Annotated in this window: 51 protein-coding genes, 1 tRNA gene and 1 pseudogene (1 of these 53 running past the window's edge); 27 read left to right on the forward strand and 26 right to left on the reverse strand. The window is 64.9% G+C overall.

The annotated features are described in order from the left end of the window. The 6 genes from ugpB to ACE10X_RS44110 form a co-directional block, all read left to right on the forward strand. Window positions 1-1,192, forward strand: partial view of a sn-glycerol-3-phosphate ABC transporter substrate-binding protein UgpB gene (ugpB, locus tag ACE10X_RS44085; RefSeq protein ID WP_304557384.1) — the 3' portion only. 125 nt of this gene lie to the left of the window's left edge; 1,192 of the gene's 1,317 nt are visible here — the last part of the coding sequence; the start codon falls outside the window, past its left edge; the stop codon is at window positions 1,190-1,192. Between the two features lie 163 nt (window positions 1,193-1,355). After that, window positions 1,356-2,237: a sn-glycerol-3-phosphate ABC transporter permease UgpA gene (ugpA, locus tag ACE10X_RS44090; RefSeq protein ID WP_304557385.1), complete on the forward strand. Its 882-nt coding sequence runs from the start codon at window positions 1,356-1,358 to the stop codon at window positions 2,235-2,237. Continuing rightward, window positions 2,237-3,085, forward strand: a complete 849-nt coding sequence (gene ugpE / locus ACE10X_RS44095) for a sn-glycerol-3-phosphate ABC transporter permease UgpE (RefSeq protein WP_028341715.1) — start codon at window positions 2,237-2,239, stop codon at window positions 3,083-3,085. The genes ugpA and ugpE overlap by 1 nt, the downstream gene beginning before the upstream one ends. Further along, entirely contained in the window at window positions 3,085-4,167 is a 1,083-nt protein-coding gene (locus ACE10X_RS44100) for a sn-glycerol-3-phosphate import ATP-binding protein UgpC (protein ID WP_038382649.1), read from the forward strand. The genes ugpE and ACE10X_RS44100 overlap by 1 nt, the downstream gene beginning before the upstream one ends. A gap of 170 nt (window positions 4,168-4,337) precedes the next feature. Continuing rightward, entirely contained in the window at window positions 4,338-4,763 is a 426-nt protein-coding gene (locus ACE10X_RS44105; RefSeq protein WP_028341717.1) for an Hsp20 family protein, read from the forward strand. 50 nt (window positions 4,764-4,813) lie between these two features. Next, window positions 4,814-5,083, forward strand: coding sequence for a DUF1150 domain-containing protein (locus ACE10X_RS44110; RefSeq protein ID WP_016843536.1), 270 nt, complete (start codon window positions 4,814-4,816; stop codon window positions 5,081-5,083). Window positions 5,084-5,162: 79 nt separating this feature from the next. On the opposite strand, the gene ACE10X_RS44115 is transcribed toward ACE10X_RS44110, so the two are convergent. Continuing rightward, entirely contained in the window at window positions 5,163-5,510 is a 348-nt protein-coding gene (locus ACE10X_RS44115) for a DUF6665 family protein (protein WP_038382650.1), read from the reverse strand. 273 nt (window positions 5,511-5,783) lie between these two features. Here ACE10X_RS44115 and ACE10X_RS44120 point away from each other — a divergent pair, with 273 nt between their 5' ends. Beyond that, entirely contained in the window at window positions 5,784-6,341 is a 558-nt protein-coding gene (locus ACE10X_RS44120) for a cytochrome P460 family protein (RefSeq protein ID WP_038382651.1), read from the forward strand. A gap of 17 nt (window positions 6,342-6,358) precedes the next feature. On the opposite strand, the gene ACE10X_RS44125 is transcribed toward ACE10X_RS44120, so the two are convergent. The 3 genes from ACE10X_RS44125 to ACE10X_RS44135 all read right to left on the reverse strand — a co-directional run bounded on the left by ACE10X_RS44125 (window position 6,359) and on the right by ACE10X_RS44135 (window position 9,982). Beyond that, window positions 6,359-7,888 carry an AMP-binding protein gene (locus ACE10X_RS44125; protein ID WP_038382652.1) on the reverse strand — a complete coding sequence of 510 codons (1,530 nt, stop codon included), beginning with the start codon at window positions 7,886-7,888 and terminating at the stop codon, window positions 6,359-6,361. Between the two features lie 123 nt (window positions 7,889-8,011). Then, window positions 8,012-9,142, reverse strand: coding sequence for a DUF5938 domain-containing protein (locus ACE10X_RS44130; RefSeq protein WP_038382653.1), 1,131 nt, complete (start codon window positions 9,140-9,142; stop codon window positions 8,012-8,014). A 36-nt stretch (window positions 9,143-9,178) separates the two neighbouring features. Then, on the reverse strand, window positions 9,179-9,982 hold the full coding sequence (locus tag ACE10X_RS44135; protein ID WP_016843541.1) for an SDR family NAD(P)-dependent oxidoreductase: 804 nt from the start codon (window positions 9,980-9,982) through the stop codon (window positions 9,179-9,181). A 332-nt stretch (window positions 9,983-10,314) separates the two neighbouring features. On the opposite strand from ACE10X_RS44135, the gene ACE10X_RS44140 reads away from it, so the two are divergent. After that, window positions 10,315-10,953 carry a TetR/AcrR family transcriptional regulator gene (locus tag ACE10X_RS44140; protein WP_051002754.1) on the forward strand — a complete coding sequence of 213 codons (639 nt, stop codon included), beginning with the start codon at window positions 10,315-10,317 and terminating at the stop codon, window positions 10,951-10,953. Between the two features lie 312 nt (window positions 10,954-11,265). On the opposite strand, the gene ptsN is transcribed toward ACE10X_RS44140, so the two are convergent. From ptsN to ACE10X_RS44180, 8 genes are all read right to left on the reverse strand, one after another. Further along, window positions 11,266-11,727 (reverse strand): PTS IIA-like nitrogen regulatory protein PtsN, encoded by a 462-nt coding sequence (gene ptsN, locus ACE10X_RS44145; RefSeq protein WP_016843543.1) that lies wholly within the window; start codon window positions 11,725-11,727, stop codon window positions 11,266-11,268. A 231-nt stretch (window positions 11,728-11,958) separates the two neighbouring features. After that, window positions 11,959-12,558, reverse strand: coding sequence for a ribosome hibernation-promoting factor, HPF/YfiA family (gene hpf, locus ACE10X_RS44150; RefSeq protein WP_038382654.1), 600 nt, complete (start codon window positions 12,556-12,558; stop codon window positions 11,959-11,961). 185 nt (window positions 12,559-12,743) lie between these two features. Further along, the gene (gene rpoN / locus ACE10X_RS44155; RefSeq protein WP_038382655.1) at window positions 12,744-14,399 is read right to left on the reverse strand and encodes an RNA polymerase factor sigma-54; all 1,656 of its coding nucleotides are present in this window, start codon (window positions 14,397-14,399) and stop codon (window positions 12,744-12,746) included. A 90-nt stretch (window positions 14,400-14,489) separates the two neighbouring features. Further along, the gene (gene lptB / locus ACE10X_RS44160; RefSeq protein ID WP_038382656.1) at window positions 14,490-15,476 is read right to left on the reverse strand and encodes an LPS export ABC transporter ATP-binding protein; all 987 of its coding nucleotides are present in this window, start codon (window positions 15,474-15,476) and stop codon (window positions 14,490-14,492) included. A gap of 343 nt (window positions 15,477-15,819) precedes the next feature. Continuing rightward, window positions 15,820-16,551 carry an LptA/OstA family protein gene (locus ACE10X_RS44165; RefSeq protein ID WP_038382657.1) on the reverse strand — a complete coding sequence of 244 codons (732 nt, stop codon included), beginning with the start codon at window positions 16,549-16,551 and terminating at the stop codon, window positions 15,820-15,822. Further along, entirely contained in the window at window positions 16,548-17,282 is a 735-nt protein-coding gene (lptC, locus tag ACE10X_RS44170; protein WP_038382658.1) for an LPS export ABC transporter periplasmic protein LptC, read from the reverse strand. Before lptC ends, ACE10X_RS44165 begins: the two co-directional genes overlap by 4 nt. A 154-nt stretch (window positions 17,283-17,436) precedes the next feature. Beyond that, window positions 17,437-18,051, reverse strand: coding sequence for a ribonuclease D (locus ACE10X_RS44175; RefSeq protein ID WP_038382659.1), 615 nt, complete (start codon window positions 18,049-18,051; stop codon window positions 17,437-17,439). A 217-nt stretch (window positions 18,052-18,268) separates the two neighbouring features. Next, the gene (locus ACE10X_RS44180) at window positions 18,269-21,052 is read right to left on the reverse strand and encodes an autotransporter outer membrane beta-barrel domain-containing protein (RefSeq protein ID WP_051002759.1); all 2,784 of its coding nucleotides are present in this window, start codon (window positions 21,050-21,052) and stop codon (window positions 18,269-18,271) included. A 451-nt stretch (window positions 21,053-21,503) separates the two neighbouring features. Here ACE10X_RS44180 and ACE10X_RS44185 point away from each other — a divergent pair, with 451 nt between their 5' ends. Further along, window positions 21,504-22,772, forward strand: coding sequence for an MFS transporter (locus tag ACE10X_RS44185; RefSeq protein ID WP_038382660.1), 1,269 nt, complete (start codon window positions 21,504-21,506; stop codon window positions 22,770-22,772). Between the two features lie 121 nt (window positions 22,773-22,893). Then, window positions 22,894-23,753: pseudogene (fusA, locus tag ACE10X_RS44190) on the forward strand (elongation factor G); the annotation flags it as partial. A gap of 104 nt (window positions 23,754-23,857) precedes the next feature. On the opposite strand, the gene ACE10X_RS44195 reads toward fusA, so the two are convergent. Beyond that, a tRNA-Leu gene (locus ACE10X_RS44195) sits at window positions 23,858-23,944 on the reverse strand. Between the two features lie 146 nt (window positions 23,945-24,090). Between ACE10X_RS44195 and ACE10X_RS44200 the strand changes: the two genes are divergently transcribed. Further along, window positions 24,091-25,059 carry a complex I NDUFA9 subunit family protein gene (locus tag ACE10X_RS44200; protein ID WP_304557386.1) on the forward strand — a complete coding sequence of 323 codons (969 nt, stop codon included), beginning with the start codon at window positions 24,091-24,093 and terminating at the stop codon, window positions 25,057-25,059. 151 nt (window positions 25,060-25,210) lie between these two features. Here ACE10X_RS44200 and ACE10X_RS44205 read toward each other — a convergent pair whose 3' ends face one another. Continuing rightward, entirely contained in the window at window positions 25,211-26,017 is an 807-nt protein-coding gene (locus tag ACE10X_RS44205) for an undecaprenyl-diphosphate phosphatase (protein WP_028341730.1), read from the reverse strand. Window positions 26,018-26,280: 263 nt separating this feature from the next. Here ACE10X_RS44205 and ACE10X_RS44210 point away from each other — a divergent pair, with 263 nt between their 5' ends. The 3 genes from ACE10X_RS44210 (at window position 26,281) to ACE10X_RS44220 (ending at window position 29,049) form a co-directional block, all read left to right on the forward strand. Continuing rightward, complete coding sequence (locus ACE10X_RS44210) at window positions 26,281-26,973, forward strand: glutathione S-transferase family protein (RefSeq protein WP_028341731.1); 693 nt, start codon at window positions 26,281-26,283, stop codon at window positions 26,971-26,973. After that, complete coding sequence (gene queG, locus ACE10X_RS44215) at window positions 26,922-28,118, forward strand: tRNA epoxyqueuosine(34) reductase QueG (protein ID WP_304557387.1); 1,197 nt, start codon at window positions 26,922-26,924, stop codon at window positions 28,116-28,118. The genes ACE10X_RS44210 and queG overlap by 52 nt, the downstream gene beginning before the upstream one ends. Window positions 28,119-28,251: 133 nt before the next feature. Continuing rightward, window positions 28,252-29,049: an acyl-CoA thioesterase domain-containing protein gene (locus ACE10X_RS44220; protein ID WP_038382666.1), complete on the forward strand. Its 798-nt coding sequence runs from the start codon at window positions 28,252-28,254 to the stop codon at window positions 29,047-29,049. A gap of 69 nt (window positions 29,050-29,118) precedes the next feature. On the opposite strand, the gene ACE10X_RS44225 is transcribed toward ACE10X_RS44220, so the two are convergent. Continuing rightward, a complete protein-coding gene (locus ACE10X_RS44225; protein WP_038382667.1) occupies window positions 29,119-29,586 on the reverse strand; it encodes a nuclear transport factor 2 family protein in 468 nt (155 codons plus the stop codon). 178 nt (window positions 29,587-29,764) lie between these two features. Beyond that, window positions 29,765-30,589: a carboxylesterase gene (locus ACE10X_RS44230; protein ID WP_038382668.1), complete on the reverse strand. Its 825-nt coding sequence runs from the start codon at window positions 30,587-30,589 to the stop codon at window positions 29,765-29,767. A gap of 229 nt (window positions 30,590-30,818) precedes the next feature. Here ACE10X_RS44230 and infC point away from each other — a divergent pair, with 229 nt between their 5' ends. From infC to rplT, 3 genes are all read left to right on the forward strand, one after another. Beyond that, window positions 30,819-31,358, forward strand: coding sequence for a translation initiation factor IF-3 (gene infC, locus ACE10X_RS44235; protein ID WP_026192043.1), 540 nt, complete (start codon window positions 30,819-30,821; stop codon window positions 31,356-31,358). A gap of 378 nt (window positions 31,359-31,736) precedes the next feature. Then, on the forward strand, window positions 31,737-31,937 hold the full coding sequence (gene rpmI / locus ACE10X_RS44240; RefSeq protein ID WP_008539890.1) for a 50S ribosomal protein L35: 201 nt from the start codon (window positions 31,737-31,739) through the stop codon (window positions 31,935-31,937). A gap of 75 nt (window positions 31,938-32,012) precedes the next feature. Beyond that, window positions 32,013-32,372: a 50S ribosomal protein L20 gene (rplT, locus tag ACE10X_RS44245; RefSeq protein WP_038382669.1), complete on the forward strand. Its 360-nt coding sequence runs from the start codon at window positions 32,013-32,015 to the stop codon at window positions 32,370-32,372. Between the two features lie 15 nt (window positions 32,373-32,387). Here the strand turns inward: rplT and ACE10X_RS44250 are convergent, their stop codons facing one another. Next, a complete protein-coding gene (locus tag ACE10X_RS44250) occupies window positions 32,388-32,798 on the reverse strand; it encodes a hypothetical protein (protein ID WP_038382670.1) in 411 nt (136 codons plus the stop codon). Window positions 32,799-33,007: 209 nt separating this feature from the next. Between ACE10X_RS44250 and pheS the strand changes: the two genes are divergently transcribed. The 5 genes from pheS to ACE10X_RS44275 all read left to right on the forward strand — a co-directional run bounded on the left by pheS (window position 33,008) and on the right by ACE10X_RS44275 (window position 39,072). Then, window positions 33,008-34,090: a phenylalanine--tRNA ligase subunit alpha gene (pheS, locus tag ACE10X_RS44255; protein ID WP_375763879.1), complete on the forward strand. Its 1,083-nt coding sequence runs from the start codon at window positions 33,008-33,010 to the stop codon at window positions 34,088-34,090. Between the two features lie 182 nt (window positions 34,091-34,272). Continuing rightward, entirely contained in the window at window positions 34,273-34,707 is a 435-nt protein-coding gene (locus ACE10X_RS44260) for an endonuclease domain-containing protein (RefSeq protein ID WP_038382674.1), read from the forward strand. Further along, window positions 34,704-37,112, forward strand: a complete 2,409-nt coding sequence (pheT, locus tag ACE10X_RS44265; protein ID WP_375763880.1) for a phenylalanine--tRNA ligase subunit beta — start codon at window positions 34,704-34,706, stop codon at window positions 37,110-37,112. The genes ACE10X_RS44260 and pheT overlap by 4 nt, the downstream gene beginning before the upstream one ends. Window positions 37,113-37,315: 203 nt before the next feature. Further along, window positions 37,316-38,092: a sulfite exporter TauE/SafE family protein gene (locus tag ACE10X_RS44270; RefSeq protein WP_304557388.1), complete on the forward strand. Its 777-nt coding sequence runs from the start codon at window positions 37,316-37,318 to the stop codon at window positions 38,090-38,092. Between the two features lie 35 nt (window positions 38,093-38,127). Then, on the forward strand, window positions 38,128-39,072 hold the full coding sequence (locus tag ACE10X_RS44275) for an MBL fold metallo-hydrolase (RefSeq protein ID WP_038382676.1): 945 nt from the start codon (window positions 38,128-38,130) through the stop codon (window positions 39,070-39,072). A gap of 350 nt (window positions 39,073-39,422) precedes the next feature. Here the strand turns inward: ACE10X_RS44275 and ACE10X_RS44280 are convergent, their stop codons facing one another. Then, window positions 39,423-40,835 carry an NAD(P)/FAD-dependent oxidoreductase gene (locus ACE10X_RS44280; protein WP_038382677.1) on the reverse strand — a complete coding sequence of 471 codons (1,413 nt, stop codon included), beginning with the start codon at window positions 40,833-40,835 and terminating at the stop codon, window positions 39,423-39,425. 198 nt (window positions 40,836-41,033) lie between these two features. Between ACE10X_RS44280 and ACE10X_RS44285 the strand changes: the two genes are divergently transcribed. After that, window positions 41,034-41,909: a YiiX/YebB-like N1pC/P60 family cysteine hydrolase gene (locus ACE10X_RS44285; RefSeq protein ID WP_375763881.1), complete on the forward strand. Its 876-nt coding sequence runs from the start codon at window positions 41,034-41,036 to the stop codon at window positions 41,907-41,909. Window positions 41,910-41,912: 3 nt separating this feature from the next. On the opposite strand, the gene ACE10X_RS44290 is transcribed toward ACE10X_RS44285, so the two are convergent. Then, window positions 41,913-44,114: a TonB-dependent receptor domain-containing protein gene (locus ACE10X_RS44290; protein WP_375763882.1), complete on the reverse strand. Its 2,202-nt coding sequence runs from the start codon at window positions 44,112-44,114 to the stop codon at window positions 41,913-41,915. Between the two features lie 147 nt (window positions 44,115-44,261). On the opposite strand from ACE10X_RS44290, the gene nikR reads away from it, so the two are divergent. Further along, a complete protein-coding gene (gene nikR / locus ACE10X_RS44295) occupies window positions 44,262-44,705 on the forward strand; it encodes a nickel-responsive transcriptional regulator NikR (RefSeq protein WP_038382678.1) in 444 nt (147 codons plus the stop codon). A 113-nt stretch (window positions 44,706-44,818) separates the two neighbouring features. Here nikR and ACE10X_RS44300 read toward each other — a convergent pair whose 3' ends face one another. After that, window positions 44,819-45,766, reverse strand: coding sequence for a hydroxymethylglutaryl-CoA lyase (locus ACE10X_RS44300; RefSeq protein WP_038382679.1), 948 nt, complete (start codon window positions 45,764-45,766; stop codon window positions 44,819-44,821). A 7-nt stretch (window positions 45,767-45,773) separates the two neighbouring features. After that, a complete protein-coding gene (locus ACE10X_RS44305) occupies window positions 45,774-46,943 on the reverse strand; it encodes a CaiB/BaiF CoA-transferase family protein (protein WP_038382689.1) in 1,170 nt (389 codons plus the stop codon). 171 nt (window positions 46,944-47,114) lie between these two features. Here ACE10X_RS44305 and ACE10X_RS44310 point away from each other — a divergent pair, with 171 nt between their 5' ends. The 3 genes from ACE10X_RS44310 to ACE10X_RS44320 all read left to right on the forward strand — a co-directional run bounded on the left by ACE10X_RS44310 (window position 47,115) and on the right by ACE10X_RS44320 (window position 50,643). After that, window positions 47,115-48,038, forward strand: a complete 924-nt coding sequence (locus ACE10X_RS44310) for a LysR family transcriptional regulator (protein WP_038382680.1) — start codon at window positions 47,115-47,117, stop codon at window positions 48,036-48,038. 335 nt (window positions 48,039-48,373) lie between these two features. Next, window positions 48,374-49,786, forward strand: coding sequence for an MFS transporter (locus tag ACE10X_RS44315; protein WP_375763883.1), 1,413 nt, complete (start codon window positions 48,374-48,376; stop codon window positions 49,784-49,786). 104 nt (window positions 49,787-49,890) lie between these two features. Continuing rightward, window positions 49,891-50,643 carry a sulfate transporter family protein gene (locus tag ACE10X_RS44320; protein ID WP_038382682.1) on the forward strand — a complete coding sequence of 251 codons (753 nt, stop codon included), beginning with the start codon at window positions 49,891-49,893 and terminating at the stop codon, window positions 50,641-50,643. Here the strand turns inward: ACE10X_RS44320 and ACE10X_RS44325 are convergent. From ACE10X_RS44325 to ACE10X_RS44345, 5 genes are all read right to left on the reverse strand, one after another. Then, window positions 50,640-52,142, reverse strand: a complete 1,503-nt coding sequence (locus ACE10X_RS44325) for a DHA2 family efflux MFS transporter permease subunit (RefSeq protein ID WP_375764664.1) — start codon at window positions 52,140-52,142, stop codon at window positions 50,640-50,642. The genes ACE10X_RS44320 and ACE10X_RS44325 overlap by 4 nt on opposite strands. A 62-nt stretch (window positions 52,143-52,204) precedes the next feature. Then, a complete protein-coding gene (locus tag ACE10X_RS44330; RefSeq protein WP_038382683.1) occupies window positions 52,205-52,717 on the reverse strand; it encodes an isoprenylcysteine carboxyl methyltransferase family protein in 513 nt (170 codons plus the stop codon). Beyond that, the gene (locus ACE10X_RS44335; protein ID WP_038382691.1) at window positions 52,714-53,766 is read right to left on the reverse strand and encodes a type III polyketide synthase; all 1,053 of its coding nucleotides are present in this window, start codon (window positions 53,764-53,766) and stop codon (window positions 52,714-52,716) included. The genes ACE10X_RS44330 and ACE10X_RS44335 overlap by 4 nt, the downstream gene beginning before the upstream one ends. Window positions 53,767-53,904: 138 nt before the next feature. After that, window positions 53,905-55,524, reverse strand: a complete 1,620-nt coding sequence (locus ACE10X_RS44340) for an MFS transporter (protein ID WP_375763884.1) — start codon at window positions 55,522-55,524, stop codon at window positions 53,905-53,907. Continuing rightward, window positions 55,511-56,656 carry an HlyD family secretion protein gene (locus tag ACE10X_RS44345; RefSeq protein ID WP_038382692.1) on the reverse strand — a complete coding sequence of 382 codons (1,146 nt, stop codon included), beginning with the start codon at window positions 56,654-56,656 and terminating at the stop codon, window positions 55,511-55,513. Before ACE10X_RS44345 ends, ACE10X_RS44340 begins: the two co-directional genes overlap by 14 nt. Window positions 56,657-56,673 lie beyond the last annotated feature (17 nt).

The raw sequence follows: 56,673 nt of genomic DNA on the forward strand, positions 1-56,673 counted from the left end.
CGTCAAGCTGGCCAACGACTTCAACGCCTCGCAATCCGACTACAAGGTGATCCCGACCTACAAGGGCGGCTACGCCGACACCATGAACGCCGGCATTGCCGCGTTCCGCGCCGGCAACGCGCCGCACATCATGCAGGTGTTCGAGGTCGGCACCGCGACGATGATGGCCGCCACCGGCGCCGTCAAACCGGTCTACAAGCTGATGGCCGACGCCGGCGAGAAGTTCGATCCGAGCGTCTATCTGCCCGCGATCACCGGCTACTACTCGACCTCCAAGGGCGAGATGCTGTCGTTCCCCTTCAACTCGTCGTCGACGGTGATGTGGGTCAATCTCGATGCGCTGAAGAAGGCCAACATCGCGGAGATTCCGAAGACCTGGCCGCAAGTGTTCGACGACGCCAAGAAGCTGAAGGCAGCCGGCTACGCCACCTGCGGCTTCTCCGGCTCGTGGGTCACCTGGGTCAATCTCGAACAGCTCTCGGCCTGGCACAATGTGCCGCTCGCCAGCAAGGCCAACGGCCTCGACGGCTTCGACACCGTGCTCGAATTCAACGGCCCGCTGCAGGTCAAGCATCTCGAGAACCTCGTCGAGCTGCAGAAGGACAAGATCTACGACTATGCCGGCCGCACCAACACTGGCGAAGGCCGCTTCACCTCGGGCGAATGCCCGATCTACCTGACCTCGTCGGCCTTCTTCGGCAACGTCAAGGCGCAGGCCAAGTTCAACTTCACCGCTGCGCCGATGCCGTATTATCCCGACGCCAAGGGCGCGCCGCAGAACTCGATCATCGGCGGCGCCTCGCTCTGGGTGATGGGCGGCAAGTCGGCCGAGGAATACAAGGGCGTGGCCAAGTTCCTGACCTTCCTCTCGGACACCGACCGCCAGGTCTGGATCCACAAGGCCTCGGGCTATCTGCCGATCACCAAGGCAGCCTACGCCAAGGCCAAGGAAGAGGGCTTCTACAAGGACCAGCCCTATCTCGAGACCCCGCTGCTCGAGCTCACCAACAAGGAGCCGACCGCGAATTCCCGCGGCCTGCGCCTCGGCAACATGGTGCAGCTGCGCGACATGTGGTCGGAGGAAATCGAGCAGGCGCTGGCCGGCAAGAAGACCGCCAAGCAGGCGCTGGACGCCGCCGTCGAGCGCGGCAACCAGATGCTGCGGCAGTTTGAAAAGACCGCCGTCCGCTGACATGATGCCTTCGGGCATGATCCGGAAAGGCGCGCAGCGGTTTTCCGAAAAGATCATGCCCAGACGACAAGCTAAAGCGCGATGACGATCCAACCTCATCTCATCGCGCTTTAGGGCCATCAACCGGCAGGCCGCATCCGCGGCCTGCCCTTCCTCCGAGCCCATGCAAAAGCAAGCGATTTTCCAGTCAAAGCTGTTGCCTTACGCGCTGGTTGCCCCGCAACTCGCGATCGTCCTGATCTTTTTCTACTGGCCGGCCGTGCAGGCGGCGATCCAATCCTTCCTGCTGCAGGACGCTTTCGGTCTCTCCACCAGCTTCGTCTGGTTCGAGAACTATCTCGATCTGTTCAAGGAGCCGGCCTATTTCGCGGCGATCGTCCGAACCTTCGTGTTCTCGTTCGCGATCGCGGTCTCCTCGCTGTCCTTCGCGCTCCTGCTCGCGGTCATGGCCGACAGGCCGCTACGCGGCTCGACGCTGTATCGCACGCTGCTGATCTGGCCCTATGCGGTGGCCCCGCCGGTGGTCGGCGTGCTCTGGGTGTTCATGCTGCACCCCTCGCTCGGCGTGCTGTCGCGCTATCTGCGCGCCATGGGCATCGACTGGAATCCGCTGCTCGACGGCGACCAGGCGGCGGCCCTGATCATCCTCGCCGCGGCCTGGAAGCAGATCTCCTACAATTTCCTGTTCTTCCTCGCCGGGCTGCAGAGCATCCCGAAGAGCGTGATCGAGGCCGCCGCGATCGACGGCGCCCGTCCGATGCGGCGGTTCTGGACCGTGATCTTCCCGCTGCTGTCGCCGACCATCTTCTTCCTCTTGGTCATCAACATCGTCTACGCCTTCTTCGACACCTTCGGCATCATCGACACCATGACCCGCGGCGGTCCCGGCAAGGCGACCGAGACGCTGGTCTACAAGGTCTATACGGACGGCCTGCTCGGCGGCAATCTCGGCTCGTCGGCGGCGCAGTCGGTCATTCTGATGGTCATCGTCGTCATGCTGACGGCGATCCAGTTCCGCTTCGTCGAACGCAAGGTGACCTACTGATGGTCGAGGAGGAGGGCTTCCAGCGCTATCTGGCTCACGCCATCCTGTGGATCGGGATCGCAATCGTCGCCTTCCCGGTCTATCTCGCGCTGGTCGCCTCGACCCAGGACAACGCCGTCATCGCCAACGGCCAGATGTCGCTGCTGCCCGGCGGCCATTTCCTCGAGACCTACTACCAGACCCTGTTTGTCGGCACGAGCGGCTCGACCCGCGAGCCGGTGCTCAACATGATGCTGAACTCGCTGATCATGGCGCTCTTGATCGCGGTCGGCAAAATCGCGATCTCGATCATCTCGGCCTACGCGATCGTCTATTTCCGATTTCCGTTCCGGATGGCGATCTTCTGGATCATCTTCATCACCTTGATGCTGCCGGTCGAGGTGCGCATCTATCCGACCTACAAGATCGTCGCCGATCTGCACCTGCTCGACAGCTATGCCGGCCTCTCGCTGCCGCTGATTGCGTCAGCGACCGCGACGCTGCTGTTCCGCCAGTTCTTCATGACCGTGCCGGATGAATTGCTGGAGGCCTCGCGGATCGACGGCGCGGGCCCGTTCCGGTTCTTCTGGGATACGCTGCTGCCGCTGTCGCGCACCAACATGGCGGCGCTGTTCGTGATCCTCTTCATCCTCGGCTGGAATCAGTATCTCTGGCCGCTGTTGATCACCACGCGCGACGACATGCAGACCATTCAGGTCGGCATCCGCAAGATGATCACGACGACCGATGCGCTGACCGAATGGCCGATCGTGATGGCGACCGCGTTGCTCGCGATGCTGCCGCCGGTGTTCGTCGTCGTCGTGATGCAGAAACTGTTCGTGCGCGGATTGGTGGAGACGGAAAAGTAATGGCTAACGTCACGCTGCGCAGCGTCCGCAAGACCTATCCCGGCGGCTTCGAGGCCATCAAGGGCGTCGATGTCGACGTCGGCGACGGCCAGTTCTGTGTGCTGGTCGGCCCATCCGGCTGCGGCAAGTCCACGCTGCTGCGCATGGTCGCGGGGCTCGAGACCATCACCGGCGGCGAGATCGACATCGGCGGCCGCGTCGTCAACCAGGTCGAGCCCGCCGATCGCGACATCGCGATGGTGTTCCAGAACTACGCGCTCTATCCGCATATGAGCGTCTACAACAACATGGCCTACGGCCTGCGCAACCGCGGCATGGCCGAGGCCGAGATCAAGACCCGCGTCGAGGAAGCCGCGCGCGTCCTCGAGCTCTCACCGATGCTGGAGCGCAAGCCGCGGCAGCTTTCCGGCGGCCAGCGCCAACGCGTCGCGATGGGCCGCGCCATCGTGCGCCAGCCGAAAGTGTTCCTGTTCGACGAACCGCTGTCGAACCTCGACGCCAAGTTGCGCATCGCGATGCGGGTCGAGATCCGCAAACTGCAGCGCAGGCTGAACACCACGTCGATCTACGTCACCCACGACCAGCTCGAGGCGATGACGCTCGCCGACATCCTCGTCGTCATGAACGGCGGCCAGGTCGAGCAGGTCGGTAATCCGCTGGCGATCTACCAGAAGCCGGCGACCACCTTCGTCGCCTCCTTCATCGGCGCCCCGCCGATGAACCTGATGCCGCTGCGCGCGGACGAGCTGAAGTCCCAGATCACGGGCGCCGACGGCGCCGGCATTGTCGGGATCCGGCCGGAGGATTTCGTGATCTCGAGCGAGACCGCATCCGGCGGCGTCGCGCTCGGCCTCACCGTCGAGGCGATCGAGCATGTCGGCGCCGAGACCTTCGTCTATGGCAGCCGCCAGCGCGAGGAGCAGGGCGTTGCCGCCAATCCGGGCGAGCTGCCGCCCGGCGAGGTGATCGTCCGGGTTCCCGGCGTCTCGGGTCCCGCCATCGGCGAGCGGATCCGGGCCGTCGCCCCCCGCGACAAGCTGCATCTTTTTACCGCCGACGGCCGCAAGCGCGTCGGGGAGTAACCGATCGGGAAGAATTTACCCCCATGTTGCGGGCGTTTAGGCTGGTTTCGGGGCTGCTTGAACGCTATCCAGATCGCCCCCATATCCCTCACTGACCGGAGGCCAGACGGCCCGCCGGTTGCATGGGGCGCCGCAAGGGCCCCTCAAAGTCGCTTCGAGAGGACTTTGTAATGTCTCGTGTTCCATCGTTGTCCAGTCCGTTCCTTCTGGGATTCGACGAGATCGAGCGTGCGCTCGATCGCGTCGTGAAGGGCGCCGACGGCTATCCTCCGTACAACATTGAGCGGTGCGACCGTACCAACGGGCAGCCTGAACGGCTGCGCATCACGCTGGCGGTGGCGGGCTTCACCCGCGACCAACTCGATGTAACTATTGAGGAAAATCAGCTCGTCATCCGCGGCCGCCAGCAGGACGACAAGGCTCGGCAATACATCCATCGCGGCATCGCCGCGCGCCACTTCCAGCGCACCTTCGTGCTGGCGGAGGGGATGCAGGTGCTGGGCGCGGATCTGAAGAACGGGTTGTTGTCGATTGACCTGGCCAGGCCGGAACCTGAACGGGTCATTAAGACAATCGCTATCAGTGAGCACGAATAATAGAAACAACGAGCGGACTCGACCGCTTATCTGACTGAGGAGTCGAGACCATGAGTGAACTGAGTACCACCACCATCGAATCCGAGAGCGTCACGCCGGAAGCGCTGGCCCATCTGGGCGAAGGTCATATCGCCTATGTGAAGCAGGTCCGCTCCGAGGACGTGCCAGATCTCTTTCCGCAGGCGCCGAAGATCGCGCCGGGCCTCAAACTGTTCGCACTGCACGCTGCCGACGGCACGCCGATCATGCTGACCGACAGCCGCGAAGCCGCGGTCGCGAACGCATGGAGCAACGAGTTGCAGGCCGTCAGCGTCCACTGACGCAAATCTACGGCTGAATTCAGCATCCGCGAATTCAATGCGCGGGCCTGCCTCGTCACCGAGGCGGCCCGCGCGTTTTTCATGGCGATGAGGTCGAGGTGGCGAGCATCGGGCCCATGCTGAGCTGCACCTCGCCGGGCACGTTGTAATCGCGCATCAGCATGCGGTTGTTGCGCAGCCCGCAGGCCTCCCGCTGCACCACGAACATCCAGAGCGCATGGCCGGCCTCCCGCACCAGGAGGCGCCGTGCCTGTTGTGTTGACGTCGACGCTTCATCGCGCGGATGGGCGGCATCGAACTCGCGCAGCCTGGCGAGCGCCTGTTCCAGCACGCGGCCCAAGCGGCCGAGCGCACTCACCCTCTCTTCGGCGAGCTCGTAAGCGAGAACGTCGACGGGAACGCGATCAAGGCGAAAATCGCGGGACATCAGTCATCCCTGGTTCGCACACGCAATGTTGCGCGCGTCCGTCTTCCGGCGTCATCGGCTGGTTGTCAATAGGTGCTCGTGTCTTCGATCGCCAAGCGAAAGCTCGCTCAACGTGAGCAATTCATTGCGCAGCCTTGGGCAGCGGACCATGATCGCGGCTCCATTTCGCTCTGTGCATTTCCGTGCTGTAATAAGTTCCCGCGAGAAACACTGCGACAAGGGAATTTCCAGCAAGAATTATTCGCCGCCAAATCGATTGAAGGAGATGCGACCATGCAGAAGAGCTCGCTGATCAATCTCGTTGCTTCGGTGTCGATTTCCGTCCTCGCGACCGGTGTCGCGATTTCCGCGCAGGACAAGTACAGCCTGCAAGTGCCCAATGGTCTCGCGTTCTCCGAGTTCAGGGGATACGAGGACTGGCCCGTGATCGCGATCAGCGAGAACGAAGGCGTCATCGCCGCGATCCTCGGGAATCCCGCGATGATCGGCGCCTTCCGGGAAGGCATACCCGGCAATGGCAAGCCGTTCCCGGATGGCGCCAAGATGGCGAAGATCCATTGGATCCCGAAGAAGCAGGAGGCGTATCCCGGTCAGCCGACGGTGCCGGGCGCGCAGCACGACGTCGACTTCATGGTCAAGGACAGCAAGAGGTTCGCGGACAGCGGCGGATGGGGATACGGCGCGTTCGAGTATGATCCCGCCTCGGATGCGTTCAGGCCCGCCACCACGGCCGACAATCCGCCCCAGGAAAACGACGCGAAGTGCGGCTATGCGTGCCACACGGTGGTACAGAATCGCGACTACGTCTTCACCGAGTACGGCAAGAGGTAGACACCGGATCGCACGGGCTAGCGTTGCACCAGCCGCGCGCGGATGTCCGGCTTCAGCACCTTGCCGACCTTGGAACGCGGAAGATCGTCCCAGACCTCGATCTGCTTCGGCGTCTTGATGCTGCCGATCTGCTGCTTGACGAAGGCGGCGAGCGTTGACGCATCGACGGTGTGGCCGGCGCGCGGCTGCACCACGGCGACGATCCGCTCGCCCCATTTGTCGTCAGGCAATCCGATGACGGCGCAATCCTGCACCGCCTCGTGGGCACGCAACGCGTTCTCGACCTCGATCGAGTACACGTTGAAACCGCCGGTGATGATCATGTCCTTGGCGCGATCGACGATGTACAGGTAGCCGTCGCCGTCGACGTAGCCGATATCGCCGGTGTGGTGCCAGCCATGCGCCGAAGCCTCGCGCGTGGCCTCCGGGTTCTTGTAATAGCCTTCCATGACCAGCGAGCCGCGCACCACGATCTCGCCGCGCGATCCCGCCGGCAACAGCTTGCCGTCGCCATCCATGATGCCGGCCTGCACCAGCGGGCCGATCCGCCCGGCCGACGAGAGTCGCTCCATCGCGATCGTGCCGTCCGGATTGTAGTGATCGGCGGGCGGCATCATCGAGATCATCATCGGCGCCTCGGTCTGGCCGAACAGCTGCGCCATCGGCCCGATCCGCTTCAGGGCTTCGGCGAGCCGCGTCGCCGAGATCGGTGCCGCGCCGTACCAGAAACATTGCAGCGAGCCGCGATCGGCCGCATCGAGTCCGGGATGATCGAGCAGCATGTAGATCACAGTCGGCGGCAGGAAGGTGTGGGTGACGCGATAGCGCTCGATCAGCGCCAGGAACTCGCCGATGTCAGGGTGGTGCATGATCACGACGCGGCCGCCCAGCGTCATGATCGGAAAACAGAGCACGCCGGCGGCATGCGTCAGCGGCGCCAGCGCGAGATAAATCGGGCGACCCTTGAACGGGTAGCCCATCAGGGTCAGCGCGGTCATCGCCTCGATGTTGCGTCCCGACAGCATCACGCCCTTCGGCTTGCCGGTGGTGCCGCCGGTGCCCGGGATCATCGCGAGATCGTCGATCGTCTCACGCTGATAGACATCATCGGCGAGTCCGCCGAGCCAGCGGTCGAATGACGGCGCGAACGGCAACTCGGCGTCGAGACAGACCAGCGCGCGCAGCTTGGGCAGGTTCTGGCGGACTGCTTCGACCATCGGCGCAAAGCTCGAATGAAACAGCAGCAGGCTGCAATCGAACTGATCGAGAATGAACTTGTTCTCGGCCGCCTCGTTGCGCGGATTGATCGGGCACCACACAGCAGCCGCACGCGAAATGCCGAACACGCAGGCGAAAGCGAGCGGATCGTTGCCGGACAGGATCGCGACCTTCTCGCCGGGAGCGATGCCTGATCGCTCGAGGCCGCGTGCGATGCGACAGCTCAACCGCTGCACCTCGCCGTAGCTGAGATCGCGGCCGTCCATAGTGAGGCACGGCGCGTCGGCGCCGAGCGAGGCACCCTTATCGAGATAATCGATGAAGCGCATGGCAGGTCTCGCGCAAGAGGCGGGTGACGCGCTACGCGTCACCCGCGGGAGGAGCGTTTTCGAGCAAAACGAAAACGCTTCAGGGAACGGAGTGTTGCGCCCCGATCCGATCGGGGCTCAAGCTCAGTCATGCACGGTCAGGACCGGCTTGCCGACCAGGCCGAAACTGCGCAATTGCCCGAGCAGCTCGCGATGGCCGAACGCCTGACAGGCGGAGGCGAAGCCTACGCGCTTGGGCGGCTGCTGCAGCAGGTGCGCGGCAGCATAGGCCTGCAGCATGCCGGTCTGCTTGTAGTTGCTGTTGCCGTAGATGACGCAGTGCGCGCGCCCCAGCGGGCCGGAGGCATACACCGAATCCAGCGACTTGTTGACGCGCGGGTTCTCGCGCGGCGGCATGGTGTTCATCACGCCGGCAGCGGTCTGCGCCAGCGCGGCGTAGCGCTCGTCGGGCTTCATGTCCTTGATCGCCTCCAGCGCTGCGGCGACGATCTGCGGCACGCCCAGCATGAGCGCACGATTGAACACGCCGCCCAGCACCTTCACGTTGGCGACGCGCGGATCCTGCTTGAACCACACCGGGTGCGAGGTGCCGCCCCAAGGCAGCGCCAGCGCCAGCTCGTGCTGGCCGGGGATGGCGAGGTTGTAGAGGCCGGCATCGGGCTGATGCTCGACGTATTTGTTCTGCTCCAGGTAGTACGCCTTGGCCATCGCGGCGTTGACCAGAATGGTCTGCGTCGAGGCGATGGTCGGGCTCCCGCCCCAGAACACGGCGATATCGAGCGTGTCGAGGCCGGGCGTCTCAAGGCATAGCTGCGCGGCGATCTCGCCGGTGGTGTACATCTGCGCGATGCCCGGCGCCAGCAGCAGGCCGGCATTGGCGAACTTCGTACCAAACTCCTGCTCGAGCGTGATCAGCCAGTCCTGCTCGCCGGTCGTGTCGGTGTAGTGGCACCTGGAAGCCAGGCAGGCCTGCACCACCTCGCCGCCGAACTTGGCGAAGGGGCCCACGGTGTTGAGCACCACCGAGGCGCCCTTGAACAATTCAGTCAGCGCGGCCACGGTGTGCGGCACCGACACCACCTCGTAGTCGGCGGTCTCGATGCCGGCCACGTTCGATTTCATCGCGGCGTCGAGCTTCTCGGCGCTGCGGCCGGCGGCGATGAAGGGGATGTTGTACTCGCGCAGATATTCGCAGACCAGCCGGCCGGTATAGCCGGAAGCGCCATAGACGATGACGGGCTTCTTCTCGCTCATTGCGATCCTCCGAAATGCTTGTTGTCGGCCTTGTTGCTACATGCCCATGCCGCCATCGACCGGCAGGCCGATGCCGGTGATGAAGCGCGCATCGTTCGAGCACAGGAACACGGCGGCGTCGGCGATGTCGGAGACCTCCGCGAGCTTGCCGAGCGGCGTCTGCTCCACCACCGAACCGACCGCGGCGTTGACGTCGGGCGCGAGACCGATCTTCACGATGTCATTGGCGAGCTGCAGGCCCATGTCGGTCGGGATCAGGCCGGGATAGATACAGTTGACGCGCACGCCATAGCCGAGCTTGCCGGCTTCCATCGCGCCAACGCGCGTCATGCGGTCGACCGCGGATTTGGTGCCGGAATAGACCGCGATGCTCGGAAACGCGATCGTCGCCGCCACCGAAGCGATGTTGACGACCGCGCCGCCCTTGCCCGCGGCGCCGCCCGGCCGCATCGCGCGGAAGGCGTGCTTCATGCCGAGCACGGTGCCGACGATGTTGACGTCGCACATGCGGCGCGCGTCCTCGGCCTTGATGTCGGCAACCAGCGAGGTGATCTCGATCCCGGCATTGTTGATCAGGATGTCGAAGCCGCCGAGAGTTTCGACCGTCGCTGCGGCGGCCCGCTCCCATTGCGCATCGTCAGTGACGTCGAGCTTGACGAAGCCGGTCTTCACCCCGGCCTTGGCGATCTCGGCGGCGCTGGCCTTGCCGGCGTCGTCGAGAATATCGCCGATCATGACCGCGGCGCCGGACCGCGCCAATGCCTGCGCGATCGCCGCGCCAATCCCCCGGGCGCCGCCGGTGACCAGGGCTTTCCTGCCTTCAAGGCTCTTCCCACTCATGACGTAGTCCTCCCTTTGCTTGCCGATTGATGGTGGTGCTGACAGAGGCAGCGCGGGCCGGGGCCTGCGCATTTGGAGCGCATTGATGGTCGCGGCCGGCCTCGGCAGGGCGCAGCGTTGGCGCGCCCCGGCGGTGCGTTTCCTCCTGGTTTGTCGATTGGTCAGCCGTCTTGACGGTTGTCCAAATTATTTCGCCAACCCTCGTCCAGGAACTTGACACTTGTCAAGTCTGAATTTGACAAGTGTCAAAGAGGATGGTTGTGAAGAGATGGAGCGCGCCGCGGTCGTCGCGGTATAGTTGCTCGAGGGAAGAAGCAGAGGAAAGGCACGGAATGGCGCGGCAAGCGACAGGGGCGGCCCAACGCGTGGCTGTGGCGGCCGAGGCGCTGCGCGACGAGAAGTTCAACGCGCGGCGCGTCGAGCTCGCAGAGGCCGCGCTGGAAACGCTTGGCGAGCTCGGCTTTGCGCGCACCAGCCTGCGCGAGATCGCGCAGAACTCCGCATTCACGCACGGCGTGTTTCACTACTACTTCAGCGACAAGCTCGACCTGATCTGCTGCTGCGTCCGTCACTACAAGGCGAAATGCGTGACGCGCTATGACGAGGTGGTGACGACAGCACGCAGCCGCGACGAATTGACCGAAGGCTTCCTCGCCAAGCTCGCGGCCACGCTCGAGAACGAAGCGCGCATGCATCGGCTCTGGTACGATCTGCGCTCGCAGGCGATGTTCGAACCGGCGTTCCGGAAGGACGTGCTCGAGATCGACAAGAGCCTGGAAGCGATGATCTGGCGGATCGCCACGCGCTACGCCGAGCTCGGCAACAAGCGGCCGGCATCGTCGCCGGCGGCGCTTTATGCGCTGTTCGACGGCCTGTTCCAGAGCGCGCTGCTCCGGCATCTCGCCAATGACGAGAAGGCCGTGCCCGATCTGCTCGACGAAGTCCGCCGTCTGCTGCCGACGATCTGCTGAGAGAATCGCGAACGATTCGACTCCAACCTCCCCTTGAAAAGGGGAGGTCGCTTTGCTCGCCAGAGCAAAGCGGGTGGGGATTCGCAATCTCCACATACAGCGTCGCCTGCGGCTGACCCCCATCCCGACCTTCCCCCTTTCAGGGGGAAGGAGAAGACGGACCTGTACGGATGGAGCTTCGTAGCCCGGATTGCGCTTCGCTCCATCCGGGCTACGGAGATTGAAACGATCGCGCATTGATGTGCGCCACCGCGTGGCGCGCAGTCTATGTCCTGGTGACAATTGCGCGAACGAATTCGCGAATGCAGATGACTACGCCGCGCTCGCCGGCGGCAGCGCGAGCACCGAGTAGATCGCTTGGGCGTCGCGCGAGGCACGCAGCTTCTTGGCGACGTCCTGGTCGCGCAGCAGGCGGGCGATTCGCGCCAGCGCCTTGAGATGGTCGGCGCCGGCGCCTTCCGGTGCCAGCAGCAGGAAGATCAGGTCGACCGGCTGGCCGTCCATCGCCTCGAAATCGATCGGGCGTTCGAGGCGGGCGAAGAAGCCGAACAGCTTCTCCAGCTTGGGCAGCTTGCCGTGCGGAATGGCGACGCCATAGCCGACCGCCGTGGTGCCGAGCTTCTCGCGCTGCAGCAGCACCTCAAAGATGGCGCGTTCGTTCTGCCCGGTCAGAGCGGAGGCACGCGCGGCGAGTTCCTGCAGCGCCTGCTTCTTGCTGATGACTTTCAAAGCCGGGAGAATCGCCTCGGGTGCGACCAAATCGGTAATCGGCATTGGGACGTTCCGAGGTGAATGACCGTCAGGTTGCGAAATAGGCTTTACAGCGGCGGCGTCAAGAAGATGAGGTGGGATGCGGGCTTAGCCCGGGTCCGGTTGGCAGGGCTTCTACTCCAACGTATCGGCGGTGCCAACACCTGCGAACCCTGTTCCGCCCCCCTTGTTCCTGGAGGCGGCGGACCATAAGCAGGGCTGGCTTCGGACGTCAATGCCATCTGCCAACTATCCTCAAGGGCTCGCCGCCGGCGGATCGACCCAGCCGACATTGCCGTCCGTACGGCGGTAAATGATGTTCAACCGGCCGCTGCCGCCATGCTGGAACACCAGGCAGGAGGCGCCGGTCAGATCGAGCTCCATCACGGCTTCGCTGACCGACAGCCGCTTCAGCGCGGTGGTTGCCTCGGCAATGATCACCGGGCTGTATTCGGTGACCTCGTCCTCGTTCTCGGGCGCCTCGATGACGTAGCTCGGCGCGTCGAGCCCGACGCCGTTCAATTCGGCAAGCGCGGCAGTCGCGGCGTAGGTCTTGCGGGCGGAACGATCCTTGAGCCTGCTTTTGTAGCGGCGCAGACGCTTCTCGATCATCAGGAGCGCGGCGTCGGCGCTGGCATAGGCGTCGGTGGCATTGGATTCGGCTTCCAGCGTGATGCCGGAATCCAGATGCAGCGCGCAATCGGTTCGGAAGCCGAAGCCATCCTTGCTCAGCGTGATGTGACCCGAATAGTTGCCATCAAAATACTTTCGCAGGACCTCGTCGGTGCGCTCGCTGACGCGCGCGCGAAGCGCCTCGCCGATGCTGATGCTCTTTCCCGAGATTCGAAGGGTCATTTGATGCCTCAATTGCTGGATGCCTCGATCACTCTTGCAGGAGCATGATGCTTGCTGGGCTTCCGGTTACCTCCCCTTCTGGACGACGCTCGACCTGGAAAGATTGAGACTATCCCGATTTGGCGCGAACGCAACGAGCGCATGGCCCGCTCCGTACCCGGATGGGGTCACGCTCAAGAAGTAACCTAAACGGGGGCTGTATCGCGCGACCGGTCGGACGAGGAGGCAGGAGCCGAAAGGGCATTACCGAGCATGCTCTGTTTGTCACGGCGGCGCTGCACCGAGGATGGTATCCGCATCGCTTCGCGATATTTCGCGACGGTGCGGCGGGCGATATCAATGCCCGAGGCGCGCAAACGTTCCACGATCGTGTCGTCGGACAGGATCGCCGACGGCGCCTCGCCGTCGATCAATTGCTTGATGTGGTGACGCACCGCCTCGGCCGAATGCGCCTCGCCGCCGTCGGCCGACGCGATCGAGGCGGTGAAAAAATACTTCAATTCAAAACTGCCGCGATTGGTCGCCATGTATTTGTTGGCGGTGACGCGCGACACCGTCGATTCATGCATCTGGATCGCGTCCGCGACCGCCTTCAGATTGAGCGGCCGCAAATGCGCGACGCCATAGGTGAAGAAGCCGTCCTGCTGGCGGACGATTTCGGTCGCGACCTTCAGGATGGTGCGGGCGCGCTGATCGAGCGCGCGGACCAGCCAGGTCGCGTTCTGCAGGCAGTCGGTGAAGTACGACTTGTCACCGTCCTTGCGGATCGTCTTCGACAGCTCAGCGTAATAGGTCTGGTTGACCAGAACGCGCGGCAGAGTGTCGCTGTTGAGCTCGACATGCCAGCCGCCGTCGGGACCCGGACGCACATAGACGTCGGGCACCATGGTTTGCGTCCGCGCGGTGCCGAACTTCAGCCCGGGCTTCGGATCGAGCCGGCGGATCTCGGCGATCATGTCGGTGATGTCTTCGTCGTCGACACCGCAGAGCTTTCGCAAGGCCGCGATGTCGCGCTTGGCGAGCAGGTCGAGATGCTCGACCAGCGCCTGCATTGCCGGATCGTAGCGATCGAGCTCACGCAGCTGGATCGCGAGGCATTCGCTCAGGTTTCGCGCGCATACGCCCGGCGGATCGAATTTCTGCAGCACCGCGACGACCTCGTCGACCGCTTGCTGCGACGCACCGAGCCGCTCGGCGGCCTGGCCGAGATCGGCCGGCAGGTAGCCGGCGTCGTCGACCAGGTCGATCAGATACTGCCCGATCATGCGCTGCGCCGGCGCCGAGAACGCCACCGCGAGTTGTTCGGCGAGGTGGTCGGCAAGCGTCAGCTCGGCGGCCACGAAAGCTTCGAGATTGTACTCGTCGTCGCTGGAGGCGCCGCCGCCCCATTCGGTGTAGACCGATGGCGGTGCATCCTGCGCGGCGCGCGCTGCCGCTTCCGCCGGCTCCTCGGAAAACACGTTGTCGAGGCGGGTATCGAGCGTCTGCTCGATCTCGGCGCGGCTGCCGAGGTCGCGGTTCAGCCATTCCTCCTGGCCGGGCTCGAAGGCGGCCTCGCCGCCTGGGCCTGCGGCCATGTCGGAGACGTCGCCATCGTCCCCATAGCTGCTGGAACCATCGGAATCGCCATAGTCCGGCCGCTCCATGGCGGGCTCGCCCGCCACCGGCGGCTCCGGCCCGTCGGCGGCCCGCTCCAGCAGCGGATTGCGCTCCAGCTCTTCCTCGACAAAGGCCGACAGGTCCAGGTTCGACAGTTGCAGCAGCTTGATCGCCTGCATCAGCTGCGGCGTCATCACCAGCGACTGCGACTGGCGGAACTCTAGTCTTTGGGTCAGCGCCATGGAGGCAAGAACGATCCTAAAAGTTGGCTCGATTCTTGCTTATATTAGTCCGAAGCCCTTGTACACGGCTTGACGGATCGGAAAATAGCGCTAGAGGCGGAATTCCTCGCCAAGGTAAAGCCGACGTACATCGGGATCATTAACGATCTCCTCCGGGCTTCCCTCAGTCAAGATTTCACCGGCATAGACGATGTAGGCGCGATCGGTCAGGCCGAGCGTCTCGCGGACATTGTGGTCGGTGATGAGCACGCCGATGCCGCGGTTGGTGAGATGGCGGACAAGGTCCTGGATGTCGCCGACCGCGATCGGGTCGATGCCGGCGAACGGCTCGTCGAGCAGCATGTAATTGGGGCGCGTCGCCAGCGCGCGCGCAATCTCGACGCGGCGGCGCTCGCCGCCGGACAACGCGATCGACGGGCTCTTGCGCAGCCGCGTGATGTTGAACTCGTCGAGCAGCGAATCCAGCTCGTGCTCGCGCTTCTTCTTCGAGGGCTCGACCACCTCGAGCACGGCGCGGATGTTCTGCTCGACCGACAGGCCGCGGAAGATCGAGGCTTCCTGCGGCAGATAGCCGATGCCGAGGCGCGCGCGCTGATACATCGGCAGCTTGGTGACGTCGTGTCCGTCGAGTTCGATGGCGCCGCGATCGGCCTTGATCAGCCCGGTGATCATGTAGAACACGGTGGTCTTGCCGGCGCCGTTGGGCCCGAGCAGGCCGACCGCCTCGCCACGGCGCACATAGATGCTGACGCCGCGCACGACTTGGCGGCTGCCGAAACTCTTTTCCACGCTATGCACAGCCAGATAACCCGGCCGCTTGATGAGCTGCGGCGCGGCGGGCGCGCTGTTCCGGGCCGGCCTCGCACGCGCCGGCGCGGGCGCTGCTCCCGGTTGGGCTCGCGGCAGCTCGACGCCGGGAGCCGACGCGGCGCGCGCCATCGGCGGCGCATCACGCACCGGAGACGTCAGCATCTCGCCGAACTGGTCATCGAGCGCCGTGATGTCGTCATGCGAGCGCGCAAATCCGGTACTGCGTTTCGCAGAGCGCCGCCGGAACATGCCGAGAAAATCCACCATCCCCGCTTCGCTTCAGCCTTTCACGGTGATCCCGCGACCTTGCCTGCGCATCGATCGATTCGCATGCGACGCCGCAAGCATGAGCCGGAAATCTGAATACCGGCCTTCCCGCGCGACAAAAGCGGACGCGTTTGCGCGGAGATCATGCTCGAACAACACGGCAAAGCGCGATCACCCGCGCCTTGAATGAATGGATGCCCCTGTCCCGGCCAACATAATTCCCCCTCGAGGCGCATTGTTCAGCCGGGCCGCTGCAGTAGATACAGTCTCGCCCCGCCGGCTTCAACCTCGCGGCGGCAGAATATTATCTAACTAATTGATTCTGCTTGACCTTACGTGAGGCTTACTTGGACTTGCCGCCTGGAATCAGCTGCAGCGGCGACGGGGCCGGGGCTGAGCCGGGGGCGGCCGGCGCGCCGCACTTGCCGCTCTGTCCGCCCGGCGACTGGATGAACAGGCCCTGCACCTTGCCATTGTCGGCTTCGACGCGCGAGACGCCGGTGGTCATGTCGACCAAAAGGCGGTCGCCGCGCAGCACATTCTGGCACTGGGTCAGCACCACCTGGCTGCCGCCGCCGCCGAGCATCGTGATCAAATTGGTCTTGGTGTCGAAGATCGCGGTCTCGCCGGTGACGACCTGGTCCTTCTGGGTGACGACGACATTACCCTTTGCCTCCAGCCGCTTGATCGAGGAGGCGCCGCCGGGGCCGGGTGTTGCCGACTGCATCGGCGCGGCACCCTTGGCGGCTGCCCCCTTGGTGCCGGTCGGGGCGGGCGCCGGCGCCTGGGTCGATTTATCCTCGTAGAACACGACCAGCGTCTTCGACGTCATGGTGGTGTCGCCCTGCACGACCTTCACATTGCCGGCGAAGGTCGCCTCCTTTTTCTTGTCGCGCATTTCCAGCGAGGCGGCCTCGATCTGGATCGGCTGGTCGCGGTTCTGCGAGAAGCCCTGCATGGCGTTGGGCACGCCGCTCATCGAGCCCTGCGCGAACGCAGCACTCGCGGCGAAAAGCGCGAACAGGAACGCCGCAATTGCCATGCCGTGCGGAAAACGTCTCATCATCAAAATCATTTCGTGTTGGCGGACTTGCGTGGCTTCGGTGACGGCGGCGGCGGCGGCGGTGGAGCGGCCTCGGCCGGCGGGGCGGCATTGTTGTCGCCGAGCTTGTCGAGATTCATCACGACATTGCCTTCGAACCGCACCAGCTCGCCGCTGTTGTAGATCCGAAGCCTGTCGGCGGTGAGCGTGCCGTCGAGCAGCTTGACGTCGACATGCTCGTCCGACGACACGTTGCCTTTGTTGATGTCGACGAAGGCCTGCGTCAGCCGGGCCTCATAGCCGGTGGACGACTGCAGGAAGATGTCCTGGCGCAAGTCGAGCAGCTGCTTCTTGTTGTCGAAGAAGCCGGTGCGCGCATCCATCGTCACCGTCGACTGATCCTGTTGCGCCACCTTGGCGCGGATCGTCTTCAGCTCGACATGGTCAGGATCGGTGACGTCCTGGATCGCCGCCTTGGCCCACATTTCATAAGGCCGTCCGTCGTTGGAGAAGCCGGCGATATGCGGCGCTTCCATCGTGATCTTGGTGCCGGACACGACGAGGTTATCCATCTCGAGCGGCAGCTTGGGGATCAGGTCGTGGAACGGATTGAAGAGCGCGATGTAGATGACCACGGCCATCGCCAGGCCGACCATCGCGGGCACCGCGACGCGCAGGATCCGCACCATGCGGCTGTGCCGCGCGGCGGCGGCAAAGCGCGCCTCGAGGCCCGTGACATAGGCTGGATTCTGAACCGAGTTCACCTGAGCTCCAGAGGCGCGAAACTGCCCCTATTCTAGCCGGAGCCGCCCAAATATGCAGCCCGGACCTCGCCTCGCGCCCCCGCACCGGACCACGCGTGAACAGTTTGGCCGAAACGGGGCGGAACTGCCCCGGCCGCGACGAATTCGGCGCGCATCATGAATGGGCGAAAATGTCCTCGGCCTCCCAGCCGTCGAGATCGAGCCTGGCGCGGGCAGGGAGGAAGTCGAAGCAGGCCTGGGCGAGATCTGTCCGCCCCTCGCGCGCGAGCATGACATTCAATCTGTCGCGCAGCGCATGCAAATGCAGCACGTCGGAGGCGGCGTAGGCGAGCTGGGCCTCGCTGAGGCTTTGCGCGCCCCAGTCGCTGGACTGCTGCTGCTTCGACAATTCGACGTTCAGCACCTCGCGCACCAGATCCTTCAGGCCGTGGCGATCGGTGTAGGTGCGCGACAGCCGCGAGGCGATCTTGGTGCAATAGACCGGCGTCGGCATCACGCCGAACGTGTTGTAGAGCACCGCGACGTCGAACCGTGCGAAATGGAAGATCTTGGTGATGCCGGGATTGGCGAGCAGCGCCTTCAGGTTCGGCGAATCGATGTGGCCCTTCGGAATCTGGATCACGTCGGCGGTGCCGTCGCCGTTCGACATCTGCACCACGCAGAGCCGGTCACGGTGCGGATGCAGCCCCATGGTCTCGGTGTCGATCGCCACCGAGTCGGTGTAGCGGGACAGATCGGGCAGGTCGCCGCGATGCAGGCGGATGGTCATGCTGTCAAAAACCTCATCGAATCGCCGTCGGAATAATCCGCCGACAGGCGAGCATGCGCCAGTCTTCGGATCGCACGGGCATCGGGTCCGGTCAGGACCGGACACGAACAGCGGAAATCCTCAATTGTTCCGGCACAGATAGCTCAGGGTGTACCGCCATTGTGCAGCGGAGACAATGGGTTGCTATCCCGCCGCGCGCCCCCACGAGGGCGCGCCATCACTGCCAGCTGACGCGGAGGCCGAAGCGGCCGGTGATGTCCTCGCGATGGAGGCTGTCCACCGAGGTCGTGTAGCCCGCGCTCGCATAGGCGCTGATCGTGCGATTGAGCTGCGCGGAGACGCCGGCACCGATCTCGACGGCGGTGCCGCGGCTTTGCACGCCGATCAGGTCTGTCGTCGCGAACGCGATGCTGCGGTCATTCGCGGCCGTGTGCCAGAGATTGGCCTCGAGATAGGGACGCAATTCGGCCGTGCCGACGACGAAGGTTGAGGGAATGCGCACGCCAAGCCGCCCGGTCAGCGTATCGGCACTGCCGAGCGCGACGCTCGAAAACATGTCGTTGAAGCTGTCGAACGACTGCCGCTGCCAGATCAGTTGCGCCTGCGGCTCGATCGCAAGAAAACTGTTCAGCGGGATCGGCGCGCCGGCTTCCAGCGACGCAGCGACGCCTGTGCCCGATACCCGTGCGCCGACCTGACGATCCGACTGCGGGCTTGCGCCGTAGAAACTGCCCATCAACACGGCGTCGACATACCAGCCCGAGGGGCCGACATGGGTCCAGTAGCCGCCGACATTCTGGCTGTCGATCGAGAGCGTGCCGGTGCGGACATCGTTCAGCCCGAGCGCGAAGCCGTTGATGGTGCCGCTGGCCCAGCCATACGCATAGAAGAAGCCGGCGCGATCATGATGCTCGGGCGCGGACTGGAAGCGCAGGATGTCGACGCCGACCTGCACGCCGGCCATGGTGCCGTCGAAGGCGGGGCTGACCGTGCCGGCCCAGCTCTGCGAGCTGTGCGAACCATAGGCACGCGCCCACGCCGCCGGCTGTTCGCCGCCGCTGGTCAGCAAGGCCTGATCGCCCTGGCGCTGATGGAAGGTGCCGAGCGTCGCCAGCCCGAGCTTTTGCGCCACCTGCGGCAGCGCCGAATAGACCGACACCTCTTCACGGTAGAGCTGGACCGGCGCGGCGCCTGCCGGCGGCGGCGTCAGCGACGACAGATCCTCCGCAGGCAGCCCCGGAGGCGGCGGCACCACGTTGGGCGATGAAGGTGGCGCCGGTGCAGGCGCAGCCGGGGGCGCAGGCGAGGCCGTGCCGGGCAACAATGTCGAGCGCAGATACCAGTTGTTGGCGCTGCCGGCGGAGACGCCGCCGCGGAACAGCAGATATTCGTGCGCGCCGGCCATGACGGCGTTGGAGAGGCCGAATGCGCCCGCAGCCGTGGTGCCGCCGTTGACGGCCTGCACCACCATGATGCCGTCGGCGGTGGTCAGTGCGCCCGCGCCGCCGGCATTGGTGACGGTCACCGCGGTCGAGCCCGACGCATTGCCGCCGGAGATGACGAGCCGATCCGACGGCGAACCATCGCCACCGAGCACGGTGCGCAGATAGAGCCCGCCGCCATTGCCGACATAGTTGCCCGCGATCGTCAGGCTGTTCGCGGCGGTGGCGCCGCCGTTGGTCAAATTGATCACGCCGGCATTGGTGACGGTGATCGGCGGGCCGCCCGGAAACGGCGTGATCGACGGATTGGCGCCATTGCCCGCCAGCAGGCTGGTGCCGGCCGCGATCGACACATTGCCGGTCAGCGACGTCTGCAGCGTCAGCGAACCGCTGTTGATGAAGGTGTTGGCGAAGGTGCCGGTACCGGCCCAGGTCCAGTCATTGCCTTCCATCGTCAGCGTCTGGAATCGCGCGAACGCATTGTCGACCGTGCCGCTGCCTTGCAGCCGCACCTGGTTGTTGCCGCCGCCGCCATCGGCAAGGCCAACGATCTGCGAGCCGGTTTGCAGGATCATGGTCACGGCACCGCCGCCGCCCGCGAGCGCCGTGCCGCCGTTGCCGGCGATCAGGCCGGCATTGACGACGGTGGTGGCGCCGTTGAGCGTGCGGATCGCGGGTCCCGCCTGGCTGATGATCTTGCCGCCGGCGAGGTTCTCGATGCGGGCGGTGAACGACGATCCGGCGGTGTTGGAGAACACGCCGTCGGCATTGACGCCGCGTGCCTCGATCGTGCCGCTGTTGCGCAGGACGCCGGCATTGCCTTGCATGAACACGGTGTTGTTGGCGGTGCCGCCCGCGTCGCCACCGGTCGTCAGCAGCGTGCCGGTATTGGTGATGGTCGCAAACTGGCCGGCGGAGAAGATCGCACGGGCGCCTGCGCCGGCCGTGGTGATGGTGCCGCTATTGGTGAAGGTGTTGCTGTCGCCGGTCTGCACAAAAAGGCCGTGCGATTGCGGGCCCTGGGTGGTGATCGTCCCGGTATTGATCAGCGTGTTGTTGTTGTGCTGCGTGAGACCGGTGATGGCAAGGCCGCGCGAGGTGCCGTTCTGCGTCGTGATCGTGCCGTTGTTGATCAGCGTGTTGCCGTTACTGCTGGCGGCGATCGCATTGCTGCCGGCGCCCGAGGTCGTGATCACGCCCGACGCGCCGTTGGTGAAGACATTGCCGTCGCCGCTGCCGAAGATGCCGGTGCCACCGCCGCTGATGGTCAGCGCGCCGTTGTTGGTGGCGGCGCTGCTGGAGACAAGGCCGATCGCGGTCGCTCCGGCGCCCGGCGTGATGCCGGCGCCCTGCAGCACGTTCACGGTGACGTTCGAGCTGCCGGCAACGGCCTGCACGCCGGTCGGCGAGGGATTCGGCGCTGCGGTCGAGCAGGTTACTGTCTGCCCGCTCGCTGGCGCGAGACTGTCGCAGGCCGCAAACGCCGGGGACGCGGACAACAGACAACCGCCGCCCAAGGCCGTGCACGACAGGATCGCCGCGAGCCGCGAGGAAACCATGCCCCTACTCCACCGCCGGCGCGAAGCCGAGCCCCCGGCCTCGCCGCCATCTGCTACCCCGCCCCGCTCTCAGCTCCGCTGATCCGCTCCGTTCAAGCTTGAAACGATTTGCAGCGACCTGTTGCGCGGTCGCCACAGACGGAACCATGAGATGCATCGGCGCGATTCACATCCTTGACGTGCGTACTCTTCCAAGGTTGTGAAGTACAGCATTCACCCGTTGCAGTTATTGACCGACACAACCGGAAACAATCGCCATGGTGTCTCGGGTGCGCCGCTGCCCCCATCTTCTCGCCAAGTTCGACGTGGCCACGCGGCCAAGTCGGAGCCAAGTCATTGCCGCTACGCGTTCGATTTCGAGGGAACTGTTGCTCGCGCGCCCCATGAAATCCGGCCGCGCCTTCCCTATCTGTTGCCGGCCAGCACCGGCATCCCCAATGAAATGAGCCTTATGTCCGACCAGATCATCGCTGCGCCGATCGACGACGACCAGCAGGAGCGCGGCTTCTCGCGCTACCAATCGTTCCTGATCGCGCTGCTCGCCTTCACGCAATTCACGCTGATCCTCGATTTCATCATCATGTCGCCGCTCGGCGCCATCCTGATGCCGTCGCTGAACATCACGGCCGGGCAATTCGGCGTCGCGGTCTCGGCCTACGCGTTCGCGGCCGGCATTTCCGGCGTCCTCGCCGCCGGCTTTGCCGATCGCTTCGACCGCAAGCGGCTGCTGCTGTTCTTCTATGTCGGCTTCATGCTTGGCACCGTGCTCTGCGCGCTGGCGCAGAATTTTCACGTGCTGCTGCTCGGCCGCATCGTCACCGGCATTTTCGGCGGGGTGATCGGCTCCGTCGTGCTTGCCATCGTCACCGACCTGTTCCCGCTGCAACAGCGCGGCCGCGCCATGGGCGTGCTGCAGACGGCGTTCGCCGCGAGCCAGGTGCTCGGCGTTCCGGCCGGCCTGTTCCTGGCCAATCACTTTAACTGGCACATCTGCTTCGTGGCCATCGTCGGCCTGTCGATTGTCGCGATCGCGGCGATTGCAATCGCGATGCATCCGGTCGATGCCCATCTCAAATTGCAGCACGACAGCAATCCGTTCCGCCATCTGATCGCGACCGTGGGGCAGCCGCGCTACACGCTGGCCTTCCTGGTGACCACGCTGCTCGCGACCGGCGGCTTCATGCTGATGCCGTTCGGCAGCGCCTTCACCGTGCATAATCTCGGCATCGACATCGTCCACCTGCCGACGATCTATCTCGTCTCAGGCCTGTTCAGCATCATCATCGGGCCGCTGGTCGGCCGCGCCAGCGATGCGTTCGGCAAATATCCGACCTTCGCATTCGGCTGCGTGGTGACCGTGATCATGGTGCTGATCTACACCAACCTCGGCCACGTCTCGCTGCTGACCGCGATCGTGGTCAATGTCCTGATGTTCATCGGCATCTTCTCCCGCATGATCCCGTCGCAGGCGCTGATGTCGGCGATTCCCGACGCCAGCCAGCGCGGATCGTTCAGCGCGATCTCGGCATCCGTGCAGCAGCTGTCGGGCGGGCTCGGCTCGGTCTTTGCGGCGGCGATCATCGCGGAAAATCCCGACGGTTCGCTGCTGCATTTCGACCGGCTGGGCTACATCGTCGTCGCAACCACCATCATTTCGATGATCGCGATGTATTTTGTGCAGCGGCCGATCGCACGGCGTGCTGGGCGGCGGATCGTGTGACGGCAGGCGCGGCGGCCCGCTCCGACGACGCTGGTTGGCGGCGATATTTGGGCGCCGCCGCCACCTACGGTTCATCCCGTGATATCGTAAGGCGATGATGGATCAGGTCGTGCAGCCCGGCATTATCGAAATTGCGATCGAGCCCAGGTCGAAAGCTGACAACGAGAAGCTTATGGCGGCACTCGCCGAGCTGAGGATTCGTCGTTCCACGTCCGCCGATCATGAGTCCGGCCAAATCATCCTGAAGGGCGTCAGCGAGCTCCAGCTCGACAACAAGATTGATCTCTTGAAGCATGCCTACGGCATCGACGCACGTATCGGTGCACCGCAGGTCGCGTTCCTCGAGCGCGTCACCCGCCGGGTCGAGCACAGCTACACTCACAAGCGGCAGAGCGGAGGCGCCGGCCAGTTCGCGGCCGTCACCCTCGTGGTCGAGCCGAACGAGCCGGGCAAGGGCTACGCGTTCGAATCGAAGATCGTCGACGGCGCGGTGCCGAAACAGTACGTCCCCGGCATCGAGGGGGTTTCGTGAGCGTCTTGCCCTCGGGCGTGGTCGCCGGCTTCCCCGTGGTCAACGTCAGGGTGCAACTGACCGACGGCAAGTTCCACGACGTCGACTCGTCGGCACAGGCCTTCGAGATCGCCGCCCGCGCCTGCTTCCGCGAGGCGCTGCAAATGGGCAAGTCAGTGCTGCTCGAGCCGATCATGAAGGTCGAGGTGGTGACGCCAGAGGATCGCTTGGCTGCTGTCATGCACGACCTGCGCCTGCGCCGTGGCAATATCCAGAATCAAATCGCACACAACGACGGCATTGCCATCACGGCAATGGTGCCGCTGCTGAACATGTTCGGCTATACGAATGGCCTGCGTGCCGCAGGCCAGGACCGTGCGACCTTCACCATGCAGTTCGATCACTACGCCGAGGCGCGGCCGAACGATGACGACCCGCCGTTCGGTCCGGCGATGGGAATGCGTGCCTAGGTGCTGGGCGAACCCGAGACGCAGAAAGCCCGCACTGTGGCGGGTTACGGCTTCGCCGCACCCACCCTCCGGATACTGAACGATTTCAATCGCTTAAAAGGGGGTGGTGCCCAGGAAAGGACTCGAACCTTCACGGCCGTTAAGCCACTGGCACCTGAAGCCAGCGCGTCTACCAATTCCGCCACCTGGGCATGTGGAGCGGCTTAGTAAGGATCGGTTGCGCGCTTGTCAAATTCGCGATTGGAAATTCAAATACCCTGTACAGGATAAGGCCGATGGCGTATCGCCAGACGGTTAACCCACGTCAATCGCTCTCGAATCCCACAGGAATCACCCCATGGCATCGAACCTGGACACGCTCGTCACGGTCTTCGGCGGATCGGGTTTTCTGGGGCGGAACGTGGTCCGGGCGCTCTGCAAGCGCGATTACCGCGTCCGAGTCGCGGTGCGGCGGCCTGAACTGGCCGGCCACCTGCAGCCGCTCGGCCGTGTCGGGCAGATTCATGCCGTCCAGGCCAATGTGCGCTATCCGGCCTCGGTCGAGGCGGCGATGCGTGATTCGCATATCGCCATCAACCTGGTCGGCATCCTGGCCGAGGGCGGCGGGCAGAGCTTCGATGCCGTGCAGGTGAAGGGTGCCGAGAGCATCGCCAAGGCGGCGGCCGCTGCCGGCGGGCGGATGGTCCATGTCTCGGCGATCGGGGCCGACGCGGATTCGCCCTCGAGCTATTTCCGCGCCAAGGCGGAGGGCGAGGCGGCGGTGCTGGCGGCCTTGCCACAAGCCACCATCATGCGGCCGTCGCTGCTGTTCGGGCCCGAGGATCAGTTCACCAACCGCTTTGCGGCGCTGGCACGGATGTCGCCGGTGCTGCCGCTGGTCGGCGGCGGGGTCAACACGGTGCAGCCGGCCTATGTCGGCGACGTCGCGGTCGCCGTGGCCAATGCCGTGGACGGCAAGGCGAAGCAGGGCGCAGCTTACGAGCTCGGCGGGCCGGAAGTGCTAACCATGCGCGAGGTGATGCAGATCATCCTCAAGATCACCCAGCGCGATCGCATGCTGGCGCCGCTGCCGTTCGGCCTCGCCAAGTTCCAGTCGTACTTCCTGCAGTTCGCGCCGGGGCCGTTCACGCTGACCCCGGACCAGGTCGAGATGCTGCGTTCGGACAATGTGGTGTCCGACGCCGCCAAGGCCGCCGGCCTGACCTTCGCAGGCCTCGGCATCTCGCCGGATTCGATGGAAGCGATTGCCCCACAATATCTCTGGCGCTTCCGCGCCACCGGTCAGTTCCAGAAGAAAAGCGCGTAGCTCCCCCAACTTGTCGTCCCGGCCAAGCGAAGCGCGAGCCGGGACCCATAACCACGAATGTCCGATTTGTGCAGAGCTGTGGCCACAGATCTTCGTAACTGAAAGTGCTGTGGTTATGGGTCCCTGCTTTCGCAGGGACGACAGAGTGCCCTTACCGTCCCATCGCCAGCGCGATCAGGCCGAGCGTGCCGACGATCACGCGCCACCAGGCGAAGAAGGTGAAGCCGCGGCGGGTGACGAAGTTGAGGAAGGCCCGCACCACGATCATCGCCGTGATGAACGACACCACGAAGCCGACCGCGATGACGCTGAGATTGTCGGACGTGAAGTCGGCGCGGTTCTTGTAGAAATCATAGGCGAACGCGCCGACCATGGTCGGGATCGCGAGGAAGAACGAGAACTCGGCCGCCGAGCGCTTGTCGGCGCCGAGCAGCATCGCCGCCACGATGCTGGCGCCCGAGCGCGACACGCCGGGAATCATCGCCAGGCACTGCGCGACGCCGATCCAGAAATACATCAGCAGCGGGAAGCGGGTCGCATCGTCCTCGTACACTTTGAGATCGAGCTGATCGACCCACAGCAGCACGGCGCCGCCGACGATCAGCGTGAAGCAAACGACCCACGGATTGAACAGGAACTCCTTGATGTATTTGCCGGCGATCAGGCCGATCACGACGGCAGGCAGGAACGCCACCAGCACGCCAATCACGAAGCGGCGGTCGTCGGGATTGGTGAACATGCCGAGCGCGACGCGCCACAATTTGACGAAGTAGAGCGCGAGGATCGCGAGGATCGCGCCGAGCTGAATCAGGATCGCGAAGCTCTTCCAGAAATTGCCTTCGCCCAGATTGAAGAAGCGCTCCGCAAGCAGCAGGTGGCCTGTCGAGGAGACCGGCAGGAACTCCGTGACGCCCTCGATGATGCCGAGAATCACCGCCCGCAGCATATCCGTCATCATGTTGTGGCCTGCCCTGTGTGGAAAACGGGATTCTTCTCGCTTATTCGCACATTGGCCGCAATCGCAAAAAATCGTCAAACAATGGGTTACCCGGCCGATTTGCTGAGCTATAGCGTTTTTGTGACCCGCACCATCTGCGGGGATGGCTACCGGTTTGCGTGCTGACGCGACATAGAGACGACCGGAACTGGTCTGGCCAAAGCACAGGTCCAGGCCGCACAGGTTGATGATTTCTTAAGCGCCGCGAAACTACCAAGGGCTTCATGTATACGCTGTATCACCATCCGTTCTGTCCGCATTCGCGCTTCATTCGGCTCGTGCTCGGCGAGTATGGGCTCGATTTGCGCCTTGTGGAGGAACGGGTGTGGGAACGGCGCGAGGCGTTCCTGGCGCTCAATCCGGCGGCCACCACGCCGGTGCTGATCGCCGAGGGCTTTCCGCCGATTCCGGGTGCGCCTGTGATCGCCGAATATGTCGACGAGGCGCATGGCCTCGATGCCGGCGATCGGCGCCTGCTGCCGACCTCGACGGCCGAGCGCGTCGAGGTGCGCCGGCTGATGGCTTGGTTCAACGAGAAATTCTTCGAGGAAGCCTCCAACCCGCTGGTGACCGAGCGGATCTACAAGCGCTTCATGAGCGAGGACAATGGCGGCGGTCCGCCGGCCCCCGACGTCATGCGCGCCGCCAAGGTCAATGTGCGCTATCATCTGAGCTATATCGGCTGGCTGGCGAAGACGCGGAACTACCTCGCCGGCGACCGCCTCACCTACGCGGATCTCGCCGCCGCGGCGCATCTCTCGGCGATCGACTATCTGGGCGACGTGCCATGGAGCGAGGACGACGCGGCAAAGTCGTGGTACGCGCGGGTGAAATCCCGCCCGTCGTTCCGCCCGCTGCTGAGCGAATGGCTGGCGGGGGTGCCGGCGTCGCGCACCTACGTGGACCTCGACTTCTGAACCCGGCGGTCAGGCTCTCCCCTTCCGATCTCAAAGCGGCGCTTCAGCGCGAGGCACGCGCGCTCGGCTTCGATGCCATCGGCTTCACCGCGCCTGATGCGACCAGCGAAGCCGGAAAATATTTCCTCGAATTCCTCGGCTCCGGCGGCCATGGCGACATGGACTGGCTCGCGGCCAATCCGGAGCGGCGCGCCGATCCGCGCGTGCTGTGGGGCGGCGTGCGCTCGATCATCATGCTCGGCGTCAATTACGGGCCCGACGACGACCCGCTCGACATCCTCGCGCGCCGGTCGCATGGCGCGATCTCGGTCTATGCGCAGGGCGACGACTATCACGACGTGATCAAGAAGCGGCTGAAGATCCTGGCGCGCTGGCTCGCCACCATCACCGGCGACGAGGTGAAGGTGTTCGTCGACACCGCCGCGGTCATGGAGAAGCCGCTCGCCCAGGCGGCCGGCATCGGCTGGCAGGGCAAGCACACCAATCTGGTGTCGCGCGAATTCGGCTCGTGGCTGTTTCTCGGCGCGATCTATTCGGCGACCGAGCTGCCGCGCGATGATGCCGAGGCCGATCATTGCGGCAGCTGCCGCGCCTGCCAGGACATCTGCCCGACCGCAGCGTTCCCCGCGCCCTACAAGCTCGATGCGCGGCGCTGCATCTCGTATCTGACGATCGAGAACAAGGGCCCGATCCCGCACGAGTTCCGCAAGAGCATCGGCAACCGCATCTATGGCTGCGACGATTGCCTCGCGGTGTGTCCATGGAACAAGTTCGCGCAAGCGGGGCGCGAGCAGAAGCTCGCCGCGCGCGATGCGTTGCGGGCGCCCGCGCTTGCCGATCTGGCACGGCTCGACGATGCCGCCTTCCGCGCGCTGTTCACGAAGTCGCCGGTCAAGCGCATCGGCCGCGACCGCTTCATCCGCAATGTGCTGATCGCGATCGGCAACTCCGGCGATGCAAGCCTTGCCGGCGAAGCGCGGCGTTTGCTCGACGATGCGAGCCCGCTGGTGCGCGGCGCCGCGGTGTGGGCGCTGTCGCAGCTGATCACCCGCGATGCGTTCGCGGCGCTGGCGTCGCGGGCCGGCGGCGAGCCCGACGTCACCGTGCAGCAGGAGTTGGCGCGCGGCTCTGCCCCCTCATCCTGAGGAGCGCGCAGCGCATCTCGAAGGATGAGGCCACAGACCGGGCCTCATGGTTCGAGACGCCGCTTCGCGGCTCCTCACCATGAGGGTGAAGAGTCTTGATTTCATCGCGCCGTTCCCGTCATGGTCGCACGCCATGACAAACCAGCCTTTCTTCACCAGACACGGCGACGGCTTCATGCCGACGGCCGTTGCGAACGGACCGTGGAGTCCGGAATCCCTGCACGGCCGCGTCGTGATCGGCCTGCTCGCCTTCGTCATCGAGGAGCGCCACGGCTCCGACGATTTCGTCCCCGCGCGGCTCACGGTCGACATGTTCCGGCTGCCCAACATCACGACCCCGATCGAGGTGACGACCAAGGTCGTGCGCGACGGCATGCGCATCAAGATGATCGAGGCCGAGTTTATCTCCGGCGGCACCAGCATGGCGCGCGCCTCCTGCCAATTGTTGCGCAGGACGGAAAATGCGCCCGGCAATGTATGGTCACCACCGAACTGGCAGGTGCCGGCACCGGCGGAGATTCCAAAGCCGGCCGATCCGAGGCTCGGCATGAACGGCAAGTGGGAGACGCGGCCGATCGTCGGCCATATGGGCTCGCTCGGCGACCGACGGCTCTGGATGAGCGAGGTGCGCGAGCTCGTCGAAGGCGTGAAGATGACGCCGTTCGTCCATGTCGCGACCGGCGCGGATTTCGCGAGCCCCTTCGCCAATGCCGGCGACCAGGGGCTAGGCTACATCAACAGCGACGTCACGATCTATCTGCATCGTTTGCCGGTGACCAACTGGATCGGCTTCGAGGTCGTCAACCACCACGCCACGGACGGCATCGCGATCGGCGAATGCTGGCTCTATGACGAGAAGGGCCCGATCGGCACCTCCACCGTGGCGGCGCTCGCCCAGCGCAAGCCGATGACCAATCCGCCACCGCCGTAAGCACGCGTCATTCGCCGGTGCGCAATTGCGCATCTGGGGACGCGCGAAGCGCGAACCCGAATGACAGAACTAAACGAGATGCCGCTGCATCTCCGGCCGCGCTTTCAGCTCCGCGCCCTGCTTGCCGACGATCTTGGCGATGCGCTCCGGCGCGAAGTTCAAATCGACGAAAGCCGGCGCGGTGTTGGCGACCTCATGGTACTCCGTGATCTTGCCGTCACGCAGCCGCATGATCGCGACGCCCTCGAACAGCGCGCGCGCGCCGTTTGCCTCCGGCAAGGTCGAGCGATAGCTGAACGTGTAGCGCGCGTAGAGCGTCGCGCCGTCACTGACGGGATCATGCATGACCCAGCGGAAATCAGTCGCGGTCCGGTAGGACCAGTCGTCGATCATCTCGGCGATTTTGCCGTGGCCCTTGAAGGCACCGTAGAACACATCGTGATAGACGCCGTCCTCGGTGAAGAGATTTGCAAAGGCCTTGCCGTTGCGCTGTTCGACCGCGTCGCAGAACGCGCGCAGCATCGTTGTGGTTTCCATTGGTATTCTCTCCCGGCTCCTCGCTTCTTCTTCCCTCTCCCCTTGTGGGAGAGGGTGGATCGAATGAGCGAGAGCTCATTCGAGACGGGTGAGGGGTCTGTGTCCGCGGAGAGAACCCCTCATCCGGCGCGGACATCGTCCGCGCCACCTTCTCCCACAAGGGGAGAAGGAAAAAAGCTTAGCCGATCTCCGCCACCGCGGCGATGATCCGGGCGATGTCCTGCGGCCGCGACAGGCGGTGGTCGCCGTCCTGGATCATGGTGAGCACGACGTCCTCGGCCGGCAGGCGGTGCACCAGCGCGAAGGCGTGCTTCCACGGCACGTCTGGGTCCTGCGCGCCCTGTAGGATGCGCACCGGGCAGCCGACGTCGATCTTGCTGCCGAGCAGCAGGTGGTTGCGGCCCTCCTCGATCAGGATGCGGGTGATCGGATAGGGCGTGCCATCGCCATAGTGGGACGGACGCAGCCACATGCCCTTGGCCTCGATCTCGGCGCGGACCTCCGGCGAGAACGCCTTCCACATCAGTTCCTCGGTGAAGTCGGGCGCCGGCGCGATCAGCACGAGGCCGGCGAGCGAAGCACTGCCGCCGCCGGCATTGGCCCGTTTGGCGATCTCACGCGCAAGCAGCAGCGCCATCCAGCCGCCCATCGAGGACCCGATCACGACCTGCGGCCCGCTGCAGAACTGCGAGAACACGGCCACGCTCTCCTCGAGCCAGCGGCCGATGGTGCCGTCGGCGAACTCGCCGCCGGATTCGCCATGGCCGGAATAGTCGAACCTGACCGAGCTGCGGCCGTGCTCGGCCGCCCACGCATCGAGCGCCAGCGCCTTGGTTCCGGCCATGTCGGACTTGAAGCCGCCGAGCCAGAACAGGCCGGGCGCGCCACTTGCGCTGCCGGGATTGCTGCCGGCACGGGCGCGCACCGCGATCCGGCGCGCCTCACTGCCTTCGCCGACCTCGATGAAGGCAGGTTCCTGTTCCGATGCGGCGGTTTGGCTCATGGTTCGGTCACTCGCGTGTCAGAGATCTGCTTTTCAATTGTCGCGCGGCACCGGTCAACGGCTGCAGGCCCCGCCTTGCGGAGCAGACGCGCCCGCTATATGTGCCGGGCGTGGCCAAAATGCCTCGCAATTGGCGGTTTTGCCGCTTAAAGAAGCGAGTTCGCTTGCCCGTTGCAGCATCTTGCTTCAAAATATCCGCCTTCCCTTTCACAACTTTGGAGAGTTACCCATTCGCCGTCCCAATAGAGCCCCGCCCACAGTCGCCAAAGAAGGGCCGCGCACCAATGACGAGATTCGCAACGCACAGATCCAGCTGATCGATGCGGAGGGTGTCAATCAGGGCACCGTCGAAACCATGGTGGCCATCAAGATGGCCATGGAAGCCGGCATGGATCTCGTCGAGATTTCGCCGAATACCAGCCCTCCCGTCTGCAAGATCATGGACTACGGGAAGTACAAGTATTCCGCGCAGAAGAAGGCTGCCGAAGCTCGCAAGAAGCAGAAGGTCGTCGAGATCAAGGAGATCAAGCTCCGCCCGATGATCGACGATCACGACTATGATGTGAAGATGCGTGCGATGCAGCGCTTCTTCGAGGAAGGCGACAAGGTCAAGATCACCTTGCGCTACCGCGGTCGTGAGATGGCGCACCAGGAGATCGGCACCAAGCTGTTGGACAAGGTGAAGGCCGACGTCGCCGAATTCGCCAAGGTCGAGCAGGACGCGAAGTTCGAGGGCCGCCAGGTCGTGATGGTGCTGGCGCCGCGCTAGTTCGAATTTGTCGCTTTGTTGAAATGAAATGGCCCGTCAGGCGATCTGGCGGGCTGTTTCGTTTCCGTAGCCCGGATGGAGCGCAGCGCAATCCGGGGACCGGTGCGTCCGCGGCGCGACCTGCCCCGGATTTCGCTTCGCTTCATCCGGGCTACCCGGTTCCGGCCCCGATTCCCCGCTGCAAACGTTGCAAAACCGCCGATCCTCTGTCATAAGCCGGGCCTTCGCCGCCCGGCTGATCAAGGGCTGCCGTGGCGACGGTTCGTGCAGGTTCTTTCAATTCGGAAAAAACCTTAGCACTTTTAACGCTCTAACGAGCATTTTAGCCGGCCGGACGCCTCTCGGGGCGATTTTCGTGCTGTGCGACAGGAGAGCCAAATGCCCAAGTTGAAGACCAAGTCGGGCGCTAAAAAGCGCTTCAAGGTGACTGCCACTGGCAAAGTCATGCACGCCCAGCGCGGCAAGCGCCACGGCATGATCAAGCGGACGAAGAAGCAGATCCGTCAGCTGCGCGGCACCCGCGTGCTGTTCAAGACCGACGGCGACAACGTCAAGAAGTACTTCTTGCCGAACGCCTGATCGCGCTGATCCGCTTGAACCCTCGCCGCGACTGCGCGGCGCCCCGTCACCTCTTCTAGATCAAGGATTTCCGTCATGTCTCGCGTCAAACGCGGTGTGACCGCTCACGCCAAGCACAAGAAAGTCTACAAGGCCGCCAAGGGCTATTACGGCCGCCGCAAGAATACCATCCGCGTCGCCAAGCAGGCCGTCGAAAAGGCCGGCCAGTACGCCTTCCGCGACCGCAAGCGCAAGAAGCGCACCTTCCGCGCGCTCTGGATCCAGCGTATCAACGCCGCGATCCGTCCGTTCGGCATGACCTACAGCGTGTTTATCAACGGCCTCTCCAAGTCGGGCGTCGTCGTCGACCGCAAGGTGCTGTCGGATCTCGCGATCCACGAGCCGGTTGCGTTCCAGGCGATCGCCGAGAAGGCCAAGGCCGCGCTGGCCGCCTGATCCTGGCGGGCGGCCCTAACGCGATTTGGGGCCGGCCTTCAGCGCCTTCTGCGAATAGCGCTGGGCGACGATCGCCCGGCAGAACGCCGTGAACGAGCGGTACATGGTGCCGCTTTCGTTGTCGTATTTGTGGTCGCAGCGCTTGAGCTGGCCGGCATAGGCCTTCTTCTGCGACGCTCCGAGGCCGGACAGGAAATCCCCCTCGCACCTCTTCTCGACCACGGCGCCGAACTGGACGTCTCCGCTGGCGCCGTATTCGCACGCCTCGAAGATCTTCATCGCGCGGCTGCAGCTCGGCGCCTTCTCGAGCTCCGCGATGATGTCGTCCATCTGGGTCGATTTGGCGGGACATTCCTCGGTCGCGGCATGCGCGGTGGTGAGCATCAACAGCGCCGCCGGCACAGCCAGGCAAGATCGCAGCAACATCGCGTGGGCCTCCTTTGAATACCCCCTTGGGTAGCCCGGCCTCCGCGCGGGGTTCAATGCTGCCGGCCATCGGCCCGAAATGACCGGCTTTTTGCTTGACGTTACCGCCTTCGGGCGGCGACAACCCAGCCGAATTTTGGCGCATGGTACCGGTTCGGGTAGCGGTACTTCCCACCAGATCATGCTCCGCTCAAGCGCAGGAATTGACCGTGTCCGACCTCGCAACGCTCGAACAATCCATCCTCGACCAGATCGCCTCAGCCGCTGACGAGGCCGCCCTCGAGGCGGTCCGCGTCTCGGCTCTCGGCAAGAAGGGCTCGATCTCGGCACTCCTTGCGACCCTTGGAAAAATGTCGCCGGAGGAGCGCAAGACCGAGGGCGCGAAGATCAACCTCGCCAAGGATGCGGTGACGCAGGCGCTCGCGGCCAAGCGCGACGTGCTGAAAGCGGCCGCGCTCGATGCGCGCCTCGCCGCCGAGACCATCGACGTCACGCTGCCGCTGCGCGAGGCGCCGGCGGAGACCGGCCGCATCCATCCGCTGAGCCAGGTCTGGGACGAGCTCACCACGATCTTCGCCGACATGGGCTTTGCGGTCGCCGAAGGTCCCGACATCGAGACCGACGACTACAACTTCACCAAGCTGAACTTCCCGATCGGCCATCCGGCGCGCGAGATGCACGACACCTTCTTCTTCAACCCGAAGGAGGACGGCTCGCGCATGCTGCTGCGGACCCACACCTCGCCGGTGCAGGTGCGCACCATGCTGACCCAGCAGCCGCCGATCCGCGTGATCTGCCCGGGCCGCACCTATCGCATCGATTCCGACGCGACGCACACGCCGCAATTCCATCAGGTCGAGGGCCTCGTGATCGACAAGGGCTCGCATCTCGGCCACCTCAAATGGATCCTGCACGAGTTCTGCAAGGCGTTCTTCGAGGTCGACCACATCAACATGCGGTTCCGGCCGTCGTTCTTCCCGTTCACCGAGCCGTCGCTCGAGGTCGACATCCAGTGCCGCCGCGACAAGGGCGAGATCCGCTTCGGCGAGGGCGAGGACTGGCTGGAGATTCTCGGCTGCGGCATGGTGCACCCCAACGTGCTGCGCGCCTGCGGCCTCGATCCCGACGTTTACCAGGGTTTTGCCTGGGGCATGGGCATCGACCGCATCGCGATGCTGAAATACGGCATCGCCGACCTGCGCCAATTGTTCGACAGCGACGTGCGCTGGCTCAGCCACTACGGCTTCAAGCCGCTCGACATCCCGTCGATCGCGGGAGGCTTGAGTTCGTGAATCTTGTCTTCGGTCCCATTGTGGAGAAAGCCCCCACCCTAACCCTCCCCCGCAGGCGGGGGAGGGAATGGATAGAGCGTGCTCGCGTGGATACGAAGACTTCACCGCGGCGAACCGTCGGACTCCCTCTCGCGCTTGCGGGGGAGGGCTGGGGAGGGGGTGTCTTCACAAAGGGGCTGGCAATGGTCGATCCCCAACATCCGGGCTGGAAAGTTTCGCGGAGGCTGCGTTCCAACGCACGCGCGCTGCGCAGAAACTCGACCGACGTGGAACGAGTCCTCTGGTCGGAGTTGCGCGGCAATCGCCTGAACGGCGCAACCTTCCGCCGTCAGGTGCCGATCGATAATTTCATCGCCGACTTCCTCTGCCACGCGGCAAAGCTGGTGATCGAACTCGACGGCGGCCAGCACTTTTCGGACGAAGGCGAACGTGCCGATGCCGCACGCTCAGCCGTCATCGAGGCCAAAGGCTTCAAAGTCCTTCGCTTCAGCAATCTCGACGTCATGACAAATCGTGCAGGCGTCCTTGAAACAATCGCCGCTGCCATCGCGGAGAGAGCCCCCACCCTAACCCTCCCCCGCGAGCGGGAGAGGGGACAAGAGAAATTATCGTCATGAAGTTCACCCTCTCCTGGCTGAAGGAACATCTCGAGACCGACGAGCCGCTCGAAAAGCTCGCCGACAAGCTCACCATGATCGGGCTCGAGGTCGAGAACATCGAGGACAAGGCGAAGGCGCTGGCGCCGTTCACCATCGCGCGCGTGATCTCGGCCGAGCAGCATCCGAATGCGGACCGGCTGCGCGTGTGCATGGTCGACACCGGCGACGGGGCTGAGCCGGTGCAGGTGGTGTGCGGCGCGCCGAATGCGCGTGCCGGGCTGATCAGCGTGTTCTCGCCGCCCGGCACCTACATCCCCGGCAAGAACATCACGCTCGGCGTCGGCACTATCCGCGGCGTCGAGAGCCGCGGCATGCTGTGCTCGGCGGCCGAGCTGCAGATCTCCGAGGATCATGACGGCATCATGGAGCTGCCGGCGGACGCGCCGCTCGGCAAGGGCTATGCCGACTGGGCCGGGCTCGGCGATCCCACCGTCGAGATCAATTTGACGCCAAACCGGCAGGATTGCACCGGCGTGCACGGCATCGCGCGCGATCTTTCCGCCGCCGACATGGGCAAGTTCAAAGACCCCGGCATCAGGCCGATCAAGGGCGAATTCCCCTGCCCGGTCCAGGTCAAGGTGGAAGACGCCACGCTGTGTCCGGGCTTCGCGCTGCGGCTGGTGCGCGGCGTGAAGAACGGCCCGTCGCCGGAATGGCTGCAGAAGCGGCTGACCTCGATCGGGCTGCGCCCGATCAACGCGCTGGTCGACATCACCAACTTCATGACCTACGATCGCGCCCGCCCGCTGCACGTGTTCGACGCCAAGAAGGTGCAGGGCAACCTCACCGTCCGCCGCGCCAGAGACGGCGAGACGCTGCTCGCGCTCGACGGCCGCACCTACACGCTCGACAGCAACATCTGCGTGATCGCTGACGAGCACGGCGTCGAATCGCTCGCCGGCATCATGGGCGGCGAGGCCTCGGGCTGCGACGACAACACCACCGACGTGCTGATCGAATCGGCGCTCTGGAACGAGATCAACATCGCGCAGACCGGCCGCAAGCTCGGCATCAATTCGGACGCGCGCTACCGCTTCGAGCGCGGCGTCGATCCGGCCTTCATGGTGCCCGGGCTTGAGCTCGCGACCAAACTGGTGCTGGAGCTGTGCGGCGGCACGCCGTCCGAGAACGTCGTGGTCGGCAAGCAGTTCGGCGAGGATCGCGTCATCGACTTCCCGCTCAGTGAAGTGAAGCGCCTTGCCGGCATCGAGGTGCCGCTGGTCGAGGTGAAGCTGATCCTCACCCGGCTCGGCTTCATGCTGGCCGGCAATGGCCCCGTGGTGAAGATCGCGATCCCGTCCTGGCGCACCGACGTGCACGGCAAGGCCGACATCGTCGAGGAGATCGTGCGCATCGTCGGCGTCGACAAGGTGCCGATGACGCCGTTCGAGCGCGGCGAGGAGCCGCGCAAGCCGGTGCTGACGCCGATGCAGCTGCGCACCCGCCGCGCCAAGCGCGCGCTCGGCGTGCGCGGCATGGTGGAAGCAGTGACCTGGTCGTTCATCACCAATGACGCGGCAAAACTGTTCGGCGGCGGCCAGAGTGAGCTCGTGCTCGCCAACCCGATCGCGGCCGATCTCTCCGACATGCGGCCGAGCCTGCTGCCCGGCCTCGTCGCGGCGGCTCAGGCCAACATCAACCGCGGCTATCCTGACGTGGCGCTGTTCGAGGTCGGCCAGGTGTTCCGCGGCGACCGACCGGAGGACCAGCTGGTCGCCGCCTCCGGCGTGCGCCATGGCTTCGCCTCGTCGAAGGGGATCGGACGGCACTGGACCGGCTCGGCTGTGGCGGATGCGATGGATGCCAAGGCCGACGCCTTCGCCGTGCTGGCGGCCGCCGGCGCGCCGATGCAGGCACTGCAGATCGTCCCCGGCGGTCCGGCCTGGCTGCATCCGGGGCGCTCCGGCACCATCCAGATCGGCCCGCAGAATGTGCTCGGCACTTTCGGCGAGCTGCATCCGCGCGCGGCGGAGGCGCTCGGCGCCGACGGCCCGATGATCGTGTTCGAGGTGATCCTCGAGCGCATCCCGCAAGGCAAGCAGCGGGCGACGCGCGCCAAGCCGGTGCTGGAGCTCTCGGCATTCCAGCCGGTGTCGCGCGACTTCGCCTTCATCGTCGACCGCGGCGTCAAGGCGGGCGACATCGTCCGCGCGGCGCAGAATGTCGACAAGAAGCTGATCACCGATGTGACCGTGTTCGACGTCTACGAAGGCAAGGGCATCGATCCCGACAAGAAGTCGATCGCGATCGCGGTAACGATCCAGCCGCGCGAGAAGACCATGACCGACCAGGAGATCGACGCCGTCGCCGCCAAGGTCGTCGCTGAGGTGACCAAGAAGACCGGCGGCACGCTGCGGGGGTGATGTGAGCCAAAGGCCGTCCATTGCACCGTCACCCTGAGGAGGCCGCGTAGCTGCCGTCTCGAAGGGTCGACGGCCCCGTCTGTGGCCGTGCATCCTTCGAGGCTCGCTCCGCTCGACGGCCTGACAGAAGTGCCGTTGCGTTAGAACCGTAGTGCGGGCGGGCACGCCGGACAGCAAATCGAACCTCACTTCCAGCCTCCCGCATGACCTCCTTCAGCCTGATACCCTCCGACATTCCGACCAGCATCGCGCTCGCGATCTGTGCGATCGCCTTCGTGTCGGGCACGGCGCGCGGCTTCTCCGGCTTCGGCTCGGCGCTGATCTTCATGCCGCTCGCGAGCAGTGTCGCGGCGCCGCGGCTGGTGGCGGCGCTGCTGCTGATCATCGACTTCATCGCCGCCACGCCGCTGCTGCCGAACGCCTGGACCCATGCCGACCGCAAGGCGACCGCAGTCATGGTCGCCGGCGCGCTGGTCGGCGTGCCCATCGGCACCTATTTCCTGACCGTGCTCGAGCCTGTCACCACGCGCTGGATCATCTCCTGCTTTGTCGCGGCGCTGCTCGCACTGCTGCTGTCGGGCTGGCGCTATCACGGCAAGGAGCACGTCGCCCTCTCCGTCGGCGTCGGCGGCCTCTCCGGATTTTGCAGCGGCCTCGCGCAGACCGGCGGCCCGCCGATCGTCGCCTACTGGCTGGGCCGGCCGATCTCGTCGGTGATCTCGCGTGCCAATATCGTACTGTTCTTCGGCGCCTCGGATTTCTTCTCGCTGGTCAGCTACTGGTTCACCGGCCTGATCACGATCGAATCGGCCAAGTTCTCGCTGATCGTCGGCCCGATCTACGGCATCGGCGTCTGGTTCGGCGCCGCGCTGTTCGGCAAGGCGAGCGAAAGGGTGTTTCGCGCGATCTGCTACGCGCTGATCGCCGCCGCCGTCATCGTCGGTCTGCCCGCGCTTGATGGCATCTTGCGCGGCGGCTAGGGTCGCAGCACTCAAAAGAGACCAGGGAGACATCGATGATCGATCGGCGCAATGCATTGAAACTGGCGCTCGGCGGCGCCGCCGTGCTCGCAGCGCCTCACGTGCGCGCGCAAACCGACAAGGCGCGGACCCGCATCGTGTTCCTCGGCACCAAGGGCGGCCCGCGCGTCGGCATCGGCGCTTCGAACCCCGCCAATCTCGTCGTCGTCAACGATACCGCGTTCGTGATCGATTGCGGCATGGGCGTCAGCCGCCAGCTCGTGCGCGCGGGCGTGCCGATCCCGCAGGTCAAGTACATCTTCATCAGCCATCATCATTCCGATCACAATCTGGAATACGGCAATCTGTTCTACAACGCCTGGGCAGCCGGCCTCTCGACGCCGATCCATTCGTTCGGCCCCAAGGGCATCGAGGCGATGACAAAAGAATATTGGGAGCTGAACAAGTTCGACGTCGAGACCCGGATCGAGGACGAAGGCCGGCCCGACCCGCGCAAGCTGCTGATCGCGAAAGACATCAGCGACGACGGCCTGGTGCTGAAGACATCGGATGTCACCGTGACCGCGTTCCGCACGCCGCATCCGCCGATCACGGATAACTTCGCCTACAAGTTCGAGACCCCGGACGGCACCATCGTTTTCTCCAGCGACACCGCCTACAACCCGAAGCTCGCCGAGTTTGCCAAGGGCGTCGACGTGCTGGTGCACGAATGTCTCTACGTCCCCGCGGTCGATCGCCTGGTCGCCACGACCAAGAACGGCGCCACGCTGAGGAAGCATCTGCTCGACAGCCACACCTCGACCGAGGACGTCGGCCGCATCGCCGCCGCTGCCGGCGTGAAGACGCTGGTGCTCAGCCACTTCGTTCCCGGCGACGATCGGCAGGTCACCGACGATGACTGGACCCGGGATGTGAAGAAGAACTATTCCGGCCGCATCGTGGTGGCCAAGGATCTGATGGAGCTAAGGCTGCCGGTGTGAGGGGGCACACGGCAAGCACACTGTTCAGGCTCGCTCCCCTTGCAGGGAAGCCTTCCGGCTTTCCCTGCGCCCTCTGCTAACGGAGAGAGCGGAACGAACGGCAAAACTCGGACAAAACATGTCGCGAGAATGCGCATCCATGACCACCGGACGCGCAACACACTCGGTGTCGTCCCTGCGAACGCAGGGACCCATAACCACGAATGGTTATTGGTGAACGATGGTGGAACGACGAGTCCCGTTCACAACATCTGCTGCGGCGTATGGGTCCCTGCTTTTGCAGGGACGACATCTGTTGTGGGGCAACGTCTTTCGGCCAGCATGACAAATCGCAGCGCCTTCCTCAGCCGTCAATTCATCGCACCGGAGCGAGGCGACGTGCGGCGCTTGTGTTTTGCTGCGGGCGCTGCGGGCGCCGGTGTCGCTTCCTTCACCCCGCCGATCCTGCGCAGCGCGGCATCGGCGGCGCGCTCGCCGCTGTCCCAGGCGCCGTCGATCGTACCCCACAGCGTTTCATGGGTGGCCTCGCCCGCAAGATACATCGCGCCGATCGGCTCGGTCAGGATCCGGCGCGAGAATTGTGCGCCGGGTGCAGCGGCCGACATCGCACCTTGAATGAAGGGCGACGCATTCCAGCGTGTCGCGCTGGTCTTCTTCACGGCGGCGCCAACCTCGCTGCCATAGAGCTTGGTCAGCCACTCCACCGCGAAAGCCGCCATCGCCTTCTCGCCCTGCGCGGACAGGTCGCGGCCGAACGAGCCTGCAACGTCGATCGTGCACAGCGAGGAGCCCGCGATATTGCCGTAGAGCAGCGCCGTCTTGGTGGAGTTGCTCTGCTCGATGATGACGTCGTCGCGCGACAGCCCGAGCGGATTGCCGGGAATCTGCAATGCGATGCGATCGTAGCTGCCGAGGCTGAGCTTGGCGGCGGCATCGAGCGCGCGCTTCGGAAGCTCCGGCGCGAACTTGATGTTGCCGCTCGCGAGCACGTTGCTCGACACGGTGACGATGGCGGCGCGCGCGGTGATCTTGCCGGAGGGCGTCTCGACCATCACGTCGCGATTGCTCCACAGGATGCGCTGCGCCGGCGTCGACAGCGCCAGCGGCAGTCCCTCGCCGAGCTTTGCGATCAGCGCGCCGAGCCCCTGCCGGCAGGCGATCGCGGTGTTGCGATCCTGCGCGCGCACCTTGTCGACGGCGGAAAGATCCTTCAGATCCTTGCCGCAGAAATTGGGCCCGAGCAGGAATTCCGCGGTGCCGGTCCAATCGCCGAGGTCCTTCGGCATGACCGCGGCGCAGGCCACATCGGCCTTGCGCGCAGCGTCGTCGATGGCGCGGTTGGCGCGCACCAGCGCCGCCAAAAACTCCTCGGTCTCGCCGGGGCGGGCATAGCGCCGGCCGATCCGGATCTTCTGGCCCGCGGGGGCCGTGACGATGTCGAGGCCTGCGGAGCGGGCCAGCCGGATCATCGGATTGGTTTCGGGATTGTGCATCCAGCGCGCGCCGCGGTCGAACGGCACGCCGAATGTCGATGCGTCGGTCTGGCAGCGACCGCCGAGCTGGCCGGCCGCCTCCACCACGATCACCTTGCGATTTGCGGCAACGATCCGTCGCGCCGCGGCGATGCCTGCGGCACCCGCGCCGATCACGACGACGTCGGCCTCGCGCGGCGGCGGCTGCGCAGCAAGCACCCGGCCGCCCAGCGCAGGCACCAACGCGAAAGCTGCGGACGCCGACAGGAAATCGCGGCGGGTCACTGTCATGACATAGCTTCTGGCATGGTTTCCGGGGACTTGCGGAGAACGGGAACGCTTCGCGAACTGTGCCGCATCTCACCGACCTCAGCAACCATCATGGTAAATCAATCATGATTGATCCGCCGATGGCATGAACTAAATTGCAACGGCTTGCGACCATGATTAAGTCAGCACAAGCGGTCGTAGAACCGCTGGGGGGAATCCATGGGCGTAATGCTCGATACCGTCGGTAAATGGATCGCGGGGTACCTTCAAAAGGAAGTTCCCGGTTACGAGCCGTTCACGCCGAGCGACCCGGACCATCTGCGGAGCATCATGCAGCCCGGCGACGTGCTGCTTGTCGAGGGCAACAACCGGATTTCCGGCATCATCAAATACCTCACGCAGTCGACCTGGTCGCACGCCGCGCTGTTTGTCGGACCGTTCGACGGCGCGTTCGAGCCTGACGGCGAACAGCATGTGCTGATCGAGGCCAATATCGGCGAGGGCGTGACCTCCGCGCCGCTGTCGAAATATCTCGCCTACCACACCCGCCTCTGCCGTCCGGTCGGACTGTCGTTCGAGGACCGCACCACGGTGTGCCGCTACGCCATCAACCGCATTGGCTTCGGCTACGACACCAAGAACATCGTCGATCTCGCGCGCTATCTGTTTCCGCTGCCGATCCCGCAGCGCTGGCGCCGCCGCATGATCGCGTTCGGCTCCGGCGATCCGACCAAGATCATCTGCTCGGCGCTGATCGCGCAGGCGTTCGACGCCGTGCGCTATCCGATCCTGCCCAAGATCACGCGCGCTGCCAGCCGCAAGGCGCGCCGCGACATCCTGCATATCCGCGATTCCTCGCTTTACATGCCGCGCGACTTCGACATCTCGCCCTATTTCGAAGTCGTCAAACCCACTATCGTGCACGGTTTCGACTACACGGCCCTGCACTGGGCCGACAAGCAGAAGCCGCTCCAGGAGGTAGCCGGCGAATTCGGTGTGTTTCCAAAATCGCCGCCGCTTGTTCCTGAAGCGACTGGCGAAGAGGCGGCGCTTCCGGCTGCGGAAATGACCGCGGAAGATCGCGCGCCGGTGTGACGATCAGAACGTCGCCGCCAACGTCAGGCGGACGGCGAGCGGCTCGGCGGGATGCACGTGGCGGTCGGCGACGCCATCGATCGGTTCGCCCGGCAGCCGCGACAGATAGTAGTATTCGATCTGGTTGGTTTGCGCGTTGAAGAGATTGAGGACGTCGAGCTGCAGCCGCATCCCGTTGTCGAATTTGTAGCCGGCGCGGGCGTTGACGATGAACGACGACAACGAGCGCACGCTGTCGTCCTCGATCAGCGGGCGCGGGCCGAAATAGCGGGCGCGCAGGCTGCCGAACCAGCCGGTGTCGCGGCCGAAGGTGACGCCGCCGCTGGCGACCCAGGCCGGCGCACCCGGAATGAAATTGCCGGCCGGATCGACATCCATGAAGCGGGCGCGGGTATAGGCGAGATCGAAATCAAAACTCATCCACGGCAGGAGCTTGTACTGGTTGGTCCACTCGACGCCGACGCGCCGGCTCGGGCGGCTCGGTTCAGTGGTGCCGGCATCGCCGACGAACAGCAACTCGGAATCGAAGTCGAGCACGAACACCGCGAGCGACGAGGTGAGGCCGTCGATCGCCCTGGTGCGGATGCCGAGCTCGGCGCCCTTCGAGCGCACCAGCAGCGGCACGCGATCAAGCGGCGTCATCTTGTCGTTGGGATCGACGGTGATGGTCGCGCCCCTGATGTCGTTGGAATGCAGGCCGAAGCCGGCATTGCCGTAGAACTCGGTCCTGGACCAGGGGCCGAGCACGATGCCGGCCTTCGGGCTCGTCATCGCGGCCTGCGCGTTGCCGGAATTCTGCGGCGTGTCGCTCAGCACATGGCCGGCGAAATAATCCTCGCGGATGCCTACCGTGGTGCGCAGCCAGTCGGTCCAGCGCGCGGTGCTATCGGCCCACAGTGCGACGCTGCCTTCCTGCACCTGGTCGTTGCGCACGGTGGACAGGATCTCGCGCTGCGCGGTCTTGAACAGGCCGACATTGATGTCGTCGTAGCGGGTCTGGACGCCGACCCGAGTCTGCGTATCGACGCCGGCGAAGCGAAGGTCGAAGGCATGGCTGGCGTCGAGGCCGTAGACGGTGCGCCTGTCGGTCTGGCTGAACTGGTCGCCATTGACGGGGTCGTCGAGGAAATAGGTGAAGTCGTTATAGAGCTGCAGGGACGAGCGGATCACATAGGCGTTGAGCTTGCTCTGCCCGTAGTCGCTGGACTGCGCCCAATTGCCGGACAGGCTGAAGCGGCTGGAGGTGCCGCCATCGGTCGGATCGAGCGACCCGTACCGGTCGATCAGGCCCTGGTCGATGGCGCGCTGCGCGACCTGGTCGGTCGAGTTCCAGCCATTGGAATAGGCCATCGCTGTCAGCGAGAAGCCGTCGGTCGTGGTGCCCTGGCTATAGCGCAGCACGCCGTTGAGCTTGCGGATGTCGTCGGGCACGTCCCACGGGCCGTTGTATTTATTGGCCTCGAAGGCCGCGAGCAGCGTTCCATCACCGGCCTTGGCCGAGCTAGCTGCCATCGCGCGCTGATAGCCGAAGCTGCCAACCGTCAGCTCGGCGATGTTCCTGGGCAGTCCATTCAGATAATTGATGTCGACCGCGCCGGCGGAAGCGAAGTCGCCCTTGTCCGCGTAGTACGGACCCTTGCGGACGTCCATCGACCGGATCAGCTCCGGGATCAGGAAATTGATATCGGCATAGCCCTGGCCGTGGCCATGGGTCGGCATGTTGACCGGCATGCCGTCGACGGTGATGGCCAGATCAGTGCCGTGATCGAGATTGAAGCCGCGCAGAAAATATTGATTGGCTTTGCCTTCGCCGGAGTGCTGGGTGACGATCAGGCCCGGCACCGCCTCCAGAACTTCGCCGACGCGCGAGACCGGCCGCGCATTCACTTCGTCACCGCTGATCGGCCGCGCGCTGGCGGCGGTCGGTTGCAGATCGGACGCGGACACGGTCACCGAGCCGCCGGTGATTCCGTCGCTCGCAGCGGTCGGCTGGGTCGGTTGGAGCGCTGCGGGCTTGCGGCCGGCGGCGACATGGCGTGGACGCTGGGACGGTTTGGCGCGCCTGGGTGGCGCCCGGTCGGGCGACGTCACTGTCACCGGCGGCAACTGGCCGGGCGCGGTAGCGACCGTCTGCGCTTCGGCGACCGGCGCGAACGCTGCAATGGATGCGGCGGCGGGAAATATCCGCCATGCAGTACGACGCAACGCGCATGCCCCCGCATGATACCTGTTACAGTCACGCGACGACCGCACAAGTCCAACCAACCCCGGCAAAGCGACGCTAGCAAGCACGGTATGACGTTACAAGAAAAATGTCATACTGCCAGGCAATCGAGCCACCACGGATAATCCATGCAACGCATCACCATCACCATCGAGGATGATCTGCTCGCGGAGATCGACGCCGCCGCCGAGGCGCGCGGCTATCAGAACCGCTCCGAGATCATCCGCGATCTCGCACGCGCCGGCTTGCAGCAGAGCGCGGAGAACGCGCCGTCAGGGCAGTGCGTCGCCGCGCTGGTCTATGTCTACGATCACGCCGCGCGCGATTTGTCGAAGCGGCTGGTGCAGAATTTCCATGGCCATCACGACCTGTCGCTGGCGACGCTGCACGTCCATCTCGACGACGACAGCTGCATGGAGGTGACGGCGCTGAAGGGTGCCAGCAGCGAGGTCCGGCATCTCGCCGATCACGTGATCGCCGAACGCGGAGTGCGTTACGGCCGCGTCGTGATGATCCCGACCGCCCCGGACAAGAAGCCGCGCAAGCGCGGGCATGGGCACAGGCATGATTGAGAGCGTGTCGTTTTCGTAGCCCGGATGGAGCGCAGCGAAATCCGGGGCCTCGCACCCGCGGACAGGGCTTCCCGGATTTCGCTTCGCTCCATCCGGGCTACGCAATGAATACGCTAGGCCGCCCTCGCCTTGGTGCCGCGCGGCAGGCCGGCGCGGGCGAGGCCGCCATAGAGCGCCTCGTTCGGCATCTCGGATTTCAGGATCGCGCGCACCTCGACCAGGCGATCGAGATCGATGCCGGTCGGAAATCCCTTGCTCTCGCAGAGGAAGACGAGATCCTCGAACACGACGTTGCCGGTGGCGCCCGGCGCAAACGGGCAGCCGCCGAGGCCGCCGAGCGAGCCGTCGAGCACGCGGGCGCCCTCGTCGAGCGCGGCGGAAGCATTGGCGATGCCCATGCCGCGGGTGTCGTGCAGATGCACGCAGACCGGCCTCGATCCCGCGATCTTCACCGCGCCCCGCGTGAGCTCGCCGACCTGCTTCGGCCCGGCATAACCCACCGTGTCCGCAATCGCGACCATGTCGACGCCGACCTCGTAGAGCTTCTCGGTGAGGCGCAGTACCTCCTTCGGATCGACCGCACCCACGATCGAGCAGCCCAGTCCCATCGAGATCGCGGCATTGACCAGCGGCTTGTGTGCGCTGGCGTCGCGCAACTCGCAGAGCCGCTTGATGTTCTCGATCGCCGATTCGCGCGAGCGGTTGGCGTTGGCCTGGCTGTGCTCCTCGGTCGCCGACACCACCGAGGCGATCTCGGCGACGCCGGAGGCCAGCGCCTCGTTGACGCCGCGCTCGTTCAGCGCCAGCGCGACGCCGTGCGCGCCGGGCAGCGCGGCAATGGTGGCGACAACATCACGGACGTCGACGAACTGCGGGAAGGTCTTGGCCGGCAAGAACGAGCCGACCTCGAAATGCCGGACGCCGGCGGCATATTCGTCGCGCACCCAGCGCTCTTTCGCCGCGGTCGACGGGAACGTCTTCACCAGCTGCAGGCCGTCGCGCAGGCCGACCTCGCGCAGGCTCACCTTGTCGCTCGGATAGATATCGTGGACGCGGGTCATGTCAGCCTCACGCAGCGTTTCCGGTTGATGAAATCTTCTGTTGTGCGAGCTCGGCGCGCACCGCATCGGTATCGGCGCCCAGCACCGGCACTTTCAGGCCCTCGCCGATATTGCGGCCGTTCCACTCGAGCGGCAGCGCGGGGACGCGGAACGGCTTGCCGTCGGCATTCACGTTGTTGACCAGCCCGCCGGGACGCAGCACGTGGGGATCCTGCAGCAGATCCTCCGGCCGGTTGATCGGCGAGAAGCAGATATTGAGCGCATCGAGCCTCGCCGAGAGGTCCGCCACGTTCCAGCCCTTGATCACCGCGGCAACGCGCGGAATAATCCGGTCGCGCGCCATGATGCGGTCCGTGGTCGAGCGCAGCGTCGGATCGTCGGCGAATTCCGTGAGGCCGAACTCGCGGCAGAAGCTCTGCCAATGACCTTCGGTGACGACACCGATGAAGATGCGATCGCCGCCGGCGGCATCGAAGATGTCGTAGATCGGCCAGGCATGCTCGCGTTCCGGCATCGAGCGCGGCTTGCGCCCGGTCATCTCGTACTCGACCATGTGCTGGGCGACCAGGAACAGGCAGTTCTCGAACAGGCCGATGCGGATGTCGGCGCCGCTCCTGTCGCCGCCGCGCTTCTGATAGAGCGCGGCGAGGATCGAGATCACCCCGAACATGCCGCCCATGATGTCGTTGGCGGAGGAGCCGACGCGCTGCGGCTTGTCGCGCGTGCCGGTCATCGCCGCGAGCCCGGACATCATCTGCACGACCTCGTCGAGCGCCGGCCGATGATCATAGGGACCGGACAGAAAGCCCTTGTGGCCGGCGATGATCAGCTGCGGATATTTTTGGCGAAGCTGCTCGGCGCCGAGCCCCTGCCTGTCGAGCTGGCCGTCGCGAAAATTCTCCAGGAACACGTCGGCGCTGGCGAGCAGCCGGTGCATGGTGTCGCGGTCCTCGGGCTTGGCGAAGTCGAGCACGACGCTGCGCTTGCCGCGGTTGAACAACGGAAAGAACGAGACTCCCATGCCGCCGAGCGAACGGGTCTTGTCGCCAGCGGGCGGTTCGACCTTGATCACCTCGGCGCCGAGTTGCGCCAGGATCATGCCGCAGGTCGGCCCCATCACCATGTGGGTCATCTCGACGACCCTCACGCCTTCCAGCGGCAGTCCGCTCCCGGTCATCGGTTTCTCCGTGCTCGTTGCGCTCTTGTTCTGACGCGTTTTCTTCATGCGAACCGGTACCCGCTTCGCTCGAAAACGCTTTGTGATCGGCGCAGGTTAGGCTTCCGCACGCTATCTGAAAAATATAATCTGTCGAATAGTGTATTCGTGGTTCTAGAACGCTGACCCCTCATGGATTCGCGGCAGCTTCGCTATTTCATCGCGGTTTACGAGCAGCGCAACCTGTCGCGGGCGGCGGATCAGGCCAATGTCGCGCAATCCGCGCTCAGCCACCACATCGCCAATCTCGAGGCGGAATTCGCCACGCCGCTGTTCGAGCGCAAGCCGCGCGGCATGGAACCGACCGCGGCGGGCGAGCGGCTCTATGAACATGCCCGCATCATCCTGCGCGCAATGGCGGCGGCCGAGCGCGAGATCAAGGAAGGCGCCAGCGTGATCGCCGGCGACATCTCGATCGGCATGGCCAATTCCGGGATGAAGGCGATCGGCGTGCCGCTGATGCGGACCGTGCTGACGAAATATCCGAACCTGAAGCTGTCGCTGACCGAGAGTCTCTCCGGCGCGACGCTGCTGCATCTGCTGAGTTCCGAGGTCGACCTCGCGCTGGTCTACAATCCGCCGTCGGAAAAGGACCTGATCGCCGAGCCGGTGCTGGAGGAACAGATGTTCTGCGTCGGCACCGAGAAGCTGATCGGCAAGAAAACGCCAATTTCCTTCGAGGAGGTGACGCGGCTGCCCCTGATCCTGTTGCGGTACGGACTATCGGCGCGCGCACTGCTGGATGATCCCGTGCTGCTGAAGCGGCTCGAGGCCAATGCGATCATGCACCTCAACTCGACCAGCGGCATGATCGGCGCGCTGACCGCGGGCTTGGGCTGCACGATTGCGACCACCCATTTCGTCAGCGAGCCGTTGAAGGCACGATCGCTGGTCGCGCGCGAAGTCATCGAACCAAAACTGACTCGCACCCTCTATCTTTGCCGCTTGCGCAACCGCCCGATGACCTACGTCATGGAGGAGATGTGCCGCCTGATCCGCGCCCTGATCGCAGATCAGGTCGGGCGCGGCGCCTGGGAGGCGACGCTCCTGATCTGAATGCATGACTCAGTGGTTGCATAACAGGTTCAGTGTCGTCCCTGCCTAGTGCGCAATTGCGCACGGGAGCAGGGACCGCAAAGTTGCGCACCAGTGGGACGACGAGTCCCTTTCACGGCACCCGCCGCGGCGAATGGGTCCCTGCTTTCGCAGGGACGACAGTTGAACAAGCCGTTTGACAGGTGAATCAAAGCAACCCTTCCCCCTGAGTTCGAAAATATCGAACGTTTCCTTCGATATGTTCGTCTGGATTTCTGGCTCCCGGCTGCCAAACATGCGCGACCGGCACGCCTTCGCAAGAGGGGCGGCCGTTGCACCATTCGGGGAGGACCATCATGAGCGCCGTCGAACTCGGCTCGGTCGCCGATCTCGCCAACACGACAAGCGGACCCGACCAGATTTCGCGACGGCTCGAGGCGCTGCCCACCTCCTTCTATGTCTGGCGGCTCGTGATCCTGCTCTCGCTCGGCGGCTGCTTCGAAATCTACGATCTGTTCTTCACCGGCTATATCGCGCCGGGCCTCGCCCGCAGCGGGTTGATGACCACGACGACGCAGGCGTTCTTCGGCTTCTCCGGCATCGGCGCCTTCGTCGCGGCGACCTTCGCCGGTCTGTTCGTCGGCACCTTCTGCCTCGGCTTCCTCGCCGATCGTTTCGGGCGCAAGGCGGTCTTCACCTGGTCGCTGCTGTTCTACAGCGCGGCATCGGTGATCATGGCGTGCCAGACCACACCCGGCGGCCTGCTGCTGTGGCGCTTCATCGCCGGGATCGGGATCGGCATCGAGGTTATCACCATCGACGCCTATATCACCGAGCTGGTGCCGAGCTGGATGCGCGGCCGGGCGTTTGCGATCAACCAGGCGGTGATGCTGTCCGCGGTGCCTGTTGTCGCCGCGCTGTCGTGGTGGCTGGTGCCGCTCTCGCCTCACGGCATCGACGGCTGGCGCTGGGTGGTGCTGATCGGCGCCGCCGCCAGCATGATCATCTGGGTGCTGCGGCTCTACGTTCCGGAAAGCCCGCTCTGGCTGGCGCGCCATGGCCGCGCCGCCGGGGCCGAGAGGATCATGCGGACGCTCGAGGCCGCAGCGCCGACGGCTGCGCCGCGTCCTGCTCCCGCGGTCGTAATCGCACCAGTTCGTGCGCCGGTCGAGACCGGCTATGCCGACCTGTTCAGGCCGCCCTACGTCTCCCTGGTCGTGCTGTTCATGATCTTCAATCTCTGCCAGGCGTTCGGCGTCTACGGCTTCTCCAACTGGGTTCCGGCGCTGCTGGTGCAAAAGGGCATCAACGTCACCAAGAGCCTGCAATATTCGTTCATCATCGCCTTCGCCTATCCGCTCGCGCCGCTCCTGGCCGCAACCTTCGCCGACCGCTTCGAGCGCAAATGGATCATCTGCGGCGCGGCCGCCGCGATCTCGGTGTTCGGCCTCGCCTTCTCGCAGCTCACCGAGCCGGTGCTGCTGATCGCCAGCGGCGTGCTGGTGACGGGGGCCAACATGACGCTGTCCTACGCCTATCACGCCTACCAGACCGAGGTGTTCCCGACCGCGATCCGGGCGCGCGCCGCGGGTCTCGTCTATTCGATGAGCCGGCTCAGCGCGACCTTCTCCGGCTTCATCGTGGCGTTCATGCTGAAGGAGGCCGGCGTCGGCGGGGTATTCGGCCTGATCACCGCGGCGATGGTCATCGTGATCATTGCTATAGGTGTCTGGGGGCCGAACGTCCGCGGCAGGCCGCTCGACGCCTAGAGCCTTTCGCTCGAAAACGCTCACACCGCGGCACAAACGGCACTTGCCGAAGCCATATTGGGTGTCTACCTCTCGCGGGTCATTTGTGCAGAGGTAACCCAGTCATGTTAGCCGCCGCCATCAAGGCGCTTTCGCAAATCCTGTCGCCGCCGATGCGCTCGATCCTGTGGCGCTCGATCGGGCTTGCACTGGTGCTGATCACCGTGCTGGCAATCGGATTGCAGCGGCTGCTCAGCTGGTTTGCCGACACTGGCGAGGTCTGGGCCGAAGGCATGCTCGGCCCCAACTTCCATTCCACGCTACACGTGCTGTCCTGGATCGTCTCGATTTCGGCGGGCCTTGGCGTCGTGCTCGGTGGCATCTTCCTGATGCCGGCGATCACCTCGCTGGTGGCGAGCCTGTTTGTCGACGACGTCGCCGACCATGTCGAGCGCGAGCATTATCCGGCCGACCATCCCGGCGTGGCGCTGCCGGTCACGCTCGCGACGATCGAGGGCGTCAAGACCGCGCTGCTGACGATCCTGGTCTATTTGGTCGCGCTGCCGTTCGTGCTGTTTGCGGGCGCAGGCTTCATCATCTTCTTCATCGCGACCGCCTGGCTGCTCGGCCGCGAATATTTCGAGCTTGCGGCGATGCGGTTCCGCTCGCCTGATGACGCCAAGGCGATGCGTAAGGAGAACGCGGCGACAGTCTTTACCGCGGGCCTGTTCATCGCCGCCTTCGTCTCGATCCCGATCGTCAACCTTGCGACGCCGCTGTTCGGCATGGCCTTCATGGTGCACATGTACAAGCGGCTGTCGGGCCCGCGGCGCGAGCTGATCGAGCCGGCGCGGCGAACCAATGTGTCCTCGGTCTAGGTGGTATCCGGAAGCACCGGCAGCGATGCCGGTACCCGATCGCTTGCGAATGGCACGAGCAGCAGTCCGACGATCGCCACGCAGGCGAGCATCGCCCAAGCCTCGTTGACGGTGAGTGCGAGCGACGCCCGTTCGACCAACGGCCGGATGAACGCCACCGTCGCGTCGTCCGGCAGACCCGGCGGACGGTCGATCAGCAACTTCGGATCGAGCCCGATCGCCCGCGCCGCGGCGACATCCCCCGCCAGCAGGCGCACGCGGAAATCCTCGCCATAGATTGGGCTTCGCCCATAGAGGATGGTATCGATCAGGGCGATCCCGATCGCGCCGCCCAGATTGCGCATCAGGTTGAACAGTCCGCTGGCGTCGGCAATTTCCGCCTCCGCAAGGGCGCCCAGCGCAATGCGCGTCGGCGGCAGCAGGCAGAACATGATCGCGACGCCGCGCACGACCTGCGGCCAGAACATCTCGCCAAAATCCGCTGTGCGCGGCTGAATGGCGCTCCAGCCGAGGCCGAGCGCGAACAAGGCGAAGCCCGCGCCGGTCAACTGCCGCGCGCCGACGCGGCTTTCGAGGACCGCCGCAAGCGGCGCGGCGACGAGCTGCGCAACTCCCGTGACCAGCATGATCGTGCCGATCTCGAAGGCGTCATGGCGGCGGACGAAACCGAGGAATACTGGCATCAGATAGGTCGATCCATACAGGCCAATGCCGAGGCAAAAGCTCAGTGCGCAACCGATCGCGAACGGACGCCGCTTGAAAAGCGTCAATTGCGCGATCGGATAGGCCGCGCGGAGCGTGCGCCGGATCAGCAGCGCCATCCCGGCAATGCTTCCGATCAGCAGGCCGAGGCAAGGCATCGCGGCCCAACCGCGTTGCGGCGCTTCCTTCAAACCGATCATGAGGCTTGCGAGCGTCGCCGCGAGCAGGACTAGCGACCATTTGTCCAGCCTGGAGAATGCGCGAAGCTGCACGCCTTCCTTCGGAAGCAGCAACGGCGTGACCGAGGCTGCCACCGTTCCCGGAACCACAGTGATCAGGAATAGCCATGGCCAGGACCAGGTCTGCGTGATCCAGCCGCCGACGACAGGTCCAACGGTCGGCGCGAGCACCGCGACGACGCCGCCGATCGTGGTGGCCACCGCATGAAGCCGCGCCGGGAACAGCGTGAACACGGCGGAGAACACTGCGGGGATCAGGACGCCGCCGGAAAATCCCTGCAGCACGCGAAATGCCAGCAGCGCGGCAAAGCCGCCGCTGAGGGCGCAGCCGACCGACGCGACGGTGAACAGGCTCACCGCAAGCGCGAACAGCCATCGCAACGACAGCGCATGCGTGAACAGGCCGGTCAGTGGGATCGCGATCACTTCCGCGATCAGATAGGCGGTCTGGATCCAGCTCATCGCCGCCGGCGAGATCGCAAGCGCGCGCTGGATCGTCGGCAACGAAGTTGCGACGACCTGGATGTCGAGAATCGCCATGAACATGCCGCAGCACATCAGGAGGAAGCCGGCCCAGGTCGCAGCCGATGGGCTGTCGGTTCGGTGATCCGCCCCCTTGCTCATGGCGTGCTTGTGCGTGGCCAGTCGGAAACGGAGAGCGCGCGGTTCTCGACCCGAATCCGGAGCGCAAGCACCGCGAGATTGAGGAGGCTGAAGATCAGCGCCAATCGCGGCAGGTGCAGCGCGAGGGGTAGCAGCGCGATTTCACCGACCACGACGGCGTAGTTTGGATGCGGGAAATATCGGTACGGCCCGGATGCGACCAGCGGCGCGCCCGGCAGCACGACGATTCGCGTGGTCCATCGCGGCCCGAGCGCGGCGAGGATCCACACCCGCAAGCCTTGCAGCACTAGAAAACCCGCCAGCGCGGCCAGATTGACGTCCTGGTTGCGGCCCCAGATCCACAGCGCGGTCAGCCAGCCGGCGTGAACCAGGACAATGAGCGGGTAGTGATTGGCGCCGACCTCGACCCCGCCTCGCGCGAGAAGCCGCTCGGTGTTGCGACGTGACAGCACGAGCTCGCCGAGACGCTGCAGCGTGACCAGCGCGAGGATGACCGACGCGAAGCTCACGCCGCGTGCCTGAGTGCAACGCAGCTGAGCGTGAAGCCCGGCCCGAGCGCCGTGAGCAGCGAGCGCGGCGGCAATCCCTTGGCGCAGGCTCGTTCGAGAACAAAGAGAACCGTCGGGCCCGACATGTTACCGCAAGCCGCGATGACGTCGCGTTCGTGATCGAGCGTGCCCTGATCGAGCGCGAGTGCCCGCTCCAGCGCGGCGATGACCTTGGCGCCGCCGGGATGGCAGAGGAAGCGGTCGACGTCATCGGCTGTCAGCTGCATCCGCGCGAGGATCTCGACGACGGCCGGCCCAAGATGGTCGCGGACGAAATCCGGAATGGTTCGCTGAAAGACCACGCCGAATCCCTCCGGATCGACCGTCCAGCCCATAACGTCGAGCGTATCCGGCCACAGCTTTTCACCCGTCGCCTCGATCCGCGTCGCACCGCCGTCCCCGGCGCGCAGCACGATCGCGGCCGCGCCATCGCCGAACAGGCTGGCCGCAACGATATTTGCCTTGGTGAGCTCGTCGTGCCGGACCGCGAGCGTGCAGAGCTCGAGCGCAACCAGCAGCACGTTCGCTCCCGGCCGCGCTTCGGCCAGCCGCGCCGCGATCGACAGGCCAGATACGCCGCCCGCGCAGCCGAGGCCGAACACCGGCACGCGCGACACATCCGTCCGCAGACCGAGCTTGCCGGCGACGCGCGCCTCCAGCGTCGGCGTGGCTATCCCCGTCGAGCACACCGTGACCACGATATCGATGTCACTGCCGGTCAGGTCGGCCCGCGCCATCGCCTTGCGGGCCACGTCGACGTACAACGTCTCCGCGCCCTCCAGGAACGCCAGCGTTCGCTCCGGCCAGCCGCGCCGTTCGAGATACCATTCGATCGGCTTGACGCCGTAGCGATGCTGGATGCCGGTGTTGGCGAACAGGCTGGAGAGCGTCTCGAATTCGGCATAGCGGTCGGCGAGGAGGTTACGCGCGGCCTGCAGGACCTGTCCCTGATGGAATAGATGCGGTGGAACCGCCGTCGCCAGGGAAACAAGCGCGGCCGTCTGCTTCATCTCGATCATCGTGGCTCCATTTCCCCCGCTCTTGGAACCGCGCGATGAGCAAAATATTTCAGCACGCCTGCGACATAGCGCGAGCGCCGCATTCACTATAAATTGACCCGGCGGCGATATCCGCCGCCTCTTCGCAAATCAGGAAGCGGCGGCGCCCAGCCTGCGCATCACGCTCTTCACGAAGCCCAACGGCGCCGGCGACAGCGGGCCCTGCGGCGCGCGCGTGATGAAGGCGACCAGGACCAGCGCCAGGATCGCGAGCCAGAAGCACAGCCAGAAGCCGTCGATATAGGCGAGCGTGTTGGCCTCGCGCTGCACCAGCGCCGCCAGCGTGCCGACGGCGCGCCCCGTCGCGGTCCCGATACCGTGGCCGGAAAATTCACCTGCCAGCCGCTTGAGCAGGTTCACGACGTCGATATCGCCGTTCTGCACATGCTGTCCGAGATAGTTCGAATGGATCTGCTCGCGGACCCGCAGCCACGTCCCCATCAGCGCGACGCCGATCTCGGCGCCGCCAAGGCGCATGATCTGGATATAGGCCGCGAACGCCGTCGCCCGCGACGGATCGGAATTCGACAGCGCCATGATGATGATCGGCAGCAGCGTGAACGCCTGCCCGATCGACGTGAGCAGGACGATGCCGACAAAATCCTCGCGCGCCCAGACATGGCTCAGCTGCGTGCCCCAGAGATTGGCCGCCGCGAATGCCGAGAAGCCGAGCACCACGACGATACGCGGATCGAGGTGGCGCAGCAGCAAAATCGAGACCGGCACCAGCACGAACATCGGCAGCGCGCCGTAGGTGAACAGCAGCACGCCCGACTGCTCCGGCCGCAACGCGCCGACGGTGCCGAGGAAGTTCGGGACCAGCGACGAATTCGACAGGCTGGTCAGCGTGTACAGCAGGATGACGATCAGCGAGAGCCCGATGTTGCGCGAGAACAGCACGTTGAAATGCGCCCAGGGCCGACGCGCCACCATTTCGTTGAGCATGAAGGCGACGATCAACAGCCCACCACCGATCAGAAGCGCCATCACCGTGCCCGACGACAGCCAGTCCAGCCGGTTGCCCTGATCGAGCCCGGCATAAACCATCGACACCCCGGCACCGAGCAGCAGCATGCCGCCCCAATCGGCATGGTGCAGCAGGTCGCGATTAACCGGCTCGTTCGGGGTGCCGAGATACACCATCAGGCCCATCAGCGGCGCGATCACCACGCCCTGCCAATACAGCCACTGCCAGCCGAGATGCTCGACATAGAAGCCGACCAGCGAGCTCGACGAGTCGAGCGCGAAGCCGACGCGAATCGAGTACATCGCGATCGCCGGCAGCCACCATCGGATCGGCAAATTGCGCAGGATGATCATCAGCGTCGCCGGCACGAAGGTGCCGAGCAACATGCCGTGGGCGATGCTGAGCGCGATCAGCGTCGTGTAGTCGCGCGCGAACGGGATGGTCAGCGAGACCACGGCATAGACCAGGCTCGGAATCCCGAGCACCCGGCGCAGGCCGAACACGGTGGCAAGCCAGGCCACCGCAGGCGCGACGAAGATCTGCGAGCCGATGGCAGCCGTCGAGAGCCAGGCGCCCTCGTCGAAGCTGAGCGAGAACGCACCGCGCAAATCGGGCAGACCGACAGAGGTCAGGCGACTGTCGAAATTCGCCAAGAACGCGCCGAGCAGCACGGCGACGACCGCGAACAGCGGATAGCGCGCGACGTCGCCGCGCGAGACCGGACCACGGTCACTTTCCGCCATTGGCGACCGCCTCGCCGGTGTCGATCCGCGTGACGACCGACATGCCCGGCAGCAGGCGCTCGAGCAATGGCTGGCCCTTGTCGAACTGGATACGCACCGGAATGCGCTGCACCACCTTGGTGAAATTGCCGGTGGCGTTATCGGGCGGCAGCAGCGCGAATTGCGATCCGCTCGCCGGTGCGATGCGCTCGACGACGCCGCGCAGCTTCTGGCCCGCGAATGTGTCCACGGTGACCTCGACCGGCTGGCCCGGCTTGACGTTGGTCAGCTGGGTCTCCTTGTAGTTGGCGATCACGTAGACGTTGGGCAGCGGCACGACATTGATCAGATTGGCGCCGATGTTGACGTAGTCGCCCGGCTGCACCTGGCGCTCGCCGGTGACGCCGTCGAACGGCGCGACGATCTTGGTGTAGCCAAGCTTGAGCTTGGCCGATGCCAGCAGCGCCTTGGCGGCGTCGAGGTCGGCGGCACGCTGCTTCTTGGTACCCTGCAGGACCTCGAGCTGGTGGCGCTGCGCCGCGATCACAGCGCGGCTGGCGCGCACGTCGGCCTCCGCCTTGGCGTAGGATGCGGTCGCCTGCTCGAGTCGCTGCCGCGTACCGGCGTCGGTTTGCGACAACGACTGCTGACGCTCTTCCTCCTGGCGTGCCAGAGTCTGCTGCGCCTCCGCGGACAACCGTGCAGCCTCGGCCTGCGCGATGGTCGCATATTGCAGCTCGACCTGGTTGTTGAGGTTGTCGAGCACGGCCTGGGCACCGACCACGCCGGCCTCGGCCTGCGCCACCTGTGCCTGATAATCGGCCGGATCGATCTGCACCAGGAGATCACCGGCCTTGACGCGCTGGAAATCGGAGACGGCGACGGTGAGCACCTCGCCGGACACGCGGCTGGAGAGCTGGGTCAATTCGGCGCGCACATAGGCATCATTGGTGGTCTGGATCGTGGCGCTGCCGACCCAGGCATCCCAGCGACTGGTCGCCACCGCGACGAACACCAGCGCGATGAGCACGGCAAACAGCGGAATCGCGAAACGGCTCCAGAAGCCGCTTGCCGAAGGTTGCGGCTTGGCAGGCGCCGCAGCAGGCGCGGTCTGGCTGGCGGGCGACGGACCATCTTGAACCTGCTCGGCCACACCAAACTCCTCAAGCA

It is taken from the genome of Bradyrhizobium sp. Pha-3, from assembly GCF_042258325.1.
Taxonomy (GTDB): Bacteria; Pseudomonadota; Alphaproteobacteria; order Rhizobiales; family Xanthobacteraceae; genus Bradyrhizobium; species Bradyrhizobium elkanii.

Bases quoted from the DNA above. Each gene is read 5' to 3' on its own strand.
- ugpA (WP_304557385.1), top strand. From the start codon at position 1,356: ATGCAAAAGCAAGCGATTTTCCAGTCAAAGCTGTTGCCTTACGCGCTG.
- ugpE (WP_028341715.1), top strand. From the start codon at position 2,237: ATGGTCGAGGAGGAGGGCTTCCAGCGCTATCTGGCTCACGCCATCCTG.
- ACE10X_RS44100 (WP_038382649.1), top strand. From the start codon at position 3,085: ATGGCTAACGTCACGCTGCGCAGCGTCCGCAAGACCTATCCCGGCGGC.
- ACE10X_RS44105 (WP_028341717.1), top strand. From the start codon at position 4,338: ATGTCTCGTGTTCCATCGTTGTCCAGTCCGTTCCTTCTGGGATTCGAC.
- ACE10X_RS44110 (WP_016843536.1), top strand. From the start codon at position 4,814: ATGAGTGAACTGAGTACCACCACCATCGAATCCGAGAGCGTCACGCCG.
- ACE10X_RS44115 (WP_038382650.1), bottom strand. From the start codon at position 5,510: ATGTCCCGCGATTTTCGCCTTGATCGCGTTCCCGTCGACGTTCTCGCT.
- ACE10X_RS44120 (WP_038382651.1), top strand. From the start codon at position 5,784: ATGCAGAAGAGCTCGCTGATCAATCTCGTTGCTTCGGTGTCGATTTCC.
- ACE10X_RS44125 (WP_038382652.1), bottom strand. From the start codon at position 7,888: ATGCGCTTCATCGATTATCTCGATAAGGGTGCCTCGCTCGGCGCCGAC.
- ACE10X_RS44130 (WP_038382653.1), bottom strand. From the start codon at position 9,142: ATGAGCGAGAAGAAGCCCGTCATCGTCTATGGCGCTTCCGGCTATACC.
- ACE10X_RS44135 (WP_016843541.1), bottom strand. From the start codon at position 9,982: ATGAGTGGGAAGAGCCTTGAAGGCAGGAAAGCCCTGGTCACCGGCGGC.
- ACE10X_RS44140 (WP_051002754.1), top strand. From the start codon at position 10,315: ATGGCGCGGCAAGCGACAGGGGCGGCCCAACGCGTGGCTGTGGCGGCC.
- ptsN (WP_016843543.1), bottom strand. From the start codon at position 11,727: ATGCCGATTACCGATTTGGTCGCACCCGAGGCGATTCTCCCGGCTTTG.
- hpf (WP_038382654.1), bottom strand. From the start codon at position 12,558: ATGACCCTTCGAATCTCGGGAAAGAGCATCAGCATCGGCGAGGCGCTT.
- rpoN (WP_038382655.1), bottom strand. From the start codon at position 14,399: ATGGCGCTGACCCAAAGACTAGAGTTCCGCCAGTCGCAGTCGCTGGTG.
- lptB (WP_038382656.1), bottom strand. From the start codon at position 15,476: ATGGTGGATTTTCTCGGCATGTTCCGGCGGCGCTCTGCGAAACGCAGT.
- ACE10X_RS44165 (WP_038382657.1), bottom strand. From the start codon at position 16,551: ATGATTTTGATGATGAGACGTTTTCCGCACGGCATGGCAATTGCGGCG.
- ACE10X_RS44175 (WP_038382659.1), bottom strand. From the start codon at position 18,051: ATGACCATCCGCCTGCATCGCGGCGACCTGCCCGATCTGTCCCGCTAC.
- ACE10X_RS44180 (WP_051002759.1), bottom strand. From the start codon at position 21,052: ATGGTTTCCTCGCGGCTCGCGGCGATCCTGTCGTGCACGGCCTTGGGC.
- ACE10X_RS44185 (WP_038382660.1), top strand. From the start codon at position 21,504: ATGTCCGACCAGATCATCGCTGCGCCGATCGACGACGACCAGCAGGAG.
- ACE10X_RS44200 (WP_304557386.1), top strand. From the start codon at position 24,091: ATGGCATCGAACCTGGACACGCTCGTCACGGTCTTCGGCGGATCGGGT.
- ACE10X_RS44205 (WP_028341730.1), bottom strand. From the start codon at position 26,017: ATGATGACGGATATGCTGCGGGCGGTGATTCTCGGCATCATCGAGGGC.
- ACE10X_RS44210 (WP_028341731.1), top strand. From the start codon at position 26,281: ATGTATACGCTGTATCACCATCCGTTCTGTCCGCATTCGCGCTTCATT.
- queG (WP_304557387.1), top strand. From the start codon at position 26,922: ATGGCTGGCGGGGGTGCCGGCGTCGCGCACCTACGTGGACCTCGACTT.
- ACE10X_RS44220 (WP_038382666.1), top strand. From the start codon at position 28,252: ATGACAAACCAGCCTTTCTTCACCAGACACGGCGACGGCTTCATGCCG.
- ACE10X_RS44225 (WP_038382667.1), bottom strand. From the start codon at position 29,586: ATGGAAACCACAACGATGCTGCGCGCGTTCTGCGACGCGGTCGAACAG.
- ACE10X_RS44230 (WP_038382668.1), bottom strand. From the start codon at position 30,589: ATGAGCCAAACCGCCGCATCGGAACAGGAACCTGCCTTCATCGAGGTC.
- rpmI (WP_008539890.1), top strand. From the start codon at position 31,737: ATGCCCAAGTTGAAGACCAAGTCGGGCGCTAAAAAGCGCTTCAAGGTG.
- rplT (WP_038382669.1), top strand. From the start codon at position 32,013: ATGTCTCGCGTCAAACGCGGTGTGACCGCTCACGCCAAGCACAAGAAA.
- ACE10X_RS44250 (WP_038382670.1), bottom strand. From the start codon at position 32,798: ATGTTGCTGCGATCTTGCCTGGCTGTGCCGGCGGCGCTGTTGATGCTC.
- ACE10X_RS44260 (WP_038382674.1), top strand. From the start codon at position 34,273: ATGGTCGATCCCCAACATCCGGGCTGGAAAGTTTCGCGGAGGCTGCGT.
- pheT (WP_375763880.1), top strand. From the start codon at position 34,704: ATGAAGTTCACCCTCTCCTGGCTGAAGGAACATCTCGAGACCGACGAG.
- ACE10X_RS44270 (WP_304557388.1), top strand. From the start codon at position 37,316: ATGACCTCCTTCAGCCTGATACCCTCCGACATTCCGACCAGCATCGCG.
- ACE10X_RS44275 (WP_038382676.1), top strand. From the start codon at position 38,128: ATGATCGATCGGCGCAATGCATTGAAACTGGCGCTCGGCGGCGCCGCC.
- ACE10X_RS44280 (WP_038382677.1), bottom strand. From the start codon at position 40,835: ATGACAGTGACCCGCCGCGATTTCCTGTCGGCGTCCGCAGCTTTCGCG.
- ACE10X_RS44285 (WP_375763881.1), top strand. From the start codon at position 41,034: ATGGGCGTAATGCTCGATACCGTCGGTAAATGGATCGCGGGGTACCTT.
- nikR (WP_038382678.1), top strand. From the start codon at position 44,262: ATGCAACGCATCACCATCACCATCGAGGATGATCTGCTCGCGGAGATC.
- ACE10X_RS44300 (WP_038382679.1), bottom strand. From the start codon at position 45,766: ATGACCCGCGTCCACGATATCTATCCGAGCGACAAGGTGAGCCTGCGC.
- ACE10X_RS44305 (WP_038382689.1), bottom strand. From the start codon at position 46,943: ATGACCGGGAGCGGACTGCCGCTGGAAGGCGTGAGGGTCGTCGAGATG.
- ACE10X_RS44310 (WP_038382680.1), top strand. From the start codon at position 47,115: ATGGATTCGCGGCAGCTTCGCTATTTCATCGCGGTTTACGAGCAGCGC.
- ACE10X_RS44315 (WP_375763883.1), top strand. From the start codon at position 48,374: ATGAGCGCCGTCGAACTCGGCTCGGTCGCCGATCTCGCCAACACGACA.
- ACE10X_RS44320 (WP_038382682.1), top strand. From the start codon at position 49,891: ATGTTAGCCGCCGCCATCAAGGCGCTTTCGCAAATCCTGTCGCCGCCG.
- ACE10X_RS44325 (WP_375764664.1), bottom strand. From the start codon at position 52,142: ATGTGCTGCGGCATGTTCATGGCGATTCTCGACATCCAGGTCGTCGCA.
- ACE10X_RS44335 (WP_038382691.1), bottom strand. From the start codon at position 53,766: ATGAAGCAGACGGCCGCGCTTGTTTCCCTGGCGACGGCGGTTCCACCG.
- ACE10X_RS44340 (WP_375763884.1), bottom strand. From the start codon at position 55,524: ATGGCGGAAAGTGACCGTGGTCCGGTCTCGCGCGGCGACGTCGCGCGC.